The 56506-nt window shown below is 36.5% G+C and carries 64 protein-coding genes (1 of these 64 cut by a window edge); 34 read left to right on the forward strand and 30 right to left on the reverse strand.

The features are described 5' to 3' along the window. The 3 genes from CVS93_RS04555 to CVS93_RS09810 all read left to right on the forward strand — a co-directional run. Window positions 1-563 (forward strand): DUF5675 family protein (locus CVS93_RS04555; RefSeq protein WP_107686746.1); only part of this gene is annotated, 563 nt, incomplete at its 5' end. A 19-nt stretch (window positions 564-582) separates the two neighbouring features. Continuing rightward, on the forward strand, window positions 583-1131 hold the full coding sequence (locus CVS93_RS04560; protein WP_159071520.1) for a hypothetical protein: 549 nt from the start codon (window positions 583-585) through the stop codon (window positions 1129-1131). A 121-nt stretch (window positions 1132-1252) separates the two neighbouring features. Beyond that, a complete protein-coding gene (locus CVS93_RS09810) occupies window positions 1253-1807 on the forward strand; it encodes a hypothetical protein (RefSeq protein WP_199907233.1) in 555 nt (184 codons plus the stop codon). Between the two features lie 71 nt (window positions 1808-1878). On the opposite strand, the gene CVS93_RS04570 is transcribed toward CVS93_RS09810, so the two are convergent. Beyond that, on the reverse strand, window positions 1879-2910 hold the full coding sequence (locus CVS93_RS04570; RefSeq protein WP_107686748.1) for a 3'-5' exonuclease: 1032 nt from the start codon (window positions 2908-2910) through the stop codon (window positions 1879-1881). 63 nt (window positions 2911-2973) lie between these two features. Here CVS93_RS04570 and waaC point away from each other — a divergent pair, with 63 nt between their 5' ends. From waaC to CVS93_RS04610, 8 genes are read left to right on the forward strand one after another with little or no spacing between them, the layout of a single operon-like run. After that, window positions 2974-3948, forward strand: a complete 975-nt coding sequence (gene waaC / locus CVS93_RS04575; protein WP_107686749.1) for a lipopolysaccharide heptosyltransferase I — start codon at window positions 2974-2976, stop codon at window positions 3946-3948. Further along, window positions 3941-4834 carry a lipid A biosynthesis lauroyl acyltransferase gene (locus tag CVS93_RS04580; RefSeq protein ID WP_107686750.1) on the forward strand — a complete coding sequence of 298 codons (894 nt, stop codon included), beginning with the start codon at window positions 3941-3943 and terminating at the stop codon, window positions 4832-4834. Before waaC ends, CVS93_RS04580 begins: the two co-directional genes overlap by 8 nt. Then, complete coding sequence (locus CVS93_RS04585; protein WP_107686751.1) at window positions 4828-5532, forward strand: glycosyltransferase family 2 protein; 705 nt, start codon at window positions 4828-4830, stop codon at window positions 5530-5532. The genes CVS93_RS04580 and CVS93_RS04585 overlap by 7 nt, the downstream gene beginning before the upstream one ends. After that, a complete protein-coding gene (gene rfaQ / locus CVS93_RS04590; protein ID WP_107686752.1) occupies window positions 5529-6590 on the forward strand; it encodes a putative lipopolysaccharide heptosyltransferase III in 1062 nt (353 codons plus the stop codon). Before CVS93_RS04585 ends, rfaQ begins: the two co-directional genes overlap by 4 nt. Window positions 6591-6594: 4 nt before the next feature. Then, window positions 6595-7668, forward strand: coding sequence for a glycosyltransferase family 4 protein (locus CVS93_RS04595; RefSeq protein WP_107686753.1), 1074 nt, complete (start codon window positions 6595-6597; stop codon window positions 7666-7668). Beyond that, complete coding sequence (locus CVS93_RS04600) at window positions 7665-8462, forward strand: polysaccharide deacetylase family protein (protein WP_107686754.1); 798 nt, start codon at window positions 7665-7667, stop codon at window positions 8460-8462. The genes CVS93_RS04595 and CVS93_RS04600 overlap by 4 nt, the downstream gene beginning before the upstream one ends. Beyond that, window positions 8462-9001 carry a hypothetical protein gene (locus tag CVS93_RS04605; RefSeq protein ID WP_107686755.1) on the forward strand — a complete coding sequence of 180 codons (540 nt, stop codon included), beginning with the start codon at window positions 8462-8464 and terminating at the stop codon, window positions 8999-9001. The genes CVS93_RS04600 and CVS93_RS04605 overlap by 1 nt, the downstream gene beginning before the upstream one ends. Beyond that, window positions 8961-9746 (forward strand): glycosyltransferase family 25 protein, encoded by a 786-nt coding sequence (locus tag CVS93_RS04610; protein WP_107686756.1) that lies wholly within the window; start codon window positions 8961-8963, stop codon window positions 9744-9746. Before CVS93_RS04605 ends, CVS93_RS04610 begins: the two co-directional genes overlap by 41 nt. Before the next feature lie 8 nt (window positions 9747-9754). Here the strand turns inward: CVS93_RS04610 and CVS93_RS04615 are convergent, their stop codons facing one another. The 3 genes from CVS93_RS04615 to CVS93_RS04625 are packed head-to-tail and all read right to left on the reverse strand — an operon-like array spanning window position 9755 to window position 12591. After that, window positions 9755-10513, reverse strand: a complete 759-nt coding sequence (locus tag CVS93_RS04615; protein WP_107686757.1) for a polysaccharide deacetylase family protein — start codon at window positions 10511-10513, stop codon at window positions 9755-9757. Then, window positions 10510-11559: a glycosyltransferase family 4 protein gene (locus tag CVS93_RS04620; RefSeq protein WP_107686758.1), complete on the reverse strand. Its 1050-nt coding sequence runs from the start codon at window positions 11557-11559 to the stop codon at window positions 10510-10512. Before CVS93_RS04620 ends, CVS93_RS04615 begins: the two co-directional genes overlap by 4 nt. A gap of 3 nt (window positions 11560-11562) precedes the next feature. Further along, the gene (locus CVS93_RS04625) at window positions 11563-12591 is read right to left on the reverse strand and encodes a glycosyltransferase family 2 protein (RefSeq protein ID WP_159071522.1); all 1029 of its coding nucleotides are present in this window, start codon (window positions 12589-12591) and stop codon (window positions 11563-11565) included. 86 nt (window positions 12592-12677) lie between these two features. Here CVS93_RS04625 and CVS93_RS04630 point away from each other — a divergent pair, with 86 nt between their 5' ends. After that, complete coding sequence (locus CVS93_RS04630) at window positions 12678-13850, forward strand: O-antigen ligase family protein (RefSeq protein WP_107686760.1); 1173 nt, start codon at window positions 12678-12680, stop codon at window positions 13848-13850. A gap of 61 nt (window positions 13851-13911) precedes the next feature. Here CVS93_RS04630 and uvrA read toward each other — a convergent pair whose 3' ends face one another. Beyond that, complete coding sequence (gene uvrA / locus CVS93_RS04635; RefSeq protein ID WP_107686761.1) at window positions 13912-16740, reverse strand: excinuclease ABC subunit UvrA; 2829 nt, start codon at window positions 16738-16740, stop codon at window positions 13912-13914. Between the two features lie 175 nt (window positions 16741-16915). On the opposite strand from uvrA, the gene CVS93_RS04640 reads away from it, so the two are divergent. The 14 genes from CVS93_RS04640 to CVS93_RS04705 all read left to right on the forward strand — a co-directional run bounded on the left by CVS93_RS04640 (window position 16916) and on the right by CVS93_RS04705 (window position 29052). Next, window positions 16916-17200 (forward strand): NADH-quinone oxidoreductase subunit I, encoded by a 285-nt coding sequence (locus CVS93_RS04640; protein ID WP_107686762.1) that lies wholly within the window; start codon window positions 16916-16918, stop codon window positions 17198-17200. Window positions 17201-17308: 108 nt separating this feature from the next. Beyond that, window positions 17309-17722, forward strand: a complete 414-nt coding sequence (ndk, locus tag CVS93_RS04645; RefSeq protein ID WP_087577781.1) for a nucleoside-diphosphate kinase — start codon at window positions 17309-17311, stop codon at window positions 17720-17722. Between the two features lie 16 nt (window positions 17723-17738). After that, window positions 17739-18098, forward strand: a complete 360-nt coding sequence (locus tag CVS93_RS04650; protein WP_107686876.1) for a hypothetical protein — start codon at window positions 17739-17741, stop codon at window positions 18096-18098. A 12-nt stretch (window positions 18099-18110) separates the two neighbouring features. Then, complete coding sequence (gene rpmF, locus CVS93_RS04655; protein WP_002942540.1) at window positions 18111-18257, forward strand: 50S ribosomal protein L32; 147 nt, start codon at window positions 18111-18113, stop codon at window positions 18255-18257. Window positions 18258-18260: 3 nt separating this feature from the next. Then, window positions 18261-19250 (forward strand): phosphate acyltransferase PlsX, encoded by a 990-nt coding sequence (gene plsX, locus CVS93_RS04660; protein WP_072594492.1) that lies wholly within the window; start codon window positions 18261-18263, stop codon window positions 19248-19250. A gap of 3 nt (window positions 19251-19253) precedes the next feature. After that, a complete protein-coding gene (locus tag CVS93_RS04665) occupies window positions 19254-20261 on the forward strand; it encodes a beta-ketoacyl-ACP synthase III (protein ID WP_107686763.1) in 1008 nt (335 codons plus the stop codon). Between the two features lie 236 nt (window positions 20262-20497). Next, a complete protein-coding gene (locus tag CVS93_RS04670) occupies window positions 20498-21097 on the forward strand; it encodes a peroxiredoxin (RefSeq protein WP_021091673.1) in 600 nt (199 codons plus the stop codon). A 123-nt stretch (window positions 21098-21220) separates the two neighbouring features. Next, a complete protein-coding gene (locus CVS93_RS04675; protein ID WP_107686764.1) occupies window positions 21221-22306 on the forward strand; it encodes a PilZ domain-containing protein in 1086 nt (361 codons plus the stop codon). An 8-nt stretch (window positions 22307-22314) separates the two neighbouring features. Continuing rightward, window positions 22315-24603: a helicase HerA domain-containing protein gene (locus CVS93_RS04680; RefSeq protein ID WP_107686765.1), complete on the forward strand. Its 2289-nt coding sequence runs from the start codon at window positions 22315-22317 to the stop codon at window positions 24601-24603. Window positions 24604-24662: 59 nt separating this feature from the next. Then, a complete protein-coding gene (gene plsY / locus CVS93_RS04685) occupies window positions 24663-25274 on the forward strand; it encodes a glycerol-3-phosphate 1-O-acyltransferase PlsY (RefSeq protein WP_107686766.1) in 612 nt (203 codons plus the stop codon). Next, entirely contained in the window at window positions 25271-25597 is a 327-nt protein-coding gene (locus CVS93_RS04690) for a dihydroneopterin aldolase (protein ID WP_107686767.1), read from the forward strand. Before plsY ends, CVS93_RS04690 begins: the two co-directional genes overlap by 4 nt. A 76-nt stretch (window positions 25598-25673) precedes the next feature. Further along, on the forward strand, window positions 25674-26345 hold the full coding sequence (gene hsrA / locus CVS93_RS04695) for a homeostatic response regulator transcription factor HsrA (RefSeq protein WP_021091657.1): 672 nt from the start codon (window positions 25674-25676) through the stop codon (window positions 26343-26345). A 38-nt stretch (window positions 26346-26383) separates the two neighbouring features. Continuing rightward, complete coding sequence (locus CVS93_RS04700; RefSeq protein WP_199907234.1) at window positions 26384-27601, forward strand: sensor histidine kinase; 1218 nt, start codon at window positions 26384-26386, stop codon at window positions 27599-27601. Between the two features lie 2 nt (window positions 27602-27603). Continuing rightward, window positions 27604-29052 carry a Ppx/GppA phosphatase family protein gene (locus CVS93_RS04705; protein WP_107686768.1) on the forward strand — a complete coding sequence of 483 codons (1449 nt, stop codon included), beginning with the start codon at window positions 27604-27606 and terminating at the stop codon, window positions 29050-29052. 101 nt (window positions 29053-29153) lie between these two features. Here the strand turns inward: CVS93_RS04705 and CVS93_RS04710 are convergent, their stop codons facing one another. From CVS93_RS04710 to CVS93_RS04755, 10 genes are all read right to left on the reverse strand, one after another. Beyond that, window positions 29154-30032, reverse strand: a complete 879-nt coding sequence (locus tag CVS93_RS04710) for an excinuclease ABC subunit A (protein ID WP_107686769.1) — start codon at window positions 30030-30032, stop codon at window positions 29154-29156. Further along, window positions 30029-30346, reverse strand: coding sequence for a flagellar motor switch protein FliN (gene fliN / locus CVS93_RS04715; RefSeq protein WP_021091807.1), 318 nt, complete (start codon window positions 30344-30346; stop codon window positions 30029-30031). The genes CVS93_RS04710 and fliN overlap by 4 nt, the downstream gene beginning before the upstream one ends. Continuing rightward, window positions 30343-30762, reverse strand: coding sequence for a chemotaxis protein CheX (locus tag CVS93_RS04720; protein WP_107686770.1), 420 nt, complete (start codon window positions 30760-30762; stop codon window positions 30343-30345). The genes fliN and CVS93_RS04720 overlap by 4 nt, the downstream gene beginning before the upstream one ends. A gap of 78 nt (window positions 30763-30840) precedes the next feature. Further along, the gene (gene trpA / locus CVS93_RS04725; protein WP_107686771.1) at window positions 30841-31590 is read right to left on the reverse strand and encodes a tryptophan synthase subunit alpha; all 750 of its coding nucleotides are present in this window, start codon (window positions 31588-31590) and stop codon (window positions 30841-30843) included. After that, window positions 31583-32764 (reverse strand): tryptophan synthase subunit beta, encoded by a 1182-nt coding sequence (trpB, locus tag CVS93_RS04730; RefSeq protein WP_107686772.1) that lies wholly within the window; start codon window positions 32762-32764, stop codon window positions 31583-31585. The genes trpA and trpB overlap by 8 nt, the downstream gene beginning before the upstream one ends. Then, window positions 32754-33368 carry a phosphoribosylanthranilate isomerase gene (locus CVS93_RS04735; RefSeq protein WP_107686773.1) on the reverse strand — a complete coding sequence of 205 codons (615 nt, stop codon included), beginning with the start codon at window positions 33366-33368 and terminating at the stop codon, window positions 32754-32756. The genes trpB and CVS93_RS04735 overlap by 11 nt, the downstream gene beginning before the upstream one ends. After that, a complete protein-coding gene (gene trpD, locus CVS93_RS04740; protein WP_107686774.1) occupies window positions 33355-34971 on the reverse strand; it encodes an anthranilate phosphoribosyltransferase in 1617 nt (538 codons plus the stop codon). Before trpD ends, CVS93_RS04735 begins: the two co-directional genes overlap by 14 nt. Before the next feature lie 85 nt (window positions 34972-35056). Further along, on the reverse strand, window positions 35057-35629 hold the full coding sequence (gene recR / locus CVS93_RS04745; RefSeq protein WP_084041236.1) for a recombination mediator RecR: 573 nt from the start codon (window positions 35627-35629) through the stop codon (window positions 35057-35059). Continuing rightward, on the reverse strand, window positions 35626-36882 hold the full coding sequence (locus CVS93_RS04750) for an ArsS family sensor histidine kinase (protein WP_103583079.1): 1257 nt from the start codon (window positions 36880-36882) through the stop codon (window positions 35626-35628). The genes recR and CVS93_RS04750 overlap by 4 nt, the downstream gene beginning before the upstream one ends. Then, entirely contained in the window at window positions 36879-37550 is a 672-nt protein-coding gene (locus tag CVS93_RS04755) for a response regulator transcription factor (protein WP_021091583.1), read from the reverse strand. The genes CVS93_RS04750 and CVS93_RS04755 overlap by 4 nt, the downstream gene beginning before the upstream one ends. Before the next feature lie 122 nt (window positions 37551-37672). On the opposite strand from CVS93_RS04755, the gene dnaJ reads away from it, so the two are divergent. Further along, on the forward strand, window positions 37673-38815 hold the full coding sequence (gene dnaJ, locus CVS93_RS04760; RefSeq protein WP_054197114.1) for a molecular chaperone DnaJ: 1143 nt from the start codon (window positions 37673-37675) through the stop codon (window positions 38813-38815). A 217-nt stretch (window positions 38816-39032) separates the two neighbouring features. On the opposite strand, the gene pyk is transcribed toward dnaJ, so the two are convergent. Beyond that, the gene (gene pyk / locus CVS93_RS04765; protein WP_107686775.1) at window positions 39033-40484 is read right to left on the reverse strand and encodes a pyruvate kinase; all 1452 of its coding nucleotides are present in this window, start codon (window positions 40482-40484) and stop codon (window positions 39033-39035) included. Between the two features lie 90 nt (window positions 40485-40574). Here pyk and CVS93_RS04770 point away from each other — a divergent pair, with 90 nt between their 5' ends. Next, window positions 40575-41630 (forward strand): TRAP transporter substrate-binding protein, encoded by a 1056-nt coding sequence (locus tag CVS93_RS04770; protein ID WP_021091622.1) that lies wholly within the window; start codon window positions 40575-40577, stop codon window positions 41628-41630. Between the two features lie 121 nt (window positions 41631-41751). On the opposite strand, the gene CVS93_RS04775 is transcribed toward CVS93_RS04770, so the two are convergent. The 9 genes from CVS93_RS04775 to gatC are packed head-to-tail and all read right to left on the reverse strand — an operon-like array spanning window position 41752 to window position 49209. Then, entirely contained in the window at window positions 41752-42540 is a 789-nt protein-coding gene (locus CVS93_RS04775; RefSeq protein ID WP_107686776.1) for a shikimate dehydrogenase, read from the reverse strand. Further along, the gene (locus CVS93_RS04780) at window positions 42537-43382 is read right to left on the reverse strand and encodes an SPOR domain-containing protein (RefSeq protein WP_107686777.1); all 846 of its coding nucleotides are present in this window, start codon (window positions 43380-43382) and stop codon (window positions 42537-42539) included. Before CVS93_RS04780 ends, CVS93_RS04775 begins: the two co-directional genes overlap by 4 nt. A 13-nt stretch (window positions 43383-43395) precedes the next feature. Then, on the reverse strand, window positions 43396-43938 hold the full coding sequence (locus tag CVS93_RS04785) for a DUF1882 domain-containing protein (protein WP_087584142.1): 543 nt from the start codon (window positions 43936-43938) through the stop codon (window positions 43396-43398). Then, window positions 43938-45182, reverse strand: coding sequence for a serine hydroxymethyltransferase (locus CVS93_RS04790; protein WP_107686778.1), 1245 nt, complete (start codon window positions 45180-45182; stop codon window positions 43938-43940). Before CVS93_RS04790 ends, CVS93_RS04785 begins: the two co-directional genes overlap by 1 nt. Continuing rightward, a complete protein-coding gene (gene lysS, locus CVS93_RS04795) occupies window positions 45179-46687 on the reverse strand; it encodes a lysine--tRNA ligase (protein WP_234400097.1) in 1509 nt (502 codons plus the stop codon). Before lysS ends, CVS93_RS04790 begins: the two co-directional genes overlap by 4 nt. 4 nt (window positions 46688-46691) lie before the next feature. Beyond that, window positions 46692-47159, reverse strand: a complete 468-nt coding sequence (locus tag CVS93_RS04800) for a Fur family transcriptional regulator (RefSeq protein ID WP_021091630.1) — start codon at window positions 47157-47159, stop codon at window positions 46692-46694. A 1-nt stretch (window position 47160) separates the two neighbouring features. After that, the gene (locus CVS93_RS04805) at window positions 47161-47772 is read right to left on the reverse strand and encodes a CvpA family protein (RefSeq protein ID WP_107686780.1); all 612 of its coding nucleotides are present in this window, start codon (window positions 47770-47772) and stop codon (window positions 47161-47163) included. Further along, window positions 47772-48911: a type IV pilus twitching motility protein PilT gene (locus CVS93_RS04810; protein ID WP_107686781.1), complete on the reverse strand. Its 1140-nt coding sequence runs from the start codon at window positions 48909-48911 to the stop codon at window positions 47772-47774. Before CVS93_RS04810 ends, CVS93_RS04805 begins: the two co-directional genes overlap by 1 nt. Before the next feature lie 10 nt (window positions 48912-48921). Continuing rightward, a complete protein-coding gene (gene gatC, locus CVS93_RS04815; RefSeq protein WP_107686782.1) occupies window positions 48922-49209 on the reverse strand; it encodes an Asp-tRNA(Asn)/Glu-tRNA(Gln) amidotransferase subunit GatC in 288 nt (95 codons plus the stop codon). Window positions 49210-49336: 127 nt separating this feature from the next. Here gatC and CVS93_RS04820 point away from each other — a divergent pair, with 127 nt between their 5' ends. The 6 genes from CVS93_RS04820 to CVS93_RS09745 all read left to right on the forward strand — a co-directional run bounded on the left by CVS93_RS04820 (window position 49337) and on the right by CVS93_RS09745 (window position 52833). Then, complete coding sequence (locus CVS93_RS04820) at window positions 49337-49900, forward strand: hypothetical protein (protein WP_087580345.1); 564 nt, start codon at window positions 49337-49339, stop codon at window positions 49898-49900. Beyond that, the gene (locus tag CVS93_RS04825) at window positions 49900-50907 is read left to right on the forward strand and encodes an L-seryl-tRNA selenium transferase (protein ID WP_107686783.1); all 1008 of its coding nucleotides are present in this window, start codon (window positions 49900-49902) and stop codon (window positions 50905-50907) included. The genes CVS93_RS04820 and CVS93_RS04825 overlap by 1 nt, the downstream gene beginning before the upstream one ends. Beyond that, window positions 50904-51236 (forward strand): hypothetical protein, encoded by a 333-nt coding sequence (locus CVS93_RS04830; protein ID WP_107686784.1) that lies wholly within the window; start codon window positions 50904-50906, stop codon window positions 51234-51236. The genes CVS93_RS04825 and CVS93_RS04830 overlap by 4 nt, the downstream gene beginning before the upstream one ends. Continuing rightward, window positions 51223-51852, forward strand: a complete 630-nt coding sequence (locus tag CVS93_RS04835; RefSeq protein WP_085658059.1) for a type III pantothenate kinase — start codon at window positions 51223-51225, stop codon at window positions 51850-51852. Before CVS93_RS04830 ends, CVS93_RS04835 begins: the two co-directional genes overlap by 14 nt. After that, window positions 51849-52457, forward strand: coding sequence for an ATP phosphoribosyltransferase (gene hisG, locus CVS93_RS04840; protein WP_084041952.1), 609 nt, complete (start codon window positions 51849-51851; stop codon window positions 52455-52457). Before CVS93_RS04835 ends, hisG begins: the two co-directional genes overlap by 4 nt. 166 nt (window positions 52458-52623) lie before the next feature. Continuing rightward, window positions 52624-52833, forward strand: coding sequence for a hypothetical protein (locus CVS93_RS09745; protein WP_234400090.1), 210 nt, complete (start codon window positions 52624-52626; stop codon window positions 52831-52833). Between the two features lie 474 nt (window positions 52834-53307). On the opposite strand, the gene CVS93_RS04850 is transcribed toward CVS93_RS09745, so the two are convergent. From CVS93_RS04850 to CVS93_RS04870, 5 genes are all read right to left on the reverse strand, one after another. Then, window positions 53308-53952: an ABC transporter ATP-binding protein gene (locus tag CVS93_RS04850; protein ID WP_107686785.1), complete on the reverse strand. Its 645-nt coding sequence runs from the start codon at window positions 53950-53952 to the stop codon at window positions 53308-53310. After that, a complete protein-coding gene (tsf, locus tag CVS93_RS04855) occupies window positions 53952-55016 on the reverse strand; it encodes a translation elongation factor Ts (protein ID WP_107686786.1) in 1065 nt (354 codons plus the stop codon). Before tsf ends, CVS93_RS04850 begins: the two co-directional genes overlap by 1 nt. Further along, on the reverse strand, window positions 55016-55804 hold the full coding sequence (rpsB, locus tag CVS93_RS04860) for a 30S ribosomal protein S2 (protein WP_002941277.1): 789 nt from the start codon (window positions 55802-55804) through the stop codon (window positions 55016-55018). Before rpsB ends, tsf begins: the two co-directional genes overlap by 1 nt. A 145-nt stretch (window positions 55805-55949) precedes the next feature. After that, window positions 55950-56165 carry an acetyltransferase gene (locus tag CVS93_RS04865; protein ID WP_107686787.1) on the reverse strand — a complete coding sequence of 72 codons (216 nt, stop codon included), beginning with the start codon at window positions 56163-56165 and terminating at the stop codon, window positions 55950-55952. A 77-nt stretch (window positions 56166-56242) separates the two neighbouring features. Next, window positions 56243-56506 carry the final stretch of a DUF4198 domain-containing protein gene (locus CVS93_RS04870; RefSeq protein WP_107686788.1) on the reverse strand. The gene runs 516 nt beyond the window's last position, so only the last 264 of its 780 coding nucleotides appear in the window; its start codon lies off the right edge, out of view; its stop codon occupies window positions 56243-56245.

Genomic DNA, 56506 nt, shown 5'->3' on the forward strand with positions numbered 1-56506 from the left:
GTGGTATGTGGGTGGATGGGGATGAGGGGGTTGGGGTTTGCACCATAAATAATAATATAATTTATATTACTAGAAAGTGGGAATATAAAGCATCCAGTCACTCATCTAGTTCTACAGTAAGTGAATTTAAAATTAGCGATAGTGATTTAACAGGCTATATATTAGAACCATATGGCGAAAGCACAAAACAGTCTGGTCAAGACAAAAGAATACCTACAGGAAAATATAATCTAGTATGGCATGTTTCTACAAAATATTCAAAAGACAAATACTCCAAAAATAAGCGTGGAAATTTTTTAGAAAATGGATTTCCAAAATTATATAATAATGATGTTCCTAAAAGTAGAGCCATATTAATACATGTTGGTAGCAAAGGAGAGCATTCTGAAGGATGTTTGCTGCCAGGAAGCGATGTCGTTGTTAGTGAAATAAATGGAAAAAGATACGTTACAGGTGTTTCTGGCAACATAAACAAATTCTATCAGCTTATAGAATATATCGAGAGCAATGGAATAGATAACGTAAAAGTTGTGATTGAGGAAAAATACGAAGATTATAAATAAAATAATTCTTTTATGGCTAATGGTATTTGTGTCGCCATCTCTTTTTGCAGAGCAAACCACCGAGAAGTGTTTTAATGGCTTTTTAGATAATAAAGCACATTTTGCCAAACAAGATAAATTTGACGATTTTGATTTTTCTAACATTTTAGCTGACAAGCGTATAAAATTTTTGGGTTATATCGGAGCCAATTATCAAAGACTACATATAAATTTTGATAGCATTAAAAAGATATCAAGGTCAAAATATATAGTATCTGGCAACTATAAAATAACCGAAGAAGCTCGCCCATTTAACGGCGAAATTAAAATATCTGAAATAAGAAAATATACAAATTTTAACTACGGTGTTGATGATTTTATGAAAGGCAAAATCAATGCCCAAGGCATAGCCTTGGCGACCTATTTTATAAAAGGCGAAACAGAAAAATTTCAAGCTAAAGGCTGCATGCTAACAAGATGGTACATTGACAACGATGAAAAATTGCTATACGACGATATATCAGAAGATGAGGATTTGTACGCAAATAATTTTTTTGTGGAGAGTGTAAGGTGGACAAGGTACAAATAAAGCCATGCGCATGGGGTCATTGCAGGATACCAAATAGCGGCGATCTTGACATACATGGGGGCTGGGGAATTTAGTCCGAACCCAAAATATCTTGGCAACGGCTGGAGCGACTTTAATAAAGATGAATAAAATTGCAATGAAACACTTTTTAATACTATCTCTAATTTTAGGTTTTCTAAATTTAACAGCTAGTGAAAATTTACCGCGCACAACAAGCATAGACAAAATCAAAGTAGGTAAAATTTTACCTACAAGTAATTTATCATCTAAAAAAATCAAATATTTTTTAGACGGTGAAAAAGCAAGCTTCATAAATTTATCAAGAACACAGATAATGACGCTCGATTTTTGTTGTGGTGGTAGCGGTGAGGTCCAAAGGATAAATGTCAAATTTTTTGATAAAAATTTGACTAAAGATTATATAAATTCCAGCAAAATAAAAGATTTCACTACAAATTCTGGCATAAAACTTGGCGACAAACAAGACCAAATTTTAAAGAAACTAGGTAAGCCAAACGATCTGCAAGAAGAAAATGCCACCTCTATCGTCACCTACATCACTGAGCAAAATGAGAGCAAACTCTTACAAGAATTTGATATGCCATTCTACTACGAGAAATTCATCTTTTCTAATGGAGTTTTAAAAGAGTATGAATTTGGGTTTGAGTACCCGTGATATTCCGCGGACCAGGATATCAATTCCATAGAGAAGCAAAGGATATATTACAGCCTAAAAGCGTAGAATTTCTACTCTTCGTCCAAATTTATTTCAGGTAGTTTCTCTTCGATAAAGCTCTTATCTTTTTTGGTAGCTGACGCAACCTCACTAGCTTTTTTTAAAAGCCCATCAAGCCCTTGTCTTGCCAAACGCTCATTTAGCTGCTCTGGCGTATCTTTCACGCCATCAAGATCACTAAAATCATCAAATTCTTCATCGTCTTCTTTTTGTATCTTTATCTCGTAATCAAGCTTACCATTAAGTCTAGCTAGCTCGTCGCTTATCGCAGTGCAAAAGACCTCAGTGTATCCTCTGTGAGCGCAGTTTTTGGCTAGAAATTCACTCATCACGTTTAGGTGATTTATATAGTCATCTTGCAAGATATTTGCCTGTAAAAGCTCGAATTTTAAAAAAAGCCAGTAGGTATTAAGCACGTCACTTTCGCAGTATTCGTTGATCTTATCAAGCTCATCTGCATAGTATAGCTCAAGCACTTGATCGCCGTGCACATCGTACTTGCCAGGTAAATTTAAGCTAGCGCAAAGTGTGTCAAGCTTTAGCCCTCTTACGCTTCCAAAATCGCTTATAAAATCAAGCAAATCAAGGTGAAATTTAGGCGAATACCTTGCCCTATAGTTTTCCCATTTGTTTTTGTTTAGCTCTTTATTTTCGCTCTCGTAATACGCCGCTGCATTTAGGTTATAACGCATCGCACGCACCATTAGCATAGGCAGGTCAAAGCCTCTGCCATTAAAACTAACAAGCCTTGGATTGTAGTCATTTATAAATTTTAAAAATTTAGCGATGATCTCGCGCTCGTCCCTGCCCTCCATCGTGCTAACTTTTAAAAATTTGCCGTACTCATCAGCCATTACCGCAGAGATAGCCACGACTCTATGAAACATCACAGGCAAAAACTCACTCCCACTGGCCTCTTTTTGCAGCTTCATCGCTTGCACGCTCACATCTTCATCGCTCCCATCAATGCCATAAATTTTTCTTATCAAATTTGCATCAGGTATCGTTTCGCAGTCAAAGACACAGATGTAACTTTTCGCCATTTTAGCCCTTTTTTAAGCATTTTTTTTTAAAATCATACCAAAAATTTATATCTAAAGTGATCAATGCAAAACAAAAATCAACTAAAAATAGCCATCGTCAAACTCTCCGCTCTTGGGGATATCGTGCACGCAGCTATTGTGCTTCAGTTTATCAAAAAGCACTATCCAAATGTCCATATCACGTGGCTAATTGATGCTCGTTTCGCAAGTCTTTTAAAAAATCATCCGCTTATCGACGAGCTAGTCGTTTTACCGCTTAAACAAAGCTTTAAACAAAGCTATAAGATACTAAAAACCCTTGGTAAATTTGACAAAGTGATCGATCTGCAAGGACTTTTTAAATCAGCCATCGTAGCAAAAATAATAGGCAAGCAAACTTATGGCTTTAGCAGAGAAAGTGTCAAAGAAAAGATCGCGGCTAGGCTTTATAGGCATAAATTTAAGATCGACTACAATGAAAATATCATAGTTAGAAATTTAAGCCTTGTTGGATACGCTCTAAATTTTAGCTTTGAAGCAAGTGAAATTTTAGAAAAAGTACCTTGCTTTGAAGCAAGTGAAATTTATAAAAATGAAAGTGATAAAAAACGCGTTTTGATCGCTGCCTTTGCAAGCGAAGAGAGTAAAATTTATAACAAATTTAAAGACGTAATTAGATTACTTGATGGATGTGAAATTTACCTTTGCTACGGAAGTGAGAGCGAGAAAGTAAGGGCTGAGGCGATCATCTCAGGCACCTCAGCAAAACTACTTGAAAAACTAAGCATAAAAGAGATGATAAGCTTCATTACAAGTTGTGATTTAGTAATTGGCAACGATAGTGGTCTAACGCACCTTGCTTGGGCGATGAATAGGCCTTCTATCACGCTTTTTGGCAACCGTCCAAGCCACAGAAATGCTTACATCACTGATAAAAATTTAGTTATAGATATGGGCAAGCAAATAGACGCCAGAAGTATCGATAAAAACGACTTTTGCATAAGAGAAATTTACCCTGAAACGGTTGCAAATTTTGCAAAAAGGCTGCTAAATGGATAGGCTCTATCTAGCTGGCTTTTACACATTAAAATTTCTTATATTTATATTGCCAAGCTCCCTTCAAAACCTGCTTGCTAAATTTTTAGTATTTGCATTTATGAAGCTTAAAAAAAAGAGATTTCACGTCGTGATGACAAATTTAGACCTCGCTTTTGGCGAGACAAAGAGCAAAGAAGAGAAGCTAGAGATCGCCAAAAAATGCTACTACAACTTTGCAAAATATCTTGGTATAAATTTCATTCTCAATCAAAACACGACAAAGCAAAAGATACTTGAGCAAGTTGTTTTTAAAAATGAGCACTTTTTACTTGATGCGATAAAATCTGGCAGGCCTATCATCGTTACAACGGCACATTTTGGGCAGTGGGAGATATTTGGCCTAGCTGTCGCGGCTCGCTTTGGAGCTTCTTCAGCGCTTGGCAGAAGGCTTGATAGCAGCGTCATGGATAAAATTTTAAGAGCAAATAGAGCGCAGTTTGACGTGGAGCTAATCGATAAAAATGGCGGCGCAAAAGATATCTTAAAAGCGCTAAAAGCTAGGCGAATAGTAGGAATTTTAGTAGATCAAAACACAGCGCCAAAAGATGGCATAAAGGTGCAGTTTTTTGGCAAAGACGTGCTTCACACGCCAGCTGCAAGCGTGCTAGCTCAAAAGACAAATGCCCTTATCATAAACGCATTTATCTACCAAAAAGGTGAAAATTTAAATGAAATTTGCTTTGAAGAGCCTATCGACATAAGTACGTTTGACAAAGAAGATGCTGTGCAAAAAGCGACGCAAATGCAGTGCAGCGCTTGCGAAGAGATGGTTAGAGCAAGGCCTGAGGAGTACTTTTGGTTTCACAAACGCTTTAAAAGATTTTACGAAAAAGAGTATGAATGCTAAGTGTCGTCATCTTAACTTTTAACAGCCAAAAATATCTACAAGAAGTGCTAGAAAGTACAAATTTTGCAGATGAGGTCATCGTGGTTGATAGTGGCTCACGAGACAGCACAAGGCAAATTTGTGATGGCTTTAGTAACGTGAAATTTCACGAGCAAGCTTGGCTTGGATTTGGCGCGCAAAAGCAAAAGGGCGTGGATCTAGCCAAAAACGAGTGGGTCTTTGTGCTTGATAGTGATGAGGTGATCACAAATGAGCTTAAAAATGAGATCATCAGCACACTAAAAGAGCCAAAATTTATGGCTTACAACGTAGCTAGGCTAAATTTTTTCTTTGGTAAAGCGATCAAAAATATGGGGTTCTATCCAGACTACACAGTGAGGCTTTTTAACAAAAATTTTGCCAAATTTGATGGCAGAGCCGTGCATGAAAAGGTCATTTTAAATGATGACTCACAAAAGCTTGGAGCGCTTAAAAATCACTTCTTGCATTACGCATATGAGAGCATCGAGCAGTTTATCGCTAAGCAAAATCGCTACTCAAGCATGGGCGCAAAAAAGAATTTATTTAAAGCTCTAACAAGCCCAGCGTGGACATTTTTTAAGCTTTATGTGCTAAAAGGTGGCTTTAAAGAGGGCTTTACTGGCTACATCATAGCCAGACTTTACGCTCAGTACACATTTTGGAAATATATAAAATGAAAATACTTATAATTAAATTTAGAAACATCGGTGACGTGCTTTTGACCACGCCGCTCATTGAAAATTTGCACCACTACTACCCAGATGCAACCATTGACTTTGCTCTAAATAAAGGGACTGAAGCGATGGTTGAGGGCAATCCTCATATAAACAAGATCCACATTTACGATAGACAAAGTGCAAATTCTGGCTTTTTTAAAAAGCTCGGCACAGAGCTAAAATTTATAAGGGCAATCAAAAAAGAGAAGTACGATATGGCGGTGCAAACAACCACGGGAGACCGCGGCATCATCATCTCAAAATATGCAAAGATCAAAAAAATAGTAGGCTTTCTTGGCAAAAATCAATCAATAAATAAACTTCTAAACGTCAAAGCAAAATACTATGAAAATTTTTCACATACTATCGATCATAACCTAAACGCTTTAAGAGCTTTGGGATTTGAGCCAGTTAGCAAAAAGGTGAGTGTATTTTCGGACGAGAGTGTGGAGCATCTAAATTTACCAAAATGTTTTGTTCATATGCATCTTACAAGCCGCTGGATGTTTAAATGCGCAAATGATGAGAGCATGGCAGAGCTCATTGACTACTGCGAAAATGAGCTTGGTGTAAAGATCGTGCTAACAAGTGATAATAAAGAAAATGAGCTAGAAAAGCTAGCAAGCGTGCTAAAAATTTGCAAGAGTGAGCCTATAAATTTAGGCGGTAAGCTAAATTTGAAACAAACTATCGCCCTATCAAAGCATTCAAGCCTTTTTATCGGTGTTGATACCGCCATCATGCACATTGCCGCTGCTAATGATGTGCCAGTCATAGCCTTTTTTGGTCCAAGCAATGCTTTTGAGTGGGGGCCTTGGGATAACTCACTCATGGAAAATGGCTATACAGCCCAAAATGGTATACAAAGCATGGGCAAACACACTGTTTATCAAAAAGACTGGGACTTTGTGCCTTGCGACAAAGAAGGCATAGCAAGGCATGGTGTAGAAAAAACATTGATGGATTTTAGCGACGAAATGCCAAAAATAAAAGCAAAAATAAAAGAAATTTTAGGATAGGCAGATGAATATTCTTCATACGCAGACACTTTTTAATTGGGGTGGCGAGCAAAACAAGACACTAAATGAGATGCTTTTTATGCGTGAGATGGGTCACAATGTCATACTTTTTTGCAACCCAAACTCTCAGATAGAAAGCATTGCAAAAGAAGAAGGCTTTAGTGTTATAGCACAAGAGATGAATAAGAAAAATTTTCATAAAAGCGTACCAGCACTTTGCGAAGCAATAAGCTCGAACAAGATAGATGTCTTGATCACACACGGCTCTACTGATAGCTGGGTTGGGGCAATTGCTGGGCTATTTTACAGAAGCAAAGGCGTTAAATTTTACAAGGAAAGGCATAATCTTTTTCCTATAAAAGGCTTTCTCTCAAAACTCATGCACAAAAAGCTATTTGATAAAATTTTATACATCTCAGATAGTGTCAAAGAGTATCTTCTAAGCATCGGCGTTAGCAAAGATAGGCTCTTTTTTATGCCAAGCACGGTCGATGTGAAGGCGATAGATACTACAAAAAGCACATTTAGAGATGAGTTTAATATATCTCAAGATGAGCTAGTTATCGGTACATTTACTTCGCTTTACCGCAAGAAAGGTGTCTTTGACTTTGCAAATGCAGCAAAAGAGATTTTAAAGTCAAAGGATGCGACTATTGTATTTTCTGGCAACATTAGCGACAGCACAAAAGAGCAGATCGCCTCTATGTTTGATGAAAAAGATAAGATCATCTTCACTGGCTTTAGAAATGACGCGGCAAATATCATAAAAGGCTTTGATATTTACGTCTTTGCCTCGCATTCCGAGGGACTTGGTACGGTCTTGCTTGAGGCGATGAGCTCAAAAGTACCTATCGTGGTCTATAACAACGCACCGATGAACGTGCTAGTTAAAGATAAAGAGCGTGGGCTTTGTGCTAAAAATTTAGATGAAATTTCGCTAAAAGAGTGCATTTTGGAGCTGATAAATGAGCCTGAAAAAGCCAAAATTTACTCACAAAACGCCTTTAAATTTGTGGATGAGAACTTTAGCCATAAGGCGCTAAAAGAGGCTATTAAAAATTTACTGGAGCAAAAATGAACTACCCAGTTTGCGTGCTAACGATGCACCACTGCAATAACAATGAAAACGACTTTGCTATTAAACCAGAGCTATTTAAAAAAGCGCTTCTAATGGCGCTTGATGAGGGCTATAAATTTATAAATTATGGCCAGTTTAAAGATATCGTTGCTGGTAGAGTAAAGGCTCATAAAAAGAGCATTTTACTAACTTTTGATGATGGGTATTTTGATAATTATAAATTTGCATTTTCTATCCTAAAAGAGCTAAATATCCCAGCTGTGTGCTTTTTGATAACAGATAAGATCAAGGATTTTAAAAGGAAAGATTACGACTTTGCATTTAAAAAACATAAAGAAATAGACTACGAAAAAGATGCGGAGTATTTTTTAAATTTAGACGAGATCAGGCAGATGCAAGAGAGTGGTCTTTTTGAGTTTGATAGCCATACAGCGAGCCACTTTTCTTGCAAAAGTAACGATGAAGAAAAATTAAGAGAGGAATTTTCTAGCTCACTAGCCAAGATAAAAGAGCTATTTCCTGAAAAAAAAGAATTTGGATTTTGTTTTCCCAAAGGGCACTTTAACGAGCTTTCACTAAAAGTTGTAAGAGAGTATTATGACTTTGCCTTTAGTGTGATAGATGGTGGATTTTGCGCAGGAGATGATAAATTTAAGATAAGACGTATTGATATCTCAAACAATGCAAAGAGCGAAAAAGACTACATTTTTAGGGTCAAAAAGAAGCTTTTTATCTATTCTACGCCGGTGCTAGGAAATTTATATTCAAATTTTAGAAATAGAGGATATAAATAATGCTTGAAGCATTAAACGAGGTTTGTAAAGAAATTTTAAAAGATAAAAAACAAGCCTTAATCGCTCTCACTGGGCTTCACGGTAGTGGCAAAAGCACACTTGCAAAACAAATTAGAAAAAATGGATTTAAAAACTTTAAACCTTATCAAATCGCTGTAATCGATGATGATGTAATGAGCCTAAATTTATTTATAGCTCGTCCAAAGATAAAAATCAAAAGCGATCATCAAGATGAGTTAAAGCCATTTTTTAAATTTATCATGTCATTCGTAAAAATCGTAATATACGTAAGCGCAAATCCACTCTTACGTATAAGTAAATGCGATATACTTTGTATTTTAAACGCTGATGAAGAAGCTCGAATTGCTGGAATTTATAAAAGAAATTCTAGTGACGATTTAATCAACACCCAAAAGCATATAAATAAAAAAGAGCTTGATCTAGCAGGCCTTGCATATAAAGTCAAGTTAGAATTTGACTTAAAAGTTGGAGCAAAAAATGAACAATCCCGTCTATGTAATATCATTAAAAAGAGATGAAGAGCGAAGGCAAAATTTACAAAGACAATTTAACAGATATGATGAATTTAAAATAATAGATGCGGTTGATGCTAAAAATTTTAGTGTCAATGAGTATTACAGCGCCATGATAGATTGCTTATTAAAATCTTGCAATGAAGATTATAAATTTAAAATACCGCCATTAATTGCGACACCAGGTGAGCTAGCATGCACAATGTCACACATAAAAGCTTATGAGGATTTTTTACAAGGCGACGCGGAATTTACTTTAATATTAGAGGATGATGTTATTGGAAATGACGAATTAATAAATGAGACCTTTTTGCTATGCAAAGATATAAGTAGTGATAGCATTTTGATATGCGGTGTACAAGATGGATTAAATAGTAGATTTCGTGCTTTTGGCAAAAAAATAAACGAAAATTTATATCTTATCTCACCATACTCATATGCTAGTATATATAGAACGGCTGCTTACATTCTAACAAGAAAGAGTGCAAAAGCTCTGCTTGATTTTTACAAAGATGGTCTTTACGGAGCCGATAAATGGGAGGCAATCTTAAAAAATACTGATCTAAAAATGTATTTTAGTAACATCTTTTCTCATCCAGAGGAGCTAAATAGCTCTAGCCTAGAAAACCAAAGAAAGCAAAAAGAGAAGATAAATTCTCTTTTTAAAAGATGTAATAAAAATTTCTCATACAAGGTTTCAAGATTTTATGAAAAACATATTGCTAAAAATGAGAGAATTTTTACACAGTAAAATTTATCCTAAGATTTTAGTGTTGAATATATTGAGCCTAAAAAGTCATTTTGATAGATAAATAGTGTCTTTTTTAGCCAACTTGCATCTTTTTTTACAGCTATGCGCCTTATATCATCAAGCACACCATCAGATTTATTTATCCCACGCTTTGTTGTGAAAAATACCTCATAGCCAACGCTTTTTGCCACATTTTTTAGCTCATCATTAAATTTACCTCTTGGCCAGCAAAGTAGCTTGTCATCAAAGCCAAAATTTTTATACATAAATTCTTTGCATTTTGTAAAATTTTCTTTCATTTCACAAATACCAAAATAATCATCAAAATGCGTGTAAGTATGCGAGTGAAAATCAAAGCACTCTTTCATCTTTGCTATTTCCTCGTAGTTTAAAAAGACATCTTCAGGTCTAGTTGGTGCAGCATTTTTGTATTCGTTATGATCTAACTCTATAAACTTGCCACTTTTTCTACTCGCCTGCTCTATCCAGCCAGCAACTAGAAAAATGGTCGCTTTAAGATTAAATTCCTTGATAATAGGATATGCGTAGACAAAATTATCCTTCCAGCCATCATCAAATGTGATAAAGACACTCTTTTTAGGCACACTAAGCTCACCTTTTTTATATGCTACAAACTCAGCCGAACTTAGCGATTTGTAGCCATTTTGAGCTAAAAATTTCATCTGATCTCTAAACTCATCTACGCTACTTGCAATAAACCCACTTTTTTTAAGCACATGATGATACATTAAAACTGTTACACTCATTTTGCAAGTTCCATATATAAATTTTGAGTGTTTTCTATCATTTTTTCGATACTAAAAATTTCTTTTACGTACTCTCTGCCAAACTCACCCATCTGTTTTCTTAAATTTTCATCCAAAATGAGCCTTTCAAGTACTTTTTTCAGCCCCTCTTTATCGCCATTTTGAAATAAAAATCCACTCTTTCCATCACTCACTGCCTCACCAAGACCGCCAACATCACTTCCGATAGTAGCTAACTTGCACGAAGATGCCTCAAGCAGCGCTCCACCGATAGCCTCCATCTCTGAAGGTAACACACAAATATCAAGAGAGCCCAAAAAATCGCTCACATCGGTTCTATTGCCAAGCATAAAGATATTTTTTTTATCTTTTATATACTCTTGTAAATTTTTATTTTGCGGGCCATCACCTACGATAAAAAGGGCTGATTTTTCTAAATTTAACTCGCTAAATGCATCGATTAAGAGCTTATGATTTTTAGCAGCTCTTAACACTGCAACGATGCAAATTCCAACTTCGTCGTCATTTAAGCCAAATTCTTTTTTCATATTTATCTTAAATTCTGGCGTATATTTTTGCGTATCGATGCCTGTATAAATTTTGACGACTTTTTCCTTTTTCACGCCTCTTTTTATAAGATCCTCGCATACTGAGTCGCACACGCCGACTACTTTTGTACTTAGATTATAAGGCAAAGGCGATGTTATAGGCAGCTGCAAATGCCTAGTACGAACCACACTGACGCCACAAATTTTGCCCACTATAGCGCCTATTGTGCCGTCTTTTCCTGAGTGAGTTGAGATGATTTTTATATTATTTTGCTTTACAAATTTGCAAATTTTTAAAATTTCAAAGATATTAAAAGACTTTTTGAGGTTAAACTCAACGAATTCGCAATCTATTTGCTTTTCAAAGCTTTTTGAGCTAGGATTTAGCCCATAAAAAACCTTAAATTTGCTCTTATCTAGTCCATTTATCACACGCTGAGTACGGTGTTCCTGTCCGCCAAATCCAAGAGAGCTTTCAAGCTCAAGTATATTTATCATCTTCTACTCTTTAAATTCTTTCATTTTTTTATTTGACAAAAAGCCATTTATTGTATTAAAGATTTTTAAAATTTTTGATACATTTTCGTACGATTTTACATTTTTTAGCACTTTAAGCAAAATTCTCTGCTTTAGTCTAAGCTTTGAAAAACCAGATGAGTTTATGATGCTATCAATATCTGCATAAAAAAGATCAAGTGCCTTTACATAGCTACTATTTTTAAGATTTGGTCTTGCCAAAATAGCTGGCATATAGACACTTTTGATCTTTCTAAACTCTAGATCTGACACCATTTCAAGAGCTAAATTTTTGTCTTTTAAAATTGAGATTATGTCATCATAAACAAATTTATGATCCATCACAGCTTTTAATTTTTCAAAGCCAGCAGTGTTGTTGTCTCCTATCTTATAGTAATAAAAAGCCTTATTTAGCTTTACAAGAGTTTTTGAAGCGATAATATTTCTCACTACAGTGTGAAAATCTTCAGCTTGCGTGATCCCAACTGGAAATAAATTTTCTTTTAAAATTTTAGTCCTAATCGCCTTGTTTGCCGCATTATGCAAGACTTTGTTGTGCCTTGAGGCTAAAAGCCTTTTTAGATACTCGTTTTTATCGATTACGCCATCCTCTTTTGTCTCAAAATCCTTTAAAAGGAGCTTTTTATGACCATAGACCTTACACATATCTGTTATAACTATGTCGGCATCAAATTTTTCTGCGATATCATAAACGCATGAAGCATAATCTTTTTCCACATAGTCATCAGCATCTACGCAGATAGTATATTTGCCACTAGCTAGCAATATACCGTCATTTCTGGCAGCGCTAACACCGGCATTGCTCTTTGTTTTTAATATTATTTTATCTTCATACTCTTTTAAAATTTGAGACGTGCCATCACTGCTTCCATCATCTACAACTATAATCTCAATATCATCCATGTCTTGAGATATAAGCGAATTTAAACAATCCCTAATGTGCTCTTTTTTGTTAAAAACAGGCACTACAAAGCTTATTTTCACATTAGGCACGATACTTCCTTTTAATTTTTGTTTAATTGTATATTATTTTTAGTTCAGCAATGATAAAATGTCCACTTAAAATTTAAAGGATCTGCATGAAAAACGACATTGTCTCTAAGCTCTACAATCTCTTTTTGGTTATTGTCTTATTTACACTGCCGGTAACTGAGGGTTTAAAACAAATTTCACTCACACTTTTCGTCTTGGCTGGAATTTATATTTGCGTCAAAGAAAAAAGGCAATTTAAATTTGATCTCATAAATATCTCGCTTTTTATCTTTGTTTTGGCTACTTTTATAAGTTGCCTTGTAAATGGAGTTTCTGCATCAAGAGCGCTTGATCCACTAAGGTGTATGCTATTTTTCTTTGTGGCTAGAAGTGTTGGTATAGAAAAAATAAATTTTAAATTTTTATTTTTTGCCTTATTTGCCGGTTTTATCGCTGCATTTATTCCAGCTTGTATTAAGAAATTTACATCAAGTGATCCGACTGCACTTTTTGAGCTTAAATCAATAGGGCACGTAAATCATAGTGCTATTTTTATGTTGCTAGTTTTTTGTGTAGCTTTAATATCAGCAGCTGAGCTTAAAAAGATATATGAAAAATATATAGCTATAATAGTAGCTGGGATTTGTGTATTTGGCATTATGATCGCTGGCTCAAGAGCCACCATGTATCTTTTGCCTATTATCATTTTTTCTATATTGCTTTATCAAATTTCAAAAAAGCAAACTGGACTTAGATCAGCATTTTGTATAATAATTTTATTTAGTGTCATAGCCTTTTTTTATACATATATATCAGCAAATATTACACAAGATGAAAGATTTTATAGTCAGCTAACAAAGGGCGTGACAGGATCAGAGACTAGATATCCGATCTTTGCTAGTGCATTTTATACGTGGCTTGAGAACCCATTATTTGGGATAGGTTCTGGTCAGTTTAAAATCATTGACATAACAAAGTATTTTCCAGGCAATGGCGAGATTCATGTTAGTCATTCTCACAACACCTTTTTAACATTTTTAACCGAAAAGGGTATCATTGCATTACTTTCATATTTGGTATTTCAACTATCACTATTTATAAAATTTATTAAAAATTTTAGACAAAATAGCATAGTTTTTCTTGCACTTTTAATGCTTGTTTTTCAAAACGTCATCTCTCTTGTAAATACAACGTTTCACCATGAAAATGCACTTTTAATGCTGTTATTTTGGGCACTAGCTACAAGTGCTATAGATGAAAAAATTAACCTTAAAAATTAGCTAACGCTCCGACACGCCTCAACCGTTTTAAATTTTATAAAGAAACGGTTGGGCCAAATTTCTACTTTTTCTTCATTTCCTCAAGCTCTTGTGCTAGAAATTCACCTGTATAGCTGCCAGTTTTTTTGTAGTTTTTGGCTACATCTTTTACATTACCGCACGTTATCACTTTACCACCCTTTGCACCACCTTCTGGGCCCATATCTACGATATAGTCGCAGTTTTTGATCACATCCATATTGTGCTCGATCACAAAGACTGAATTTCCAAGATCAACTAAGTGATTTAGCACCTTTACCAGCCTATCGACATCGGCAAAATGAAGCCCCGTCGTTGGCTCATCAAGGATATAAAGCGTATTTCCAGTATCGCTTCTACTAAGCTCTTTTGCTAGCTTCACACGTTGCGCCTCACCGCCACTAAGTGTGACTGCATTTTGCCCAAGTGTGATGTAGCCAAGCCCTACGTCTTGCAGCGTGGTGAGCTTTGAAGCGATCTTTGGCACAGCCTTGAAAAACTCAACCGCCTCATCTATGCTCATATTTAGCACTTCGGCGATGTTTTTGCCTTTGTATAAAATTTCTAATGTTTGAGCGTTATATCTAGCGCCATTACAAACGTCACAAACCACGTTTATATCAGGCAAAAAGTGCATCTCGATCGTGATCTCACCTTCACCTTGGCACTTCTCGCAGCGCCCACCTTTGACATTAAAGCTAAAGCGCCCTATTTTATAGCCTCTAAGCTTGGACTCTTTGGTCTGCGCAAACAAATTTCTTATCTCATCCATCACGCCAGTATAAGTCGCTGGATTTGAGCGTGGGGTGCGGCCGATCGGGCTTTGATCGAGGTATATGGCCTTGTCTAGATTCTCAAGTCCGCTTAAATTTACTCCAGCTATCTTTTTTACTTTTTTGGCCCTATTTAGCTGCTCCTGTGCCTCTGGAAGCAAGGTCTGAAGTATTAGCGAGCTCTTGCCAGATCCTGAGACGCCAGTGATACCCACAAGGTTTCTAAGTGGAAATTTCGCGGTTAAATTTGAGATATTGTTGATATTTACATTTGAAATTTCGAGCCACTTCTCAGCTTTTCTATTTTTTTGATAGTCGATCTTTTTCTCACCATTTATATATAAAGCGGTCTGGGTATCTGAGCTTAAAAGCTCTTTTGAGCTACCAGCGAAAACAACGTTACCGCCAAATTTACCAGCTCCAGGGCCGATATCTACGATATAGTCAGCCTCCTCTATCGTCTTTTTATCATGCTCGACGACGATCACGGAGTTGCCTTTAGCTTGCAAATTTCTAAGTGTTTTTATGAGTTTTAACGTATCTCGCTCGTGAAGGCCGATACTTGGCTCATCAAGCACATACATGACGCCACTGAGCCCACTTCCTATCTGGCTTGCGATCCTGATGCGCTGTGCCTCGCCACCGCTAATCGTCCTAGCATCACGTCCGAGCGACAAGTAGCCAAGTCCCACGTCATACAAAAAGAAAAGCCTTTCGTTGATCTCTTTTAAGATAGGCTTTGCGATCGCCTTGTCGTAGTCGCTAAGATAGGCAAAATTTTTCTCATTTGAGAAAAAAGCAGTGCAGTTTTCTATGCTCATATCTAAAATTTCACCAAGCCCAAGGCCAGCGACCTTAACCGCCAAACTTTGAGGCTTTAACCTGTGACCGTTACAAGCGTCACAAATTTTCTCACTCATGTATTCGTCAAAGTCTTTGTAATCCTTCAAAAGCCCATGTGAAATTTTAACAACACCATCAAACTTTCTAAGTAGCTTATTTCGCTTCCAAAAAAACTCAACTTCTTTGACATTTCCATATAAAACGAGCCTCTTTTCATCTTCGCTAAGCTCATAATATGGCTTTTTGATATCGATGTCATTTTGCTCGCAAAAAGCAAGTAAAAATTTATAGTAATAGCTCATGTTATAGCCATAAAGTAGCTTGATCGCGCCGTTTTCTATCGACTTTTCCTCATCGATAATCTTGCTCATATCTAGGCTGTATCTTATACCAAGTCCGTCACAGTGCTCGCAAGCGCCCTTTGGCGAGTTAAAGCTAAAGCTTAGTGGCTCAAGCGGCGTAAATGAAATTTTACAATCAAAACAAGCCATGTGCTCGCTGTAATGTATAAAACTCTCTTTTAAGCCCAGCTCATCAGCATTTGCGATCTCTATCTCAACCTCTCCAAAGCTCTCATTTAGCGCCTTTTCTACGTCACTTGCAAGGCGTTCGTGATTTTGTTCATCGATAGCGATCCTATCAACGATGACCTTTATCGTGTGTTTTTTCGTTTTAGCTAGCTCGATCTCCTCATCAAGCCTCACTACCACGCCATCTATTTGCGCCCTTACAAAGCCTTTTTGGCGTAAATTTTCGATCAAATCCGCCCATGTACCCTTCTTCTCACGAACTAGTGGCGCGTAGATGATCACTTTTGCGCCAAGTGGGAGCTTTGAAATTTCATTTATGATATCGCTCGCACTCATTTTCGAGATAGGTTTGCCGCATTTATGGCAGTGCTGTACGCCGACCCTTGCGTATAAAAGCCTTAGATAATCATAAATTTCTGTAATCGTACCGACAGTTGAGCGAGGGTTTTTAGAGGTGGTCTTTTGATCGATCGCAATAGCAGGCGTCAAACCCTCGATCTTATCAACATCTGGCTTACCCACACGGTCTAGAAACTGCCTAGCGTAGCTACTAAGGCTCTCCATGTATCTTCTTTGCCCCTCAGCATAGAGCGTATCAAAGGCTAGCGTGCTCTTGCCGCTTCCGCTAAGACCGGTAAAAACTACTAATTTATTTTTTGGAATTTTAAGATTTATATTTTTTAAGTTATGTTCTCTTGCGCCAGTTATTTCAATAATATTGTTCATTAAATTTATACAACCTTTTTAAAATTTTAATCTGTAAATTTAGTCTAAAAGTGATAAAAACTTTATAAAGTAGTTTTTCTAAAATTTAAGATTGTAGTTAAATTTAAGGGCCTATTTATATCATTTTCAGCTTTTTTTGATATTCTACGCCAAATTTTAATCTAAGGAGAAAAAAATGTCTGTAAAAATAACTGATATATGCATAAGCTGTGGTTCATGTATTGATGAATGTCCAGTTTCAGCTATCGTTGATGATAGCGACAACCCAACTGGAGCAGATACATACTATGTTTATTCAAATAAATGCGTTGAATGTGTAGGCTATAACGATGAGCCAGCCTGTGCATCTGCCTGTCCAACTGACGGTTGTATCGTATGGGACGCTGTGGTATCAGGACAACCTTCTCGCGATCAGATCGGTGCTGATGCACGCAATGGCTCTATTCCAGTTATTCAATAAATTTATATTTATAAATTTTAGGCTCAATTTGAGCCTATTTTATTTTTAAGCTTTATTTGATATAATTGCCAACTTCAATTTAAATAACCTAGATTTAAGGAAAAATTTATGCAAAGAACACTTTCTATTATTAAGCCTGATGCTGTTAAGAAAAATGTTGTTGGAAAAATTATAGATAGATTTGAAAGTAACGGCTTAAGAATCGCAGCTGCAAAGAAAATCCAACTTAGTAAATGTGACGCAAAAGCATTTTATGCAGTTCATAAAGATAGACCTTTCTTTAACGATCTAGTCGAATTTATGATAAGCGGGCCAGTTGTGGTTATGGTTTTAGAGGGTGACAATGCAGTTGCTAAAAACCGCGAGCTAATGGGTGCAACTAACCCAAAAGAAGCAGCTCCTGGCACTATAAGAGCTGATTTTGCTGATAGCATTGATGCAAATGCAGTTCACGGAAGTGACAGCCTAGAAAATGCTGTGAATGAAATAAATTTCTTCTTTGCTTCAAGAGAAATTTGCTAATTTTAGGTCAAGAAAATTGATTATATCTTTTCCTAAAATAGCAAACAAAGATATAAGCTTTGAGCTAGTAGGAAATGATAATTTAGTTTTTATTGGAATTTTAAAAAGAAAAGATCCTTTTTTGGTAAAATGCCAAGGCAAAATAAAAGGGAATATAAATTATGTTTGCGATCGATGTGGTGAAGCATTTATGTTGCCTATCGATCAAGATGTAGAGCTAAATTTAAGTGACGGTATTTATAAAGATAGCGAAAATGAGCTTAGCGATACGATGGAATTTTTTAATGGCAATATTGATTTAAAAGAAGTCTTTGAGAGTGAGTTAGAAGCTTTTAAAAGTGATTATTTCTATTGTGAAAAATGTAAAAATTTATAAAGGAGAGTAAAAATGGCAGTACCAAAGCGAAGAGTGAGTCATTCTCGTGCAGCAAAACGTAGAACACATTATAAAGTTACACTTCCAGTACCTGTAAAAGACAAAGATGGTTCTTGGAAAATGCCTCACCGCATAAACAAAACTACAGGTGAATATTAAAATATGATTCGCATTGCTATCGATGCTATGGGTGGTGATTTTGGTGCAGATCCTATAATATCTGGTGTTATTGATGCACTAAAAGAGACAGAATTTAAAGCTGTATTAGTTGGCGATAGCAATGTCATCAAACCACTCATTCCACAATCTTATTTAAAAAATATCGAATTTTTAGAAGCTAGCGAAGTTATCTCAATGGCAGATGGTGCAACTGATGCACTCAAGAGAAAAGATAGTACGATCTACAAAGCAATTGAACTCTTAAAAAATAAGGAAGTTGATGCTGTAGTTTCTGCTGGTCATAGTGGTGCAACTATGAGTTTAGCTACTCTAAGAATTGGTAGACTAAAAAATATTTCTCGCCCAGCAATTGCAACACTTATGCCAAATTCAAAAGAATCTGCTACTTTAGTTTTAGATGTTGGCGCAAATGTTGATTGCAGAAGTGAGCATCTGTTTCAATTTGCCATAATGGGTGAAGCCTATGCAAAAGAAATTTTAGGTAGGAAAGAGCCAAAAGTTGGTCTTTTATCAAATGGCGAAGAAGAAAGCAAAGGCAATGAAGTTAGCAAAGAAGCCTTTAAATTAGTTTCTAGGCTTGATAGCTTTGTTGGTAATGCAGAAGGCAATCAAATTTTTGATGGTAGTATCGATGTAATGGTTTGTGATGGTTTTATGGGAAATATTCTTTTAAAAACTAGCGAAGGCGTTGCAGATGCTATAGGTAAAATTATCAAAAAACAAATTAAAAAATCACCTCTTGCTATAGCTGGCTCTGTACTCATGAGAAAAGTTTTTAAGACACTTAAAAAACAGGTTAGCTATGACGAATATGGCGGTGCACCACTTCTTGGTGTAAATGGTTGTGTTATCATAAGTCACGGCAAAAGTAATTCAAAAGCTATAAAAAATGCAATTTTTCAAGCAATAAAATTTGCTAATTCAAACATAAATAAAGTTATCGAAGAAGAACTTTCGCACTTTGCAAGGTAAAATATGCCAAAAGCTTCACTGATTTCTATCGCTTCTTATATTCCAGAAAAAATTCTAACAAATTTTGACTTTGAAAAAATGGTTGAAACAAGTGATGAATGGATAGTAAAGCGAACAGGTATCGAGCAAAGGCATATTGCAACTAACGAAACAACAAGTGACCTTGGTACAAAGGCTGGTGAATTAGCCATAAAACGCTCAGGACTTGATAAATCTCAAATAGATGCGATCATCTGTGCCACAATATCTCCAGATCATCTTTGTATGCCTTCTACTGCTTGCAAAATAGCTGCAAATTTGGGTTTAAACTATGGAGTTACAGCATTTGATATAAGTGCGGCTTGTACCGGTTTTATTTATCTTTTAGAACTTGCAAATTCTCTCATTGTTAGCGGTGCCAAAAAGAATGTTTTAATCATTGGGGCCGAAAAATTAAGCTCTATTGTTGACTATACAGATAGAAGCACTTGTATATTATTTGGTGATGGAGCAGGTGCAGCTGTAATTAGTAGTAGTAATGGTAATGAGATCATCGATATCCATACAGCAAGTGACGGCAAACAAGCTGAACTTTTAATAACTCCAGGATGTGGGAGTGTATTTCCAGCTAGCGAGGAAACACTAAAAAATAGGTTAAATTTTATCCATATGAGTGGAAATGAAGTTTTTAAAATAGCAGTTCAAACACTTAGCAAAAGCGTAATAGAAATTCTGCATGCAAATAAAATGCAAAGCGAAGATATTGATTTTTTTATACCTCATCAAGCAAATATAAGAATAATAGATGCAGTAAAAAATAGATTAAATTTTAAAGATGAGCAGTGTGTCTTGACTGTTGCTAAATATGGCAATACAAGCTCTGCTTCAATTCCGATGGCTATAAATGATGCCTACGAAGACGGTCGCATCAAAAATGGTTCAGTTTTGCTTCTTGACGCATTTGGTGGCGGTTTCACATGGGGATCAGTGATTCTAAAATTTGGTGGAAAAAATTTTAGCGACTTACAATAATTACAGTAAGTAATCCTCTAAATTTTTAGTAACGCTTTTACTAATTTCTTTCAAATATTCTCATCAATAAATTTTTAAAAATTCAAATTTTTACCACTTTTAACAAAATCCATTTTCTGTTTTTACCAATAACACTAAATTTGCTAAACAAAAATTTCTAAAATATATTTAAACTAAATTTAATTTTGAATAGATATAATTTCGCAATCAATAAAATTTATTATTAAGGAGAACAAATGTTAGTAACAAAAAAAGCACCTGATTTTACAGCTGCAGCAGTTTTAGGAAACAATCAAATTGTAAATGATTTTAATCTTTATAAAAATATTGGCGAGAAAGGCGCGGTTGTATTTTTCTATCCAATGGATTTTACTTTTGTTTGCCCAAGCGAAATCATCGCATTTGATAAAAGATATGACGAGTTCAAGTCACGTGGTATCGAAGTTATCGCAGTTTCATGCGACAACCAATTCTCTCACTTCGCATGGAAAGAGACTCCAGTAAACAAAGGCGGTATTGGTAAAGTTCGCTTCCCTATCGTAGCTGATATGACAAAATCAATCGCTCGCGGATTTGACGTACTTCTAGAAGATGCTGGTGTGGCACTTCGTGGCTCATTCTTACTAGACAAAGATGGCACTGTTCGTCATGCAGTTATAAACGATCTTCCACTTGGCAGAAACATCGATGAGATGATAAGAATGGTAGATACTATGCTATTTACAAATGAGCACGGCGAAGTTTGTCCAGCTGGCTGGAACAAAGGTGATGCTGGCATGAAACCAAGCACTGAAGGTGTTGCTGACTACCTTTCACACAACGAAGGCAAACTATAATCAACAGAAATTTCTAGGTATCCTTTACCTAGAAATTTCTCCTCCAAATAAATTTAAATACTTTTTTAATATAACTTTTTATATCATAGCCTTGGCTTTAATCAACAACATTCCGGAGACTACATGGATTTTAAAGGCAGGCAAGAGCTTGTAATAAATTGCGAAGATAGCATACTTAAATTAAGAGATAAATTTATCGACGATGGTATCAAATTTTGTAGACAGCTAACATTTATCGTACCGCACGATCAGGTAAAAATTTGCCTTGAAAACATCTTTGATACACTACTTATCCAAAAGCCAAATGCTACGCAGCTACAAGATGATTTAAATAATCTAATACCAAAATCAAACGCAAGAGACGAATTAATCAATTTTCTACTTTTAAATTTGACTTTAAATTTTAGTCACTCTTGCGACAACAGTACCTTCGTAGGTTATTTCGTAAATGCCGTTTCAAGAATCAAAGAAATTTTATGTGGTGCCAAAGACCAGCAAGAAACAAATGTAAAAGACATGATTGAAACCGGAACATTTTTTTATGAAGATCCGATCAATACATTCACTCGTATGAAAAAAGCCAAGGCAAGGCCAGAGCTTTTAAATTTATATGATGGATTAAATATAAAATATGAGGCTGAAATTTTAGAAGTTAAAGAAGATAGTGTCGTTTTTCGCGTGGATATGATGCAAATTTTAGCCATGAAGCAAGACGGCAAAGGTTTTATTTTGCCAAATAGCTTTTTCTCAAAGCCATTATGTGCCGATATTGTTAATTACAATATAGTCAATAAAGGCGTCACTCTTTCAAATTTCTTACGAAATACGACGATGTACGCATATAAAAGAAAATTCCAACGTATCTTGCCAAATCGTTTTACCAAAACTATTATCAAAGGCAAGCAAGACAAGATCGAAGGTAGCCTTTATGATGTTTCTGAAGGCGGTATAAGCGTATTAAGCCCGCAAACTACAAATTTTCAAGATGGAGAAGAGCTAGAAGCGACCTTTGAAATCTTAATCGCACCAGACAAAGTAAAAAACGTAACTTTAAAGCTAAGACTTGTTACAGAACTAGCATATAAAGGCTACATCAGATACTGCATGAAACTCATTGATGATGATGATGAAACGATAAAAGATTTTACGCAAAAGCGCATAAAAGAGACGCTTGACGAGCTTCGCTCACGTATAAATTTATACGAATAAGGCAGTTAGTGAAAACAATACAAGAAAATTTAAAACTTTTTTATATCGGACTAAAAGACAAAGAGCCATTTTTTTATAAAAATAAGGATCTAAACACCCACGCAGCTATCATAGGTATGACAGGTAGCGGTAAAACAGGCCTTGGTATCACGCTTTTAGAAGAAGCCTGCATAGACAATATCCCTTCTATCATCATCGATCCAAAGGGCGACATCACAAATTTAGCCCTCACTTTTCCGCAGATGAGGCCGGAGGATTTTTTACCATACATAGATGAAGCAGAAGCGGCTAATAAAGATCAAAGCGTAGAGGAATTTGCCGCTGCTCAAGCCGAGCTTTGGAAAAACGGCATAGAGTCGAGCTTTCAAGATCTTGAGAGAGTAAAAATTCTAAAAGAGAGCGCTAGCTTTAACATCTACACACCAAAAAGCTCAGCTGGCATAGGCGTGGCGCTACTTAGTGACTTTGCCTGCCCAAATATCACTGACGAAGAAAATTTTAGCAACTATATAAATTCGCTTGCAGCCTCGGTATTATCTCTTGTGGGTATAAATTCCGAGGACATGAACTCAAAAGAACAGCTGCTCATCTCAACCATATTTGAGACTAAATTTAAAGAGCAAAAAGACGTCAGCATCGAAGAGCTAATAAATTTTATCGCAAATCCGCCTTTTAAAAAGATAGGCGTTTTTGACGTCGATACCTTCTATCCAAGCAGTGAGCGCCTAAAGCTTGCCATGAAGATAAACGCTCTCATCGCAAGCCCAAGTTTTAAAGGCTGGACTCAAGGCGTTAGACTAGAAATTTCAAAGATGCTATTTGACAAAAACGGCAAAGCAAAGTGCAATATCTTTACGATCTCGCATCTAAATGACGCTGAGAGGATGTTTTTTGTCACCCTTTTGCTAAACGAGATCATCGCGTGGATGCGCGGCACCGAGGGTACAAGCTCACTTAGAGCGATCCTATATATGGACGAAATTTTTGGATTTTTCCCACCAAACGCAAACCCACCATCAAAAACGCCTATGCTTACACTATTAAAGCAAGCTCGTGCGTTTGGCCTTGGTTGTATATTGAGCACACAAAATCCAGTAGATCTTGACTACAAAGGCCTTAGCAACATCGGCACTTGGTTTATCGGCCGCCTCCAAACAGCCCAGGACAAAGCACGCGTGATCGACGGGCTAAGCGGCATCGCAGGCTCAAGCTTAGACAAAGCTTCACTTGAAAATCTCATATCAAATTTAGCCAAAAGAAATTTCATACTTAAAAATATAAACGAAGATGGCTTAAACGTCATCTCCACGCGCTGGGCGCTTAGCTATCTAAAAGGTCCGCTTAGTCGCGAACAAATTTCAAATTTGATGAAAGAGCAAAAAGAAAATTTATCTAATACAAGGATCGATAAAAGTGAGATAAAATTTAGCATAAAGCCCATAATCTCAAATGAAATCATGCAACTTTATACTAATTCAAAAACCCTTACACCAAACCTACTTGCAAGCGCAAAGGTGAGAATTTATGATACTAAAAAAGGCATCGATAGCGTTTATGAAGTAAGCTATCTTTATGAGCTTAATGAAAATGACAAAGAGCCAAACTGGAGTGAGGCTAGCGAAGGCATGCGCGTTGATGCGAGTGAAAATGAGCCAAGCGGTGCAAGCTTTGCCGCTGTGCCAAATTTCATCTTAAAAGCTAAAAATTTTGACAATATCCAAAAAGATTTTAAAGAGTATCTGTATAGAAATTTTAAATTTAATACCTTTGAGGCATTGGGAATTTATTCAAAAAACAATGAAAAAAAGGAGCAGTTTTATATCAGGCTTCAAGATAGGTGCAATGAAATTTTAGAAGAACAAACTGCAAAACTCACAGCTAAATTTGAAAAAGAGCGAAAAAGCTTACAAGACAAGCTAAACAAGGCTCTAGCAAAGCTTGATAAAGAGCAAAAAGAGATGACTACAAGTGGGCTTGATGCTGCCATAAATATAGGCGCCAGCATACTTGGAGCGATATTTGGCAACAAGCTTTTATCTCGTCAAAATGCGGGCAAGATCGCATCAAGCGCAAGAAGCGCAAATAGAGTCTTAAAAGAGCGAAGTGATGTAAAGCTTAGTGAGCAAAGTGTAAATGATATAAATTTAGCCATTAGCGAACTTGAGGAGAAATTTGAAAAAGAAAGTGACGAGCTAAAAGAAGCGAACAATATAAAAAATATCAACATAAATGAAATACAAATTTCACCAAAGAAAAGCGATATCTATGACGAGAAAGTCGTACTTTTGTGGAGATGATTTATAAAATAATTAGTATTTTTTTACTATCATTTCTCTTTAAATTTAAAAGGTAAAATATGCAAAATTTAATACTTTATGCCGTTAGTTATTTACTTGGAAGCATTCCGTCTGGCCTTATTCTTGCAAAAATTTTTGGGCATGTTGATATAAAAAACGAAGGTAGCAAGAGCATCGGTGCGACAAATGTTTTAAGAGTTTTAAAACAAAAAGATCCAAAACTAGCCAAGAAACTAGCCATTTTAACAATAGTTTGTGACGTATTAAAAGGCGTTTTACCACTCATGGTCGCCTCTTCTATTGGTGCAAGCCAAAGCGTGCTTTGGACTATGGCGGTTTTAAGCGTGGCTGGACATTGTTTTTCTATATTTTTGGGCTTTCAAGGTGGCAAAGGCGTGGCAACTGGAGCTGGAGTGATCGCATTTTTCTTACCAGTTGAGATCATAATCGCTCTTGTCGTTTGGTTTTTGGTCGGTAAATTTTTAAAAATTAGCTCTCTTGCTTCACTTTGTGCGTTGATAGCTCTCATAGCATCAAGCTTCATCATCCATCCAGAGTTAGATGAAATTTACACACACGCTCCGATACTAATCATCGCATTTTTGGTGGTTTATAAACACATACCAAATATCGTTCGCCTGCTTTCAGGCAAGGAGAAAAAAGTCGTATGAAAAGTGAAATGACGACGATCATTAAAGATTATAAATTTGAAACGATCATCGGAATGCTTGATTTTGAGCGAGTCACTAAGCAAGAGGTGCAAATGAATCTAGAAATTTGCTCAACTAGTTTTATTGATTATGTTTTAATTATTGACTTTGTTAAAAATTTTTATAATGAAAGACGGTTCCAAAGCGTTGAAGAGTCGCTTGAAGAAACCAGCAAAGCGTTAAAAGAGAAATTTGGCTCACTCACTAGCCTTAAAATGGAAATTTTAAAAACTGAAATTTTGCCAAATGCAGTTGTTGGAGCAAAAATAAACACTATTTTTTAAAAATTTATTAAACTATCTTGAAATATTGCTTAATTTATGATACAATCGCCCATAAATTTTAGTTTAAGGAAGCAAAATGCGTATTTTAATAGTTGAAGATGAAGTGACACTAAATAAGACGATTGCTGAAGGTTTGCAAGAGTTTGGCTATCAAACTGATAGCTCTGAAAATTTTAAAGATGCCGAGTACTATATAGGCATAAGAAATTACGATCTAGTTTTGACCGATTGGATGCTTCAAGATGGTGATGGCATAGATCTTATAAACATCATCAAACACAAATCTCCACGCACTTCAGTTGTAGTTCTTTCTGCAAAAGATGACAAAGAAAGCGAAATAAAAGCACTTAGAGCTGGTGCTGATGACTATATCAAAAAACCATTTGATTTTGACATCTTAGTAGCTAGACTTGAAGCAAGACTACGCTTTGGCGGTACAAATATTATAAAAATCGATGAGCTCATCATCAATCCAGATGAGGAGAAAATCACATATTTGGGTCGTGATATTGAGCTTAAGGGTAAACCTTTTGAAGTCCTAACTCATCTTGCAAGACACTCAGATCAGATCGTATCTAAAGAGCAACTACTTGATGCTATCTGGGAAGAGCCAGAGCTTGTAACTCCAAACGTCATTGAAGTCGCTATCAACCAAATCCGCCAAAAAATGGATAAACCACTAAATATTTCAACAATTGAAACTGTTAGAAGACGCGGATATAGATTTTGTTTTCCCAAAAAAGCCTAAGGAATAGATTTATACTACAATTAGCATCTGGTGCTATGATGCTAATTGTAGTTATTTCGGTAATGCTTTATCACTATATAAGGGTTACCGTTTTTCAAAGTGTAGTTAATGAGCTAAACTATCAAGCTGAAGCTTATAAAAAAAATCCTCAAAATTTCAATCCTTTAAATTCAAAAACATTTACGATAGAAAATCCAAACAAAACTCTAGCAACGATAAAAATAGACGAGCCACAAGATAAAGAAACATATATCGTAACGCAAAAATCAAAGGATCAGAGTAAAACTTTTTTAATAACAAAACTCGATCAAAGCAGTTATTTAAGCCTAGAAAAAGATACTACTCTTCAAGCTCATATAGTAGAAGAAATTTTTATAGATATTATAATCGTAAATGTATCAGCGATACTTTTGGTGCTTTTTTATGCACTATTTTTATCAAGAATGCTTTTAATACCTATAAAAATTTTAAGTCACAAGCTTACAAATTTAGACGAAAAATTTCTTCATGAGATCGATATAAAAAGTCTACCAGATGAGTTTTTGCCACTTGGGCAGAGCATAAATAGACTAATCTCTCGAATCCAAACATTTGTCTTATACCAAAAAGAACTTTTTGTAGGCGTGGCACATGAGTTAAAAACACCGCTGGCTGTAATGAAAACAAAAAATGAAGTTACGCTTTTAAAGCCACGCGAGAGTGAAAAATATATCGAGGCTCTAAAATCAAATAATGAAGCTATAAACGGCATGAACGCGATGATAAGTTCTGTGCTTGAGATCGGCCGCCAAGAGGGAGCTCAGTTTGAAGAGCCAGTAAATACCGATGTTATAGGATTTTTAAAAAAACTTGCTAAAAACTATGAGATACTTGCAAAAAATGATGAAAAAAATATAAAACTAGATCTAAAACCAGAAATTTTGAATCTAAAAATACAAACTAGCTTACTAACCCACATTGTGCAAAATTTTGTTCAAAATGCCATTAAATTTTCACCAAAAAATAGCACCATTACGATTAGCTCTAAGCTCATAAAAAATAAATTTATCATCGAAGTAATAGATGAAGGAATAGGCATAGATGAGAGCAAAGATTTATTTGCTCCATTCAAAAGATATGGCGACAAAGGCGGTGCTGGGCTTGGGTTGTTTCTAGCTAAAGGTGCAGCGCAGGCTCTTGGTGGCGAAGTAGATATTAAAAATAGAAACGATAGAAGCGGTGCAGTCGCAAGCCTAGTTTTAAATATAAAAGGATAAAAATGGCAAAGAGAACCGCAGTAATTGACCTTGGCTCAAATTCTATGCGAATGGCGATATTTGAGAGAACGTCACGCTTAGCGTTTTTTATATTAGCTGAATATAAAACAAAGGTTCGCCTAGGTGAAGGCGGATATGGCTCAAACAATGAAATATCCGAAAGCTCGATGGAAAAAGCGCTAAAGGCTTTTAGAGAATTTTCAAATATCATAAAAAGCTACAAATGCAATAAAGTCTTATGTGTTGGTACTTCAGCGCTTAGGGACGCTCCAAACGCAAATGTTTTGATCTCTCTTTTAAGAAAAAAACTTGGCATAAATTTAAAAGTCATAGACGGCAAAGAAGAGGCTACTTTTGGTGCAATCGCGGCCAAGAATTTACTCCATAACATCGCTGAATGCGTCACTATCGATATCGGTGGCGGATCAACTGAACTTGCCAGAATAAGCAAAGGCAAAATAATAGATACGCTCTCACTTGACATTGGCACAGTTAGATTAAAAGAGCTTTTTTTTGATAAAAAAAACTTAAATAAGTTGCCAAAATTTTTAGAACAAGTTACAAAACAGATAGATGAGCGATTTAAATGCCAAAATATAATCGCTATTGGTGGCTCTCTTAGAGCGATATCATCTGCCATAATGAGCAAAAATTTATATCCACTCTCATCACTGCATGGCTTTTGCTACAAGCTTAGCGACGAGCAAGCCTATATCGAGAGCATCGCAAATATTAGCGTGCTTGAGCTAAATAAATTTCCTATTAAAAAAGACAGATACGACACCATTAGAGAGGGTGCACATATCTTTTTGGCCCTCACCAAAGCTCTGAATGCCAAAAATATTATAACAAGTGGGGTTGGCGTAAGAGAGGGAGTGTTCTTAAAAGATTTTTTACGCCCTAGCATTAAATTTCCGCAAAATTTTAATCCAAGTATCAAAAGTTTGCAAGATCGTTTTATATTATCATGTAATAAATCGGTCACAAGATATGCAAAAGATATATTTATGGTATTAAAAAAGCTTCACGGTTTAAGCGATAACTATCTTGAAGTGCTTTTAGTTGCTACAAAACTTCACAATGTCGGTCAAGAGATTGGCTTTTATGGCGATCATAAAAACTCAGCCTATATAGTCCTAAATGCCTTAAATTATGGCTTTTCGCATGAACAAAAAGCATTGATTGCAGTAGTAATTGGCACAAACGGAAAGAAAAACATCTATGAATTTGAGCGATATAAAAATTTACTTCCAAAAGCCGAGTGTATAAGATGGCTAAGTTTTATACTCTCACTAGCAAAGGCACTTGATCTAACCTGTGAAAGGCCAAATCTAAACTTCGAATTTAGTGGGCATACGCTAAAAATAGAAGGCGCAAAAGAATTCGCTATGGCAAAAGAAGAGATAAAAAAGATCACAAAACCTGAAATTTTTGCTATTTCGTTTGTATAAATTTTGAAACTAGCTTTAACGCTAAAAATTTTAGGCAAGTAAAGTTAAAAATTTACACAGACTAAGACATGCTTATTGGATGAGAATTTTAGCTAAAACTACTAAAATTCTCCGCTCATTTTATCTTTATAGTTACTTAAACTATTTTTTCGCTCTTCTAAAAATGAGCTTAGTTTTTTCTTGTTTTCTTCAAAAAATATAGCAAAATCTTGCTCATTTTGTATCTTGTCTTCACCAAAGCTATCAAGCATTACATTTGAGCTACCAACTATCACTAAATAACGCCTATTTTCATAGCTTAATAGCATTAGTTTATTCGTGCGATCAAGATATTTTTCATATATTATATTGACGTTACTATTTTGATTTTTAAGTAGCCAGTTCATTGATTTTGTATCATTTTGAGACTGATTTCTAGGTGCTTTAAATCCGCCAAAATCATTACTCTTTGAAGTAATATATCTTTTAAATACATATAAAAATACAAGAAGCGCAATAAGCACACTTAAAACTATAAAATATCTTGAGTCTATATTCAGCATAGGCTCTTCATCTATCTTTGGAGTGCTAGGGCTCTCTATTTTTGCACTAGCTTGAGGCATATTTTGTATTTGAGATTTTGCATTTTTTAGAGTTACACGAATGCGGAGCCCAAAACTATCAGTCGTCTTTGAAGCATTTACGATAATAGCATCATTTGAGCGCAAATTTAAGACAAGCGAGTTTTGCTTTGGCTCTATCTCAAGCTCTTGAATAATCTTTGAGTTTATGTCTTTACTAGCACTTTGATCGTAATTTAGCGAATTTAATATCAAAGATGTTGTGTCTTTTTCGCGCTTTTGAAAGATATTTCCTTCATAAGGTGCATCAAAGCTAAGCATAATATCGACTCTATCAGCACGTTCATAGATATTGTAAGTTAATAGGTTTGAAGCTAAAATTTGAGTTGCAAAAAGTAAGAAAAATAGTATAAATTTCATAAAAGTTCTTTTTTGAAGTACTGAATAACTGACTTTGAATCCAAAATTTCATTTATCCTGATGGCTAAATTTTTCTCATAAACCATTACTTCGCCTTTTCCAAAAATTCTATTATTTATATATAGCTCCACGCTCTCGCCAGCTGGTTTTTCGAGATCTATGACCGAGCCAGCTTCAAATTTCAAAAGCTCATTTATACTAACCGTGGTAGTTCCTAGCTCAGCTATAAAATCAACGCTTATATCCATAAGCTCATCATAGCTCTTAAAAAGCCCTAGCTGCTCTAGCGTCTCTATCGCACTCTCGTCGTTCATTGTATGTTGTAGCCTATTTGAAATGTTCTATTCTTTATTTTATATACAAATTTCTCTTTTAGTTTGATGCCAAAATTTTCAACTTCACCTAAAAATTCAGGCGTTCCAAGTTTATAAGCATTTGGCTCTTTTTCGTTTAGCAAATTTTTAGCTTTGCCAATAATCTGATTTGCTATCTCCTTACAAAGATCATCCAGATCACCACCATCAACATCTTCGTGACCAAAAAAGGCATTCATGAAAATTTTCAAAGTATCTTTTTTAAAAAATAGGTAAAAATAATACTCGCTTTTGCCCTTATAGACTGGTATGCTAGCTCCGTAAAATCCTTTACCTAGACTCTTGCCAAACTCTAAATCTAGCTCTAAAGTATCCTTGCAAAGATAGCTTGTAGCTTCATCTATAACTTTTCTCATATCTCTTCCTTAAGACTTGAAATGCATTTTCAATTATACTTTGGCTTTACTAAATTAGCTATAAATTTATTAAGCATTTTAAAAGAGTTTATCTATCTCTTTTACTAGCTTTTCACCGCTAAAATCGGCACAAAGCTTAACTATTTGCGTACCTATTATCGCTCCGTCAGCATATTTTTTTACCTCATTAACATCATCTTTGTTTTTTATACCAAAGCCTACAGCCACTGGCAGATCACTCTTTTTCTTAAGCTCTAGGACCAAATTTTTTATCCTGTCTTCATCAGCCCTTTTTGAGCCACTAACGCCTATCGCACCAAGAGCATAAATAAATCCTGAGCCAAATTTTAAAATTCCATCCGCCCTACCCCCAGAGGTGACGCTGATAAGTGGTATCAGGCTTAATTTTAGCTCCTTACATTTTAGAGCAAATTCCTCACACTCCTCGCAAGGCAGATCAGGCACGATAAAGCCGCTCACTCCTGCCTCAACCGATCTTTTTAGAAATTTATCAACGCCGTAAGCAAAGATGATATTAAAATAGACCAGAAAAACAAGTGGCTTTGTCACTTTTGTCTTGCAACTCTCAAGCATGTCAAAGACGACGTCCGTATTTACGCCATTTTGCACCGTCTCAAAGCTAGCTTGCGCGATGAGCTTACCGTCAGCCAGCGGATCAGAGTAAGGGATGCCGATCTCTACTAGATCAAGCGTGCTCTCATCTAAATTTTCTAAAAATTCCTTCGTTTTTTCTAGGCTTGGATATCCAGCCACGATGTAGCCGATGTTTGCTTTTTTGCCGCTAAATGCGCTTCTTATCTTATCCATAAATTTTTCCTTTTTCGTAGCCGATAACTGTGTTTATGTCCTTATCGCCCCTGCCTGAGACGTTTACGACTATGACGCTTTTTTTATCTAGTTTTGGGCAAAGCTTTTCTAGATATGCCAGTGCATGCGCGCTTTCGATGGCTGGGATGATGCCCTCCATTTTGCTTAAGAAATAAAGAGCGTTTATGCACTCATCGTCCGTTACGGCTTCGTATTTTACCCTTTTGATGTCGTTTAGATGGGCGTGCTCTGGGCCGATACCTGGGTAGTCTAGGCCTGCTGAGATGCTGTGAACTGGCGAGATCATGCCGTACTCATCTTGCAAGACGGTCGTTTTCATGCCGTGGATGATGCCAGTCTTGCCTTTGCTAAGAGTAGCTGCATGATAAGGCGTCTCTATACCAAGACCGCCAGCCTCGATACCTACTAAATTTACACTCTTATCGTCTAAAAATGCACTAAAAATTCCAATGGCATTACTGCCGCCACCAACACATGCGATGACGTAGTCGGCCTTTTTGCCGTAGTCTGCTAGCTGAGCTTTGGCCTCTGTACCAATGATGCTTTGAAAATCACGCACGATCTTTGGATACGGGTGAGGGCCGACGGCTGAACCGATGACGTAAAACGCACTCTCTATCTCATTTACCCACGCTTGAATAGCCGCTGTAGTCGCCTCTTTTAGCGTTTTTAGACCATCTTCTACGCTCACCACTTTTGCGCCAAGAAGCTGCATGCGAAAGGCATTTAGCTGCTGTCTAGCCACGTCCGTAGCACCCATATAGACATCACACTCTAAGCCCAAAAGTGCCGCTGCAGTCGCTGTTGCCACGCCATGCTGTCCAGCTCCAGTCTCAGCTAAAATTTTCTTTTTACCCATTTTTTTGGCAAGCAGTGCTTGAGCCAGGGCGTTATTTATCTTATGCGCGCCGGTGTGATTTAGATCCTCTCTTTTTAGGTAAATTTCATGTCCGTAGTGCTCACTCAGGCGCTTTGCAAAAAAGAGCGGACTAGGCCTGCCAACATAGTTTTTAAGCAGATCATCAAGCTCGTCTTTAAACTCTTTTGTTTTTGCGATACTGGCATAGGCGTTTTCTAGCTCATCAAGAGCAAACATCACCGTCTCAGGCACAAACTGCCCGCCAAATTTTCCAAAATATGCTTTAGTGTTCATTTTCTACCTCACCTATGATCTTTAAAATTCTCTCTATCTTTTGCGCATCTTTTATGCCGTTTTCGTCCTCGACTTTGGAGTTGATATCGACTAGATATGGCTTAAATTTCAGCGCCTCTTTTATGTTGTGCTCGCCTATGCCTCCAGCCATGCCAAATTTAAACTTAACCTCTTTTAAAATTTCCCACTCAAAGCTAGTGCCGTTTCCGCCAGCATTTTCGCCCTTGCAGTCAAAAAGCGCCATGTCAAAATGCTTAAAATCAACCTCTGGCAAGCTATCTTTCACGCTAAAAACCTGCCAAATCTCAAGCCCCATATCTTTTAAATTTGTCTCTAAATTTTCACTCACCACTCCATGCACTTGAGCCACATCAAGACCAGCAAACTGGCAAATTTCTATTATCTCGCACTCACTTTGCTCAGCAAAAACGCCAACTACTTTTTTACTCTTGTTGTGAGCAAATTTCGCTATCTGCCTAGCTAAATTTAGCTCAACCCTTCTTTTACTTTTAGCAAATATTAACCCGATAAAATCAACATCCAAAGCACAAACCGCACTCGCCTCATCTAGCGTTTTGATACCACAAATTTTAACTAGCGCCATTAGCCCCAGCCTTTATAAACTCTTCATAAAATTTATACGCCCTGCCAGAATTTATCGCCTCTAGCACCATTTTTTTAGCCTCGTCTGGATTATTTGCGCCATCAGCTGCATAAAGCGCAAACATCGCGTTAAAGACAACGATGTCAAATTTCGCCCCCTGCTCCTCGCCTTTTAGCGTGCGGATCAAGGTTTTGGCGTTTTCTTCAGGTATGTCGCCCTCGATATCGCTGTGAAGCGCTCTTTTAAAGCCAAACTGCTCTGGCGTGATGCTGTACTCAAAAATTTCGCCATTTTTTAGCTCCACAACGCTTGTTTCACTACAAAGCGTGATCTCGTCCAGTCCGTCATCGCCGCGGACGACTAGAGCGTGCTTTCTGCCAAGGATTTTAAGTGTCTGGGCGTAGAGTTTTAAGACAGGCTTATGATAGACGCCAACTAGCTGATTTGTAAGGTTTAAATTTGGATTTAAAAGCGGTCCAAGCACGTTAAAGACGGTCCTTATGCCAAGTCTTTGGCGCACTTCTCTGACCCCACCAACTAGCGGATGAAAAAATGGCGCATGAAAAAAGGCTAAATTTTTACTAGCTAAATTTTCACGCTGTTTTGCCAGTGATTTTTCACTTTTTACGCCTAAAATTTCAAGCACATCAGAGCTACCTGACTTGCTTGAAACTGCCTTGTTGCCGTGTTTTGCGACCTTTATGCCAAGGCTTGCAAGGATAAATGCCACAGTTGTTGAGATATTTATCGTCTTAAAGCCGTCGCCTCCAGTGCCGCAAAGATCGATCATAGGCGTATCGTCGCGGTAAGTTTGCGAGTATTTTAGGATATTTTTTGCAAGCGCAGCGAGGCTTTTTGGATAGAGGCTCTTTTCGCTAATTAGCACCAAAAGGGCTGAAAGCTGCACGATCTCGTATTCTTTACTAGCTATTATCTCGCAAATTTGCTCAAAGTCGCTATCATCAAGCGGTATGCTCTCTTGAAGCTTGATAAGATATGGCTTAAGAGAGCGAATTTTTGGCTCTTTAACCTCATCTTTTGCCTTGTAATTTACAAAATTTTCAACTATCTTTTTGCCGTATTGTGTAAAGTAGCTCTCAGGGTGAAACTGGATGCCAAAGATCGGCTTATCTTTTACGCTAAGTGCCATTACTACGCCATCATCGCTCACCGCATCAGCGCTTAAGCTAGCTGGGAGCTCATCGACATAGAGCGAGTGGTAGCGCATAACCTCAAAGCGCTCAGGCAACCCATCAAAAAGTGGCTCTTTATTTTTCACGTCAATAAATGAGGTTTTGCCATGAAGTGGGTCATCTAGTCTTTTTATCTTTGCACCGTAACTAAGCCCTATAGCTTGGTGTCCAAGGCAAATGCCAAGCACCGGCACGCCAAGATCGGCTTTTAGAATTTCTAAACAAACTCCGCTATCTTTTGGGTGCTTTGGTCCTGGGCTTAAAATGATCTTGTTTGGGTTTAGTTTTTTGATCTCATCAAGTGTAATCTTGTCATTTCTAACGCATCTAACCTCTTCATCTGTAAGCTCTTTTACATATTGCTCAACATTAAAAACAAAACTATCGTAATTATCTATGAGTAAAATCAACCTATATCCTTTAAATTTAGCAGCGGTTGTGCCTTGGCTAAATTTCTATAATTTTAGGCAAAATTATAACTAAAAGAAAGTTTAATTAGGCTTTTGTACGGCTTTCGTAGGCTTTTAAAAGTGAAAGCATGTCGACGTTTTCTAAATTTACACCAGTTGGCACGCCCTGGGCGATCTTGCTAAATGAAATTTCACTCATCCCTAGCTTGTCCTCGACGTAAAGCATGAGCGCGTCTGAATTTAACCCCGGCGTAAAGGCAAAAACAACCTCTTTTGAGCCATTTTGCGTGATAGCACTTCGCAGCCTCTCTATGGCGTCATCATCGATCTCGTCAAGCACGAAGTAAAGGCCGTTATAAATGCCATTTTGCTCAAAAACCAAGATATCTTTTGGGCTCTCAACCAGCAAAATGACCTCACTGTCCCTGCTCTCGTCGCTGCAAATGTCACAAATTTCATTTTCACTTAGCCCACCGCAACGCTCACAACGTTTGATAAACCTCACCGCATCTTCGATATTTTGAGCGAGCCTTAGCCCTGCAAAGCTATCTTGCATGCAGACAAAATAGGCAAACCTTGCGGCTGATTTTTTACCGACACCTGGCAGCTTGGCAAAAGACTCAGTTAGCTCGTTAAATTTTTCTAAGCCTCTTTTCATGCTCGCTTCGCCTTTGATCTAAGTAAAATTTTAAATACATGATAACCATCCTCGTAGTCGTAAGCAAGCTCAAATTTTTGCATCTGACAAATTTGCTCGATGATATAAAGTCCAAGCCCCATACCACTTCCCGCGCTCACCTTGTCACCACGCACAAAGGCTTGTTTGTAGTAATCAATAGGATGATTTAGCTTTTTGCCTAAATTTTTAACCGCTATAAATTCGCTATCGCAGATCAAAATAGCCTTTTTATCCTCTGCGTATTTTAGGGCATTGTCTATCAAATTTTTAATCGCCAAACTAAAAAGCTGAAAATCCACTCTCAATATCACGTCGTCTCTGATATCGCAGCTCACTCGCTCTTCAAATTTATCAAGCATGAGCATATCTTGCACTTGCTCTAAAATAAGCGAAAAATGGCACTCTTGATAGTTTAGTGCGTAGCTTTTAGAAAGGAGCTGTTCGACTTTACTAAATTCATTTATCAGCATCTCAAGGCGCTCGAAAACGTTTATGAGCCTCATCTTTTGGGTCTCATTTGCGACCATCTCAGAGACGATCCTGCCCTTACCAATAGGAGTCTTTAGCTCATGCATAATCGCACGCAAAAATAGCTGCCTTGAGCGGATGAGCTCTCTGATCTTGCAAACGGCGTTATCAAACTCAACCGCAACCTGTCCGATCTCATCTTGCTCGTTTTCATTTAGCCTAGCCGTCATCGCCATCTCCATATTTCCACTGGCAAATTTTCTGATATCTTTACTAAGCCTTCTAAGCGGCGAAAGACTTCTAAGAACAGAAACATAAAGTGAGATGAGAAGGGCTGAAACTATCAAAAATGCGACCCAAAGCGGATCATTTACGTGTCTTGCATCATTACTTTCAAGAAGTAGCTGGAAAGACGGATTTTTAATAAGCAAATACAAATCGCCTTTATAATTAACCGATTGCACCACTCCAAGAGGCGTGTGCTGAGTAAAAACAACGGTTCCATTTGTGGCTATTGAAGTGGCTAAATTTTTATTTCCAACATACTCTAAGTAAAAATTTTTAAAATAATGTTCTAAATCTCTTGGGGGATTTCCACGTTCATAGAGTGCGACAAGATAGTTCATCGCACTTATTTGTCTATCCTTTAGTTTTTCTAAAGCGCTTTCTTGCTGAATGTTTGCAAAAGTTACAAAGAGCAAGCACATCAGCGAGAAAGCTATGGCAAAGATAATAGTTATCTTCGTAGTTATGGAATATTTCATCCGATAAGCTTATATCCTATGCCTCTTACTGAAAATATATGTTTTGGGGCTTTTGAGCTATCACCGATTTTTGATCTAAGGCGTCCGATAATAACATCTAAGCTCTTTGAATCTTTATCTTTTAGGCTTTTACAGTTATAAACTAGCTGCTCACGTGATACTGAAAAGCTGTGTTGCTTAATGAGATAAGTTAAAATTTCATACTCAGCTGGAGTAAGCGCTAACGGCTCATTGTTAAAGTAAATTTCGTGGCGTTTATCATCGATCCTAAATGCGCTATCAACGACCTCTTCTTGTACTTCATTTGTCTTTTTGTATCTTCTTATAAGACTTGTGATACGAGCATACATCTCTTTTGGATCGTATGGTTTTGGCAAATAATCATCAGCACCAAGCTGAAGTCCAACAACCTTGTCGCTAATATCGCTTCTAGCTGAACTTATGATGATAGGAATGTCGTATTTTTGGCGAATTTCTTTACAAACCTCAAGCCCATCAATGCCCGGCAAAGTAAGATCAAGTATTAACAAATCATAGTTTTTTATCCCAGCACTAAGTCCTAAATATGGATCTTCAAAATTCGTAACTTTTATATTAAAACTATCAAGATATTCAGATAAAATTTGCGCAAATTCTGGATCGTCTTCTATCATTAAAACATTAACCATGAATTATCCTTTTTATTAAAAATAGTAGAGATTATACGGCAAAAATGTAAATTCTTTTTTAAATTTAAACTTTTTTGGGTAAAATCCCATATTTAAAATAAGCTTAATTAACAAGGAAAAATGTGGAATTTGACTATTACGAAATCCTTGAAATTTCAAGAAATGCAAGCGGAGATGAGATCAAAAAAGCCTTTAGAAGGCTTGCTTTAAAATATCATCCAGATAGAAATTCTGGCGACAAAGAGGCTGAACTAAAATTTAAACAGATAAATGAAGCTTATCAAGTTTTAAGCGACGAGCAAAAACGCTCTATCTACGACAGATACGGCAAAGAAGGCCTTGAGGGTCGATTTGGTAGCGGTGGCGGATTTAGTGCCGATTTTGATCTTTCAGATATTTTTGACTCATTTTTTGGTGGCGGTTTTGCAAGTAGTTCTAGGCAGAGAAAAAGATACTCAGAAAAATACTCAGCCGATCTTGAAATTCCTATAAATTTGGAGTTTAACGAAGCTATTTTTGGTTGTGAAAAAGAGATAAAATTTGATCAAAAAGTGCCTTGCCCAACATGCAATGCAACCGGCAGTAAAGACGGCAAAAGTAAGACTTGCCAGCACTGTGGCGGAAGTGGCAGGATAACACGTGGAAATGGCTTTATGAATATCGTCCAAGAGTGCCCATATTGCCACGGAAGCGGTGAAGTAATAAGCGAACCATGCCCTGATTGTAATGCAAAAGCTTATAAAATCCAGCAACAAACTGTAAAGATTACTATCCCTGAGGGCGTTGATAGCGGTATGAGAATGAGAGTAGCTGGCAAAGGCAATATCGGTACAAACGGCGTTCAAGGCGATCTTTATGTAAGCATAAATGTAAAAGAAGATAAGCATTTCATTCGTCATAACGACGATGTTTATCTAGAAATTCCTGTCTTTTTCACGCAAGCTATACTTGGCGAAAGCATAAAAATTCCAACGCTTCGAGGAGAAACTGAGCTAAAACTACCTGTTGGAGCAAAGGACAAGCAGCAATTTATCTTTGAAAATGAAGGTATAAAAAGCGTGAATTCGCGCAAAAAAGGTAGGCTTGTAGCGCAAATTTCTATTCAAACACCTGAAAAACTAAGCGATGAGCAAAAAGAGCTTTTAAATAAGCTTCAGGCTAGCTTTGGCATAGAATCAGGCAAATCAAATACCGATGAAAGCGTCTTTGATAAGATAAAAAGCTGGTTTAAAGGCGATGAGCCAAAAGGCAAAAAGAAAAAATAAATTTAGATTTGTGACGTTAAATTTGACGTCACAAATTCTTTCAAAATAAATTTTATATATCCTAATTTTTACAAGTAAATTTCATACAAATTTTAAAATTTCATGAGTGAGTAATTTCGGCTATAAAATTTGAGCTAAGCAAAAAGCAAAGACAAATCTTAGCAGTCAATTCTTACGAGCAAGCAAAATTTTAAAATTTGCAAGAGAGTATATAAATTTACTCAGTTGCAAGCTCCAAATAATAATCAAGCTGATCGCGTCTGATGATGCGTATAAGGTTTGTGCTACCCTCAACGCCCGTAGGGTGACCTGCTGTGACAAGATAAGTCTTATCGTGTTCGACATATCCCTCTTCATACGCCTTTTTCATGACATTTGCCAAAAGTGAGCTAAGCTTTGTTTTTTCTAGTACAAGCGCTGGCGTAACGCCCCAAGCAAGAGTAAGCATGTGCGCTGTTTGCTCATCGTGAGCGACTGCGATGATGTCGATATTTGTGCGGTTTCTAGCTAATTTTATGGCCGATTTTCCTGAGCCAGTGATTGAGATTAAAGCATCTGCCTTTATGCGAACAGCAAGAGATGCGGCACTACTTGCCACCATATCAGTCTCGTCAAAAAAGTCAAACTCATCAAATTTATTATATGGATAGATGCTTTGAGTTTGGATGATCGTTTTACTCATCGCCTCTACGACCGCGACTGGGTTTTTACCGATCGCACTCTCCTCACTTAACATAACAGCATCAGTGCCGTCTAATACAGCATTTGCCACGTCGCTAATCTCTGCTCTTGTGGCAGTCTCATGCTCTGCCATGCTTAGCATCATCTGAGTTGCTGTGATGACTGGCTTGCTTGCTGCATTTGCTTTTTTGATGATGAGCTTTTGGATAGTTGGGACCTTATAAAATGGCACTTCTATGCCAAGATCGCCGCGAGCTACCATGATACCATCACTCTTTGCAATGATGTCGTCTATATTTTCAACCGCGTCAAATTTCTCGATCTTAGATAAAACAGCAGCTCTTGAGCCAAATTCTTTTAAGATATTTTTTGCCTTTATTGCGTCATTTGCATCTTGTACGAAGCTAATGGCGACAAAATTTACGCCATGCTTTGCGCCAAATTTCATATCTTCTTTATCTTTTGGTGTGATGATCTCTATGCCAAGAGCTGTATTTGGAAAATTTACGCCTTTGTTTGAGTTTAAAATTCCATCATTTTCAATGATAGTTTTTACTATTTCTTTGCCTTCACTAACGACCTTTGCCCTTATAGAGCCGTCATAGAGATAGACATACTCGCCAACCTTTAGCATAGGCAAAATTTGAGGCTGATTTAGGCTTACTTTATAAATTCCTTTTTCCACTTTTTCACCGACGATCTCATCGGCATGGATACTAAGTTCATCACCAGCCTTTAGATAAAATGGCTCACTAAGCTTGCCAACTCTGATCTTTGGGCCGCAGATATCTTGTAAAATTCCTATTCTTTTATTTAGCCTTTTTTCGATATTTCTTATCTTGTCAATGTTTGATTTATGGTATTCGTGTGTCCCATGGCTAAAATTTAAACGAAAGACATTAACACCTGCTTTTACCATCGCTTCCATTGTCTCTTCATTATCACTTGCTGGCCCCAAAGTAGCTACGATTTTCGTCTTTTTTATCATTTTATGCCCCATAAATTTGATTTTTGCGATTATAACACATTTTAATAATGTAAATTTTTGTATAATAGTCAAAATTTTAAAGGAGAAGATATGAATAAATTTTTATTAGCGTCTCTTGGTCTAGCAGCTGTTGCTTGCGTTGCTATGGGAGATGATAAAGTTTATAAGCTAAAGCTTGCTAGCTCATGGGAGAGCACTATGCCAGTGCTTGGTGATGTACCAAAAGAGCTAAAGGATAAAGTTGAAAAGATGAGTAATGGCAGACTTGAGCTAAGGATTGATTATCCATCAAAGCATAAATCACCTTTTGCAATGCTTGATTTTGCTAAAAGCGGTCAATACGACATTACCTACACAAGTAGCTATTATTATAAAGGCAAAGATGCTAAAACTATATTTTTTACAGCAACTCCATTTATGATGAATACTGATGAGCAAACAGCTTGGTATGAATTTGGCGGTGGCAAGGAGCTTGAGGCAAAAGTTTACGATCCATACAATATCAAAATTTTTAGAGCTGGAAATACTGGCATGCAAATGGGTGGCTGGTTTAAAAAAGAGATCAAATCATTAGATGATATCAAAGGCTTAAAGATAAGAATTCCGGGCTTTGGTGGTGAAATTTACGCTAAACTTGGCGCTAACATTAACACTATCCCAACTGGTGAGCTTTACATGGCTCTTGAGATGGGAACGATTGACTCAGTCGAATGGGTTAGCCCAGCTTATGATATGGCACTTGGCTTTCATAAAGTGGCAAAATACTACTACACAGGCTGGCAAGAGCCAAACGGTGAAACTCAGTTTTTCTTTAATAAAAAATCATACGAGAAGCTTCCAGATGATCTAAAAGCGATCTTTGAAGCAGCTGCAGCTGAAGTAGCAAGAGATGCAAATACAAAAGTATTTTATTCAAATGTTGAGTACTGGGATAAAATGAAAAGCGAGTATCCAGACATCCAAGTAAAATCTTTCCCTCCAGAAGTAATTGCAGCTCTTAAAAAAGCTACTAATGAACTACTTGATGAAGAGAGTGCTAAAGATCCATTATTTAAAGAGATCGTTGAGTCTCAAAGAGCTTTCCTTAAAAAAGCAAGAGAATGGACTAAAATTTCAGACTACGCTTATATCAAAACAAACGAATAGTAAAATTTAGCAGGGATTTTCCCTGCTTTTTATATTTGCTCCAGTTACTTTCAATAAAATTTTTAATCAAAACGTTTTTATACAAGCCATAAATTTTTACAAAAATAAATGCTGGTGGCTATTATAGATAGAAAATTTCTCTCATTGAGCGCTCGATCTTTGACTCATCAAGTGTATTGTTAAAAAATAAATTTAGTGCTAGAACTGCTTGATATAAAAGCATATCGGCGCCATCTTTTACGTCAAGGCTATTTTGCTTGGCCATTTCTAAAAATGGTGTTTGCTTACCATAAATCACATCAAATGCGAATTTAGCATCTTTAAAAATGCTTTTTAAAATTTCTTTAGGTGCTGGTAGAAAATCATCCTTTAAGCCAGCAGAGGTCGAGTTAATGACTAGATCAAATTTTTGCTCTTCATAGTTATCCCAGCTAAAACATTTGTACTCATCTTTAAATTTCTCAAGTCTATCTTTGCTTCTATTTAGTATGCAAACATCAACACCTTGTTCTTTTAATGCATAAGTTATGGCATTTGCAGTACCGCCAGCTCCAAGAACAATAGCTTTTTTTACACCTTTAAAATTTTTTATTGCCTTTAGAAACCCAGGCGCATCTGTATTGTATGCATAAATTTTGTCATTTTTAAGCACAAGCGTATTTGCAGAGCCTATTTTGCGTGCTATATCCGAAGCTTCATCGGCTAAATTTAAAGCCCACTCTTTATGTGGAAGTGTTACGTTTGCACCGTTTAATTTTAAGGATTTAAATTTATTGATTAATTCGCTGCCATCTTTTAGCAGGACTCTTGTATAAAGTGCTTTTAAGCCCAGGTCTGCAATGGCTTTATTGTGCAGCCTCGGAGATACCGAGTGAGCTATTGGATCTCCAAAGACTGCGAATGTTTTCATTTTGCTCTAAAGATAAAAGCGTCTTTATTGATATCTTTTCTAATATCACCTACTGCTTTTTGAAGTGTTTTTTCATCAAATGGACCAACTAAAATTTTAGTCAGTTCACCAACTTTTATAGTTTTGTAGCTATATCCCTTAGCAGCGATCTTTTTCATATATTCAGCATTTGGATTAAATTTACTAGTCACAAATACTTGAACATAAGAGCCTTTTGTGGCAGGTTCACTTTTAGCTACCTCAGCTTTTTTGTCTGCTTTATCTATTTTGGTTTCAGCCTTTTTTTCAATCTTTTTATCTACTTTATTTTCAGTCTTAGCTGGTTTTGCCTCACTCTTTTTATCAGTAGCTGCTACTTTTTCGACTTTTTTAACTGGAGCATCTACCTTTGCCTCAGCTTTTTTAGCTGGTATTTCAGCTGGCTTTTCAATAGGCTTAACTATCTCTTTTGACTCTTCAGTTTTAGAAATAGGCTTATTGTTTTCTTTATCCTTTAGCTTTTTGATCATATCTTCAAATTCGTCTTGTTGCTTATTTTCAGGCACGATCGGTACTTGCTCAAAGAGCTGTGTATCGCCTTTTTTATTGTCTGAATTTGTATCAGCTATCGGAGCTTGTCTATCTACTGGCTGCTCAGCTGGTACTGGAGGAAGCACTAGTCTTGAATCAGCTTCATTTTGAGCTTGTGAAGGATCGCTTGAATTTACTAGCTTCATAGCCACTACAATAATCAAAAAAAGTATAATAAGAGCTGCTATAAATATCAGAAGTTTTTTTAGTTTCAATCCTCTTGCGTCATCATCTCTTTCTAAAAGAATATCTTTTAACTCATCATTTTCCACTTTTTATCCTTAATTACATATATTTTGACCAACTTGCCCCACGCTCTTTTTGATAGAGTTTATAAGGTAAAGTTAGTATATTAAATTCTTTTGGCATATCGATATTTGGAAACATCCTCCACTCTTTAGGCAACTTCTGTGAAAGCTTTGCGTTGAGCACGTTTGCCAGCTGACAAGCCTCATTTAGCGTAGTGTGACCTTTATGCACATAAAGATGCAGATGGCCTGGTGTCTTACTCTCGTAGGCTGTAAAATTTATAAATCCTTCTTCTCTTAGAAGAAGCTGTGCTTTATGCCAAAATCTATCTGGGGTTCTGCCGTTATAGTCAAAGACTATATTTTCAACTTTATCATTTGCATTTATTAAAGAGTGTGCGATAACAGCTTTGCCCTCTTCATGCTCTTTCATAATATTATAGGTCAGTGGCTCATTTATCTTTTCAAATTTATCAAAGAAAATTTTGCCTCTGTATTCTATTTTATTAACGATCGTATCACGCTTGATATAGTAGTGAGTTGTAATAATCTTTATAAGTGCCGTATCAATACTTTGCATCAAAATGTCGCTTTATCATAGATTATAAATTTATGAGCAAGTTCAACTAGCTCAGCTTTTGTCTTCTCTTGCAAAGATGTGTTGTTTATGTCGCTTAGCACGTCAGCTATTTTGTTTGCTATTAGCTCAAACTCAGCCTCTTTCATACCACGAGCCGTAAGCGCAGGACTACCCACACGTATACCACTTGTGATAAATGGACTTCTTGTCTCGCCAGGGACTGTGTTTTTATTTACAGTTATGCCAGCATTTCCTAGAGCGATGTCTGCGTCTTTTCCGCTAAATTCGCGGTTTAAAAAGCTCATTAAGATTAGGTGATTATCAGTGCCGCCACTTACTAGTTCAAAGCCTCTACTTATTAGCACCTCGCCAAGTTTTTTAGCATTTGCTTTCACTTGTTTAGCATAAATTTTCCACTCAGGACTAAGGTTGTGCTTAAAACCAACTGCTTTTGCTGCGATAACATGAACTAGTGGTCCGCCCTGGATGCCTGGAAAAATAGAGGCATTTATCTTCTTAGCATACTCTTCGTTATTTGTCATTATTATGCCGCCTCTTGGGCCTCTTAATGTTTTATGCGTAGTTGAGCTTACGACGTCGCAGTGTGGGAAAGGATTTTGATGTTCACCAGCTACGACTAGGCCAGCGATGTGAGCAACGTCTGCAAAGAGTATCGCGCCAACAGCGTCAGCTATCTCTCTAAATTTCTTAAACTCGATCTCTCTTGTGTATGCGCTTGCGCCACAAACGATCATTTTTGGTTTTACTATCTTTGCGATATCCATAACTCTATCGTAGTTTATGCGACCATCAAGCTCGACGCCGTAGAAAAAGCTCTCATACATCTTGCCAGAGCTGCTTACCTTTGCGCCGTGAGTTAAGTGTCCGCCGTGGCTTAGATCCATGCCTAAAATTTTATCGCCTGGATTAAGCAAAGCACCATAAACGCCTTGGTTTGCCTGAGAGCCTGAGTTTGGTTGAACGTTTGCAAATTCACATCCAAAGAGCTCTTTACATCTATCGATCGCGATTTGCTCGATCTCATCGACAAATTCACAACCACCATAGTATCTCTTACCAGGGTAGCCCTCAGCATATTTGTTTGTTAGGATTGAGCCCATCACCTCCATAACATCTGGATATGTGAAATTTTCGCTAGCGATCATCTCAAGGTGATCACATTGGCGTTTTAACTCTAAATTTACTAGGTCGTAAATATCTTTATCGTAGCTTTGCAAACTCATTTTTCATTCTCCTTTGTCTCAGTTTTTAGTGGTCTCATCGCTGGGAAGAGAACAACGTCGCGTATTGATTTTTTATCTGTTAAAAGCATCACAAGTCTATCTATGCCTATGCCTTCTCCTGCAACTGGTGGCATGCCGTATCCTAGGGCCTTTACATAGTCCTCGTCCATCTCGTGTGCCTCGTCATCGCCTGCGTTTTTAGCATCGATTTGCGCTTTAAAGCGGTTGTATTGATCGACTGGATCGTTTAGCTCATTAAAGCCATTTGCTAGCTCACGACCAGCGATAAATAGCTCAAATCTCTCAGCCACATCAGGATTTGCGTCACTTCTTCTTGAAAGTGGACTGATCGAAATCGGATAATCAATAACAAAAGTTGGGTGTATAAGCTTGCTCTCTACATAGTTATCAAATAGCTCAGCCTGCAAGTGACCAAGATCAAGCTTCTCATTTGCTTCAAGGCCATCAGCTCTTAGTTTTGCTAAAATTTTATCTTTGTCGTTTATGATATTCTCATCTAGTCCACCGATCTCAACGAGAGCTTTTTTGTAGCTTATTCGCTTAAATGGCTTACTAAAATCAATCTCCATGCCGTCAAAATTTACAACTTTTTCCATATCTAGCTTGTCCAAAATGACATTAAAAAGATCCTCTGTAATGCCCATCAGATCATGATAGTTATGATATGCCCAGTAAAACTCTATACTTGTAAACTCGGGATTATGAGTAAGATCCATACCTTCGTTTCTAAAATTTCTATTCATCTCATAAACAGCCTCAAAGCCACCTACTATAAGGCGTTTGAGGTATAGCTCAGGTGCGATCCTTAGATATCTCTCAACTCCAAGAGCATTGTGAAAAGTGATAAATGGCTTAGCATTTGCGCCACCTGCTATTGGGTGCAGCATCGGTGTTTCAACTTCTAAAAAGCCCTTTTCTTCAAAAAATCTTCTAATCGTACTAATAATCACTGAGCGTCTTTTAAAATCTGCTCTAACTTCAGGGTTCATTATCATGTCGAGATATCTTTGGCGATATCTTGTCTCAACATCAACTAGACCATGGTACTTCTCAGGAAGTGGACTTATCGACTTTGAAGCAAGGCTAAGCTCGCTTACATGCATAGAAAATTCGCCAGTTTTTGTTATAAATGCATAACCTCTGACATAGACGATATCGCCTATCTCTACGTATTTTTTAACGATTTTAAACCATTCTGGATCAAGTGTTTTATTACTAAAGTAAATTTGTAAATTTCCATCTTCATCTTCGATATTTGCAAAGACGGCTTTTCCAGCATCACGAATAAGTTTTATTCTACCTGCAAGACCTACTAGCTGGCCTTCGGCCTTTTTCTCTTCTGTATCATTAATATAGTTAAATTTTAGTCTAAATTTAGAGATATTCATATCTCTTCTAAGAAAATGCGGATATGGATTAATACCTAAATTTCTTAGTTCGTCTATGCTTTGTAGTCGTTGAATCTCATGTTGGTTGTCAAATATCACCTTACTTTCCCTTTATATTATTTTTTGAGCATTTTTCACAAATTCCATAAAGCTGCATCATATGGCCAGTTAGTTTAAAACCATGATCTTTTGCGATACTGATTTGTCTTTTTTCTATCATTGGATCTTCAAATTCTATGATAAGGCCGCACTTTCTGCATATCATATGGTCGTGATGTGGCTTTGTGGCAAGCTCAAATTTTTTGCCTTGTGAACCAAAGCTGATTGATGTCACCATTTCTGATTCTTCAAGTAGATTTAGTGTTCTATAAACAGTTGCGATACCAATATTTAGCTCAGGGTGCGTTTCTTTTATAAAAAGATAAAGTCTTTCTGGAGTAAAGTGTTCACCATTGTTGTATAGCGTTTTTAGTAAAATTTCACGCTGTTTCGTGTATTTTAAACCATTGTCGCGAAGCACTCTTTTGAATTTCTCAAGCAACGCATCATATTCTAAATTTTCTATCATCTTATTCCCCTTTTGTGATATTAGAGTCGGTATTTACACTAGCATTTGCATCCATTGAGATAAATGCATCAGTTTTATTTGTATCCATTGGTCTTGCCACTATCTCATCTAACTCACTTTTGATATTTTTAACATCAAGATTTGTTATCCATTTGCCAGTTTCTATCAAAACCGGATAAACTTTACTGTTCGCAAAATAAGGAGCAATTATATTATTTAGCGAAGTACCAGATATTGCAGCAACTACTGCCGAAAATGTTAAGAAAATTTTTCCACTTCCCATAACAAATCCACCAAGTCTATCCAAAAAACCAAGCCCACTTACTGAAACTATTTTTGATAAAAATTTACCAACTAGCAAGCAAACTATCCAAAAAACTAGCCAAAGAGAGATAAATGCAACAAACTGTAAAAATGAAGGATTTTCAAATTTATATATATTTTTAGTTATAAACTCACCAGATAGATCTGAAAATCTGCTAGCTATAATTAAGCCGCCGATAAGTCCGATAAGTCCGAAAGCTTCTTTGATAAGTCCATTTAATATGCCTTTTATGCCAAGCATCAAGACAAGAGCAATAATAATAATATCAAACCACGTTACTAAATCCATTATATAGTTCCTATTAAATTTTGAAGTTCTTGCTGACTAGTTGAATAAGCTAGCGCATTTTCTTTTGTAATCTTACCCTCTTTTAGTACTTTCATCAAAGCCTGAGTTTGCGTACTCATACCAGTTTGTTGTTGATTTAGCTGCATCTGAGAGTAAATTTGATGTATTTTGTTTTCACGTATCAAGTTTGAGATAGCCATATTGTTTATTAAAATTTCATGCACCGCGCACCTTCCACCGCCTATCTTTGGGATTAGACTTTGTGAAACGACAGCGGTTAGCGAAACACTAAGCATATTTCTTACTTGTAATTGCTCACTTCCATCGAAACTATCAACGATCCTATTTATAGTTTGAATGGCTGAATTTGTGTGAAGCGTACCAAAGACTAAGTGTCCAGTCTCAGCCGCCGTAATAGCCGTTGAAATCGTCTCTCTATCTCTCATCTCGCCCACAAGTATGATATCTGGGTCTTCACGAACCGCAGATTTTAAGGCCCTTGAGTAAGAAGTTGCGTCAGTGCCGATATTTCTATGAGAAAATAGAGCTTTTTTATTATTATGCACAAACTCGACTGGATCCTCAATTGTAATAATATGCTTTCTATAATTTAAATTTATCTCATTAAGCATGGCTGCAAGAGTTGTTGATTTACCACTTCCTGTCGGTCCAGTAACCAAAATAAGACCTTTTTCACGCTTAATAATATGCTTAAAAATTTGTGGGGCATTTAACTCATAAAGAGATGGGATATTGATTGGGATTATACGAAAAGCGGCAGCTAAATCGCCATTCATGGTATAGTAATAGTTGCCACGAAAGCGGCCAATATCTGGAAGCTCAATCGCAAAGTCAAGCTCTTTATTATTCTCAAGTTCACTTTTTTGTTCATCAGTAATCAAAGCAAAACATAAATTCTCTATATCCTTGCCACTTAATATGCCAAAATTAATGGGCTTTAAAGCACCGTCTACTCTTATTTGCGGCTCGGATCTTGAAACAAGGTGAAGATCGCTTGCCTTATCACTCACAACAGTTTTTAAAAGTGTTTTTATATCGCCAGCAAGATTATTAAGGTTATTATCTTCTGGTATTTTTATACTTAAATTCTTTGCCTGAAGCTGTTCAATTAGATCCATATTTTTACCATTATTCTATTATTTTTGGTACAGCAAAAAAATGCCCTTCACGTGAAGGAGCGTACTTTAAGATCGTATCAATCACATCACTTGGCCTTGGCTCATCTTCTCTTAAAGGTGTGCCACCTTTTATAGAGCTAACTACAGCTTCATCGCTGCTTAGATCAAGTTCATTTAAAATATCAACAAAAGATACAATCTCGCTTAGTTGTTTTTTTACTTCTTCTCTTTTTTCATCACTGATTTGTAAGGCAGAAAGTTTTTCTAGTTTATTTAAAAGAATATCATCTATTTGCATTATATAAATAACCTTATTAATTAATTTTGAGCCATTATATCACATTCAAGCTTTAATTTTGGGATAGTTTTAATTTAATTATGTTAAAATCTGCGAATTAAAATTTTTTAAAAACAAAGGAAAAGCGTTGGCTATAAAAGAAGATCTAACACAGATAAAACAAGAGATTGGTGCTCAAGAACAGTTTTTAGAAAGCATGATCAAAGGTGAGCGTTTCTTTAGAAAGTATAAAAAATTTATGATAATTGCCATTATTGTTGCCGTCATTGCAATTATTGGATTTTATTCGAACAAAATAATAAATGATAATAGAATTGAAGATGCAAATTTGGCTTACTCAAAGCTCATTTTAAATCCAAACGATGCAAATGCCTTAAGCATTTTAAAAGAAAAAGAACCAAATTTATATGCACTTTTTTCACTTCAGCAAAAGCTTGATAAAAATGAGACAAATGGCATTAGTGAACTTGCAAATTTAAAAGTAAATCCTATAGTAAAAGATATCATTCTTTCACAAAATGGTAATGCAAACACTCAGATTTTAAGCGAATATAGCACACTTTTAAAAGGTTTTGAGCTTTTAAAACAAAACAAAATCAAAGAAGCAAATGATGAGTTTAATAAAATTTCACTCGACTCTCAACTTCAAACTTTAGTTAAAAATTTAAAACACTATCAGGGAATAAAATAATGAAAAAAATTACTCTTTTCTTGGCTTTTGCCTTGGCCTTAGTTTTAAGTGGATGTGGCACAAAAAGACAATATTTCGAGCCAGCTCAAACCTCTGGCAAAATTTCTTTGTCAAAAGATATGCCATCTTATATCAAATCAGCAAATGCAAATGGTGCCACTCTTGATAACGGCAATATTATCACCAAAAACGGCCTAAATACAAACATTAAGTTGCCTGAAAATTTTAATTTCTTAAATGAAAACAACGGCTTTATCATTTCAGCTAGTATAAATGGCGATCTAAATGTGACAGATCCTAGCGGACACAGCGTTTATAGTAATAAATTTCCAACAGCAATCGTTGCTGCTTCTCTTGACCAAAACCTATTAGCAGCTATTAGCGCGGCAAACCACATCTATCTAATAGACATAAATACCGCAACAACAATAATGGAATATAGCTCGTCTAATATAGCAGCAGTTGATTCAAGGATCGTAGCGCCATTTTTTATGAGCTCGCTTATCGTTTATCCGGCATTAGATGGCAAAATTTATATAGTACAAAAAGAGACTGGTAGAATTTTACGTGACGTGGTCGTAAGTTCTGAAAATTTCTTTAATAACATCATATTCTTAGGCGTTGAGGGCGATAATCTAATTGCAGCAACAGCGAAAAAACTAATCGTCATTAACCCAAGTCAAACGGTTTATTATGACGGCGAGATCAAAGATGTACTAGTTAATAACGATGAAATTTATATCTTTAAAAAAGATGGTACGATCGTAAGAACAAATCTTATGTTAAAAGAGCAAAATAAAGTAAATTTCAAATTTGCCATCTTCTCAGCAGCTACTATTATCAATAATAAGCTTTACGTAATCGAAAAAACAGGCTACGTTATAAAAACAAATTTAGACCTCAGTGGAGCTGAAATTTATGAATTTAGCGATGAGATAAAAGATAAAAGCTTTATGGGCAATGGTGCCTTTTATTATGATAATGAACTTGTTAATTTAGGGCAATGAACCAAAAAATTTGGGAGCTTTTTGAAGCCAAAAAAATCCTTTTAAAAGATATCAAAGCACTTAATACAAGTGAATTTAGCACAAAAAAGACGCTTGATATCTTTTGGGGAGTGGACAATAAGAGCTTTTACAATCTTGTCTTTTTAAGAACAGCAAAAAGTAGATTACTACGCAAAGAGGCTTTGGAGCTTGAAGAAATTTCTAAAAAAATAGAGATAAAATTCCAAACAAGCCTAAGAAAAAAAACTATATTTTATAGCTCAGAAATTTGCTCTAAGGCCTTAAAAGAGCTACAAGACAATAATTGGCGATGTTATGATTTTGTGTAATATAGGCAATACAAATGCTACATTTTTAGAAGATGGCAAAATCTCACGTATGAAAATTTCTGAGTTTAAAAGCTATAAGCCAGAAAAAAAAGTATATTTTATATCCGTAAATGATGAAATTTTAAATCTTTTAAAAGATGATAAAATGTTTGTAAATTTAGAACCATTTTTTACTATTGATACGATATATCAAGGTCTAGGAGTAGATAGAATCGCAGCATGTTACTCTATAAATAATGGCGTAATCGTTGATGCTGGAAGTGCCATAACGGTTGACATTATGGCAAATTCTATTCACCTTGGAGGATATATCTTGCCAGGCATCTCAAGTATGCTAAATGCCTATAAAAGCATCTCGCCACGACTTGATATCACTATAAATTCGCAAATTGACATAGATGCCCTACCACAAAAAACAGCCGATGCTGTGAGTTATGGCATTATTAAACCAATAATAACTCTACTAGATAAACTAGCCGGTGACAAAAAAGTATATTTTACTGGTGGAGATGGCGACTTTTTATCAAAATTTTTTAAAAATGCTATTTGCGACAAGATGCTAGTTTTTCGTGCCATGCAAAAGCTAATAACTGAAAAGAAAGATATGATAATATGATAACAGTAGCACTACCAAAGGGAAGAATAGCCGAGGCAACACTAGAAATTTTTAGAAAAATTTTTGGTTCAAGTTTTTTATTTGAAGATAGAAAGTTAATCCTTGAAGAAGGAAATTTTAGATTTTTAATGGTTCGCAACCAAGATATCCCAACTTATGTCACAGAAGGTGCAGCTGATATTGGTGTGGTGGGACTTGACGTACTTGAAGAGCACAAGCCAAATGTTGTAAGGTTGCTAGATTTGAAAATCGGACAGTGTAAAGTTTGTATTGGCATAAAAAATGACTCTGAATTAGATCTAAGCCAGCCAGAGCTAAAAATAGCTACAAAAATGCCAAATATAACAAGAAATTATTTTACGAAACAAGCCGTAGCTGTAAAGATCATCAAGCTTTATGGCTCGATCGAACTTGCACCACTAGTTGGCTTAAGCGATGCGATAGTTGATGTCGTTGAGACTGGCTCGACTATGAAACAAAATGGACTAAAGATCGCTGGTGATATCATGCAAAGCTCAGCTTATCTAATAGCAAATAAAAATAGTTTTATCATTAAAAAAGATGAGATTTTAGAACTTTACAAAAAAATCAAAGAAGAAATTTAAAGTCCTTCTTTCTTATCATAAAGTACAAAATTTCTCTAATTATAAAGTCCGACTATTCGCTTATAAATTCTTTTGGAATAACGTAGTAGTAGCTATTGGCGCATCTTAGTACTTAGCAACACAAATTTAATCACGAGAGATTATTATTTAATCGAATTTTAGTCTATTGTTAATTTATCTTAATAGAATTAGTACTGACATACCAAAGAGCGATCTAAATATTACAAAGATAGTAGTTTCTGACGAGCTAAGAGCTAAGCATAAGCTAAAGCCTCATTACGAATATCTAAGCTTTGATTGCATTGATTGCCATCAAAATCAAGGCGATAATCCTAGCAAATTGACGATGGCTGCACTAGCTGCCATACAAATATGATAGGTAGCAATAAAATATCAGCACAAGCTCAAAAGATGCACGCCCACTATAAAAACTTCTTGGCAGTGGTAAAGAGCTAAAATGTGTAAGCTACCACTATGATGCAGGATATAGCGCTGGCTTTAGAATTTACCTTGAATATTGGAAGCCAACATATAAAAATTATGAGAAGAAGATGCTAGAGTAAAAAATCAATGTTAAGAAAAAATTCTTCAAAGATGAATATAAACCTACAAAAGAGGAAGAGGAATTTTTAAAACAAAAAATCGATAAAGACGCTCAAAAACCAGCTGGCGGTATGGCTGGATAAGTATAAACTTTCTATTATTAGGCAAGCAATTTAAGCTTGCCTGATTCTGCTTCTTGTGTAAAGCTTTTTAATATAAATTTATATTATAAAAATATAGACAAATCTAACTGACTAAATTTATAAACATGCTAAAAGATAAAATAATAAATTTTAATTTTTAAAATTTAAGAAATTTGCACAAGCTCTTTGTTCTCGAGTTTGTATGAGTTGTCGCATTTAGCTGCTAGATCGTTGTCATGAGTAACTAGCACAAGGGCAGCGCTATTTTCATTTACATAGTCAAATAAAACTTGCATCACTTCATTTGCTGTTTGTTTGTCAAGGTTACCCGTTGGCTCGTCTGCAAAGATGATCTTTGGCTTTTTGGTAAGCACTCTAGCGATACTAACGCGTTGCTGCTGACCACCGCTTAGCTCACCAACTTTTTGATTTATCACATTTAAAATTTTAAGCGATGCAAGATCATTTTTTTCTATATTTTCACCAGATAAGATACTAGCAAGCTCGATATTTTCGTAAGCACTAAAGCCTTTAAAAAGGTAGTGTGACTGGAAAATAATGCCAAAATGAAGCCTTCTAATGGCCAAAAGCTCGTTTTGAGAAAGCTCATAGATCAATCTATCTTGATAGATGACCTCACCAAAATTTGGTTTTAAAAGTGTTGAAAGTATGTGTAAAAGCGTTGATTTGCCACAACCGCTAACGCCGGTTATCGCGATGCTTTGTTTTTGATTGAGAGTTAAATTTATATTATTAAAGAGCGTATAATCATACGCAAAGCCTAGATTAGACGCTCTTAAAATTTCCATTAGCCTATTTGAGCAGCAACTTCTGCAGCAAAGTCATCTACTTTTTTCTCTAAGCCTTCACCAAGCTCGAAACGAACGTATTTTACGATCTCGATCTTGCCGCCAAGCTCTTTGCTCTTCTCTTCGATAACTTGTTCGATAGTCTTTTTATCGTCCATTACATAAAACTGACCTAAAAGTGTAAGACGTTGGTCAAGCACTGTGTTGTCAGCATAAAATCTCTCGATCTTGCCAGGGATAATCTTGTCCCAAATTTTCTCAGGTTTGCCCTCAGCTTTTAGCTCTTCTTCGATCTCTTTTGTAGCTTTTGCAAGCTCTGCCTCGCCTATTTGGCAGCGACTAGCATACTCAGGAATGTGATGAAGTGGCTTGCCTAGGCGTTTTAGCTCTTCATTGTCTTTTTCAAGTTCAGCGCGAAGTGCTATAAATTCTTTCTCAACAAACTCTTTATCAAGGTCTTTGTAGCTTATAACGCTTGGCTTCATAGCGGCTGCATGCATACATAAATTTCTTATAAAATCAGCTGCTTTGTTTGCAACTTCAGCGCTTTCGCAAGCTGCACCGATAAGTACACCAACACGACCATTTGAGTGAACATAGCCATTTACCACGCCCTTATCATCAGCGCTAATAGTCTCAAAGCGGCGCACTACAAGATTTTCTCCGATGGTTGCAATCTGAGTTTTGAAGTAATCTTCAAATTTAACACCATTTAAAGTGCTCGCATTTAGCTCTTCAACTGTTTTTATGCCGCTTGATTGGATGTGAGCTGTTGCATCTTTTGCAAGTGCTTGAAACTGTGGGTTTCTAGCAACGAAGTCAGTCTCAGAGTTGATCTCACTAATAGTTGCTTTTTTGCATTTTGAGCAAACTTCAACACTTACCAAGCCTTCGCTTGCAAGGCGGTCAGCCTTTTTAGCAGCTTGGCCTAGGCCTTTTTCACGAAGGATGTCAACAGCTTTTTCCATATCGCCATTTGCTTCGCCAAGTGCCTTTTTGCAGTCCATCATACCAGCTCCGGTTGATTCGCGGAGCTCTTTTACCATTTGTGCAGTTATTTCCATTACTCTTCGTCCTCGCCAAAGTCTTCTTCACTCATAGCCTCAGCTACAACTGCGTCTTTCTCATCTTGGCTTACTTCTTCGCCAGCAGCTTGCTCACCACCATCTTGCTCAAGAAGTGATTTACCTTCGTTGATAGCTTCAGCCATCTCTTGGCAGAAAAGCTGAACAGAGCGAATCGCATCGTCGTTTCCTGGGATCGGATAATCAACAACATCAGGATCGCAGTTTGTATCAATAGGTGCTACAACTGGAATTTTTAAACGATTTGCTTCTTGAACAGCGATCTTTTCTTTAACTGTATCAACGACAAATATCATATCAGGTAGGCTTTTCATATTGCGGATACCGCCAAGAGTCGCGATAAGTTTCTCTTTTTTGCGGCGAAGCATCAATGCCTCTTTTTTAGTTAGTAAATTTATCGAACCATCTTCTTCCATAGTTTCGATGACTTCTAGTTTGCGGATAGATTGGCGGATGGTACCAAAGTTTGTCATCATACCACCTAACCAGCGGTGATTTACATAAGGCATTCCACATTTTTCAGCATACTCTTTTATAGCGTCGATAGCTTGTTTTTTAGTGCCTACAAATAGTACTGACTTGCCTTCAGCAGCTGCGTCACGAACGATGTTGTAAGTGTAGCGGAAGTAGCGGATAGTCTTTTGTAGATCTATAATATAGATACCTTTTCTCTCGCCAAAGATAAATTTTTTCATCTTTGGATTCCAGCGGCGTGTTTGGTGACCAAAATGTACGCCACACTCTAATAAATCTCTCATAGTTACCATGAGTTTCTCCTTGTTTTAGGCATTTTGCCTTGAATTTAGTTTTATCCTCCACGACCATTAATGCTTTCGCACAACCAAATTTAGGATTGTCGTGTGTGAAATAAAGGGGGATTATACTTAAAATAATATGAATTTAAACTAAAGTTTATTTACTTAATTGTGAGTCTTCTTCGATTTTTATTAACTTAGCAAAAATTTCTGCCATTGCTTGCCTTTGTTCGGATGAAATTTCAAGCTTCTTAACATTTAAAAGAATGCTTACAAACTCCTCGTTTTGTAGCGTTTCTATGCCAAATTTTCTTGCGTTTATAGTGATTTTTAGCACAAGAGGATTTTTTGATTTAAAATTTTCGTAAGACATTCTTTCTCTACTTTCAAAATTACAAAGCGATTATAAAAAATTTATAATAAATTCGGATTCAAATTTATATCAAACTTTTATTCTTTTATCTCAAAACTAAGTGTCGTTTTTAACGTCTCTTTGTCACACTTCGCAGCATCTGGATAAGATCTTTCATAAATCACCTCAAATACCCAAAATCCTGGTCTTAGAGCTAACACTTCAGTGATGCCTTGCTCATCTGTCATACCGTAAAATGCGTGCTTATGGTCTAAAAATCCAGCGAAAGTACCAGTTAGCTTAACTCGCTCTAGCGGCTTTCCATCAGCGAAAACCTGCAATTTAAAAGGCTTATCCACTCT

This window comes from Campylobacter concisus (assembly GCF_003048535.1).
Classification (GTDB): domain Bacteria; phylum Campylobacterota; class Campylobacteria; order Campylobacterales; family Campylobacteraceae; genus Campylobacter_A; species Campylobacter_A concisus_S.

What these genes read in the sequence shown, in the direction of transcription:
- CVS93_RS04600 (WP_107686754.1), top strand. Translation starts at nt 7,665, where the DNA reads ATGAACTACCCAGTTTGCGTGCTAACGATGCACCACTGCAATAACAAT.
- CVS93_RS04830 (WP_107686784.1), top strand. Translation starts at nt 50,904, where the DNA reads ATGAACCAAAAAATTTGGGAGCTTTTTGAAGCCAAAAAAATCCTTTTA.
- rfaQ (WP_107686752.1), top strand. Translation starts at nt 5,529, where the DNA reads ATGAAAATACTTATAATTAAATTTAGAAACATCGGTGACGTGCTTTTG.
- CVS93_RS04615 (WP_107686757.1), bottom strand. Translation starts at nt 10,513, where the DNA reads ATGAGTGTAACAGTTTTAATGTATCATCATGTGCTTAAAAAAAGTGGG.
- CVS93_RS04570 (WP_107686748.1), bottom strand. Translation starts at nt 2,910, where the DNA reads ATGGCGAAAAGTTACATCTGTGTCTTTGACTGCGAAACGATACCTGAT.
- CVS93_RS04585 (WP_107686751.1), top strand. Translation starts at nt 4,828, where the DNA reads ATGCTAAGTGTCGTCATCTTAACTTTTAACAGCCAAAAATATCTACAA.
- plsY (WP_107686766.1), top strand. Translation starts at nt 24,663, where the DNA reads ATGCAAAATTTAATACTTTATGCCGTTAGTTATTTACTTGGAAGCATT.
- CVS93_RS04595 (WP_107686753.1), top strand. Translation starts at nt 6,595, where the DNA reads ATGAATATTCTTCATACGCAGACACTTTTTAATTGGGGTGGCGAGCAA.
- CVS93_RS04620 (WP_107686758.1), bottom strand. Translation starts at nt 11,559, where the DNA reads ATGATAAATATACTTGAGCTTGAAAGCTCTCTTGGATTTGGCGGACAG.
- CVS93_RS04790 (WP_107686778.1), bottom strand. Translation starts at nt 45,182, where the DNA reads ATGAGTTTGCAAAGCTACGATAAAGATATTTACGACCTAGTAAATTTA.
- trpB (WP_107686772.1), bottom strand. Translation starts at nt 32,764, where the DNA reads ATGAACACTAAAGCATATTTTGGAAAATTTGGCGGGCAGTTTGTGCCT.
- CVS93_RS04610 (WP_107686756.1), top strand. Translation starts at nt 8,961, where the DNA reads ATGAACAATCCCGTCTATGTAATATCATTAAAAAGAGATGAAGAGCGA.
- CVS93_RS04640 (WP_107686762.1), top strand. Translation starts at nt 16,916, where the DNA reads ATGTCTGTAAAAATAACTGATATATGCATAAGCTGTGGTTCATGTATT.
- hsrA (WP_021091657.1), top strand. Translation starts at nt 25,674, where the DNA reads ATGCGTATTTTAATAGTTGAAGATGAAGTGACACTAAATAAGACGATT.
- CVS93_RS04825 (WP_107686783.1), top strand. Translation starts at nt 49,900, where the DNA reads ATGAAAAAAATTACTCTTTTCTTGGCTTTTGCCTTGGCCTTAGTTTTA.
- CVS93_RS04850 (WP_107686785.1), bottom strand. Translation starts at nt 53,952, where the DNA reads ATGGAAATTTTAAGAGCGTCTAATCTAGGCTTTGCGTATGATTATACG.
- CVS93_RS04775 (WP_107686776.1), bottom strand. Translation starts at nt 42,540, where the DNA reads ATGAAAACATTCGCAGTCTTTGGAGATCCAATAGCTCACTCGGTATCT.
- rpmF (WP_002942540.1), top strand. Translation starts at nt 18,111, where the DNA reads ATGGCAGTACCAAAGCGAAGAGTGAGTCATTCTCGTGCAGCAAAACGT.
- CVS93_RS04630 (WP_107686760.1), top strand. Translation starts at nt 12,678, where the DNA reads ATGAAAAACGACATTGTCTCTAAGCTCTACAATCTCTTTTTGGTTATT.
- CVS93_RS04800 (WP_021091630.1), bottom strand. Translation starts at nt 47,159, where the DNA reads ATGATAGAAAATTTAGAATATGATGCGTTGCTTGAGAAATTCAAAAGA.
- CVS93_RS04805 (WP_107686780.1), bottom strand. Translation starts at nt 47,772, where the DNA reads ATGGATTTAGTAACGTGGTTTGATATTATTATTATTGCTCTTGTCTTG.
- CVS93_RS04810 (WP_107686781.1), bottom strand. Translation starts at nt 48,911, where the DNA reads ATGGATCTAATTGAACAGCTTCAGGCAAAGAATTTAAGTATAAAAATA.
- CVS93_RS04700 (WP_199907234.1), top strand. Translation starts at nt 26,384, where the DNA reads ATGCTAATTGTAGTTATTTCGGTAATGCTTTATCACTATATAAGGGTT.
- rpsB (WP_002941277.1), bottom strand. Translation starts at nt 55,804, where the DNA reads ATGGTAACTATGAGAGATTTATTAGAGTGTGGCGTACATTTTGGTCAC.
- tsf (WP_107686786.1), bottom strand. Translation starts at nt 55,016, where the DNA reads ATGGAAATAACTGCACAAATGGTAAAAGAGCTCCGCGAATCAACCGGA.
- uvrA (WP_107686761.1), bottom strand. Translation starts at nt 16,740, where the DNA reads ATGAACAATATTATTGAAATAACTGGCGCAAGAGAACATAACTTAAAA.
- CVS93_RS04720 (WP_107686770.1), bottom strand. Translation starts at nt 30,762, where the DNA reads ATGAGAAAAGTTATAGATGAAGCTACAAGCTATCTTTGCAAGGATACT.
- CVS93_RS04770 (WP_021091622.1), top strand. Translation starts at nt 40,575, where the DNA reads ATGAATAAATTTTTATTAGCGTCTCTTGGTCTAGCAGCTGTTGCTTGC.
- trpA (WP_107686771.1), bottom strand. Translation starts at nt 31,590, where the DNA reads ATGGATAAGATAAGAAGCGCATTTAGCGGCAAAAAAGCAAACATCGGC.
- CVS93_RS04665 (WP_107686763.1), top strand. Translation starts at nt 19,254, where the DNA reads ATGCCAAAAGCTTCACTGATTTCTATCGCTTCTTATATTCCAGAAAAA.
- CVS93_RS04755 (WP_021091583.1), bottom strand. Translation starts at nt 37,550, where the DNA reads ATGGTTAATGTTTTAATGATAGAAGACGATCCAGAATTTGCGCAAATT.
- CVS93_RS04735 (WP_107686773.1), bottom strand. Translation starts at nt 33,368, where the DNA reads ATGGCGCTAGTTAAAATTTGTGGTATCAAAACGCTAGATGAGGCGAGT.
- recR (WP_084041236.1), bottom strand. Translation starts at nt 35,629, where the DNA reads ATGAAAAGAGGCTTAGAAAAATTTAACGAGCTAACTGAGTCTTTTGCC.
- pyk (WP_107686775.1), bottom strand. Translation starts at nt 40,484, where the DNA reads ATGATAAAAAAGACGAAAATCGTAGCTACTTTGGGGCCAGCAAGTGAT.
- CVS93_RS04670 (WP_021091673.1), top strand. Translation starts at nt 20,498, where the DNA reads ATGTTAGTAACAAAAAAAGCACCTGATTTTACAGCTGCAGCAGTTTTA.
- CVS93_RS04705 (WP_107686768.1), top strand. Translation starts at nt 27,604, where the DNA reads ATGGCAAAGAGAACCGCAGTAATTGACCTTGGCTCAAATTCTATGCGA.
- gatC (WP_107686782.1), bottom strand. Translation starts at nt 49,209, where the DNA reads ATGCAAATAGATGATATTCTTTTAAATAAACTAGAAAAACTTTCTGCC.
- ndk (WP_087577781.1), top strand. Translation starts at nt 17,309, where the DNA reads ATGCAAAGAACACTTTCTATTATTAAGCCTGATGCTGTTAAGAAAAAT.
- CVS93_RS04835 (WP_085658059.1), top strand. Translation starts at nt 51,223, where the DNA reads ATGATTTTGTGTAATATAGGCAATACAAATGCTACATTTTTAGAAGAT.
- CVS93_RS04560 (WP_159071520.1), top strand. Translation starts at nt 583, where the DNA reads ATGGTATTTGTGTCGCCATCTCTTTTTGCAGAGCAAACCACCGAGAAG.
- plsX (WP_072594492.1), top strand. Translation starts at nt 18,261, where the DNA reads ATGATTCGCATTGCTATCGATGCTATGGGTGGTGATTTTGGTGCAGAT.
- CVS93_RS04580 (WP_107686750.1), top strand. Translation starts at nt 3,941, where the DNA reads ATGGATAGGCTCTATCTAGCTGGCTTTTACACATTAAAATTTCTTATA.
- CVS93_RS04865 (WP_107686787.1), bottom strand. Translation starts at nt 56,165, where the DNA reads ATGTCTTACGAAAATTTTAAATCAAAAAATCCTCTTGTGCTAAAAATC.
- CVS93_RS04690 (WP_107686767.1), top strand. Translation starts at nt 25,271, where the DNA reads ATGAAAAGTGAAATGACGACGATCATTAAAGATTATAAATTTGAAACG.
- CVS93_RS04710 (WP_107686769.1), bottom strand. Translation starts at nt 30,032, where the DNA reads ATGAAATTTATACTATTTTTCTTACTTTTTGCAACTCAAATTTTAGCT.
- CVS93_RS04750 (WP_103583079.1), bottom strand. Translation starts at nt 36,882, where the DNA reads ATGAAATATTCCATAACTACGAAGATAACTATTATCTTTGCCATAGCT.
- fliN (WP_021091807.1), bottom strand. Translation starts at nt 30,346, where the DNA reads ATGAACGACGAGAGTGCGATAGAGACGCTAGAGCAGCTAGGGCTTTTT.
- CVS93_RS04675 (WP_107686764.1), top strand. Translation starts at nt 21,221, where the DNA reads ATGGATTTTAAAGGCAGGCAAGAGCTTGTAATAAATTGCGAAGATAGC.
- CVS93_RS04785 (WP_087584142.1), bottom strand. Translation starts at nt 43,938, where the DNA reads ATGCAAAGTATTGATACGGCACTTATAAAGATTATTACAACTCACTAC.
- CVS93_RS04605 (WP_107686755.1), top strand. Translation starts at nt 8,462, where the DNA reads ATGCTTGAAGCATTAAACGAGGTTTGTAAAGAAATTTTAAAAGATAAA.
- waaC (WP_107686749.1), top strand. Translation starts at nt 2,974, where the DNA reads ATGCAAAACAAAAATCAACTAAAAATAGCCATCGTCAAACTCTCCGCT.
- CVS93_RS09810 (WP_199907233.1), top strand. Translation starts at nt 1,253, where the DNA reads ATGAATAAAATTGCAATGAAACACTTTTTAATACTATCTCTAATTTTA.
- hisG (WP_084041952.1), top strand. Translation starts at nt 51,849, where the DNA reads ATGATAACAGTAGCACTACCAAAGGGAAGAATAGCCGAGGCAACACTA.